Below are 57,671 nucleotides of genomic sequence, written 5' to 3' on the forward strand. Positions count from 1 at the left end.
CTGTTAATAGTTTGCTCAGTTCTTTCAACGGTAGCTTCTGTTTTTTCAGTTATAGCATTAAAAAAACCAACACCTAAACCACCTTTGGTTCTACCAGATATTTTAATAGCATTAAGCATTTGAACTTTTTCTGGAACATCAATTACTTTATCATTCACTTTTTTACCATTGATGAATTCATCATCATTTTTACGTTCATTAGAAAATTGATCGATAGGTCTAGAACCAATTCTTCTTGAATAAAATAAATTTCCCTTACTAAATAGTTCCGTTCCTTCAGTAAAAAATTGACGTTGTTCTGTGAATTGTTGTTCGAAAGGACCTAGGTTTAAGGTGACATTGTCAAAACCTACTTGACTAAAATCAGGAATTAAAGTAGCGTCAAGTGTGAAATTTTCAGTAATCCCATATTTTACGTCCATACCCACACTCCAGTCAAAGTCAGTGTTGCCGTCTGAAGTAGTTACAGTTGCTGATGCGTAGGGATAAAAGTTCAATCGAGTAGGAGGTTTTATGTTGGTGAAGTTTTCATATAAACCATCATATTGCGTCCAGTTTCCTTGTTGATTATCAATATGGTTCCAAGTAAATTGAGCATTTAAGTTCAATACTTTTCTGTGGTAGTTAATTCCCCAAGATTGTACAGGAACATTGGCAAAACGTAAAGCTCTATATGGAATTTTCATCTCGACCACCCAAGAATCATCGTTAATACTTATATCGCTTTCCCAAACGGCACTCCAATTAAAATCTTCGTTTCCGTTAGATACTTTCGAATCTGCTTGTGCACCAGAACTGGTAACTAAAAATTCAAAAGGGTTTTGTCCGTCGTCATTAGGATTAATGGTTATTAAGAAGAAATCGCTGTTACCAATATTGTCTCTGTTTGTAAATTCAGCTGGTATTTTAGAAGGCTCAGGATCATACATTTTCGCACTGATGTAAATAGCGTTGTCATCGTACACCAATTTAACTTCTGTTTTATGCGTATCGGGTTCAGGTTTCCCATTATCAGGACGCATCATAACAAAATCTTTAGCAGCAGAAACATTTTTCCAAGCAGCATCATCTAATTTTCCGTCAATTTTGGGAGGTGAATCTACGCGTATAACGTCTAGTTTTTTTCTGTTTTGGTTAATGGTTTGGGCATTTGTAACTCCTATAAAGAAGAAACAGGTTGTAATAAATGCTAAAACTTTAAGCATAGTTGATTAGAAATAGAATTAGTTGTTTAGCTAAATTATTATGATTAGGATAAATAAATCACAAAATCATGTTAATTACAGTAAAGACCTGTTAAAAAAAAGAATGTTACATGCTTAAATGTTAAAAAAATGTAAAAATGGAAATTAAATAAAATTGATTTTAATCATAAATTAAAGTACAAATTATAAGGTATTATAAATTGAATTTGTATTTTTGTTCGACTTTAAAAATTCATATCTAATGAACTTACACGAATATCAAGGTAAAGAAATATTAAGCAGTTTTGGCGTTCGTATTCAACGTGGAATTGTTGCAAATACTCCAGAAGAAGCTGTTGAAGCAGCGAAGAAATTAACAGAAGAAACAGGTACTGGTTGGCATGTAATCAAAGCTCAAGTACACGCAGGTGGTCGTGGAAAAGGTGGAGGTGTTAAGTTAGCTAAAAACTTAGATGAGGTAAAAAGTATTGCTGATGACATTTTAGGAATGATGTTAGTAACTCCTCAAACTTCAGCAGAAGGTAAGTTAGTTAACCAAGTGTTGATAGCTGAGGATGTATATTATCCTGGTGATAGTGAGCCAGATGAATTTTATATGTCAGTTTTATTAAACCGTGCTACAGGTAGAAACATGATTATGTACTCTACTGAAGGAGGTATGGATATTGAAACTGTGGCAGAAGAAACTCCACACTTAATTTTTACAGAAGAAATTGATCCAGGAACAGGATTATTACCTTTCCAAGCTCGTAAAATTGCTTTTAACTTAGGTTTAAGCGGTGGGGCTTTAAAAGAAATGGTAAAGTTTGTTACTGCTTTATATACTGCATATATCAAGTCTGATTCTTCGATGTTTGAAATTAACCCAGTATTGAAAACATCTGATGATAAAATCATGGCTGTTGATGCTAAGGTTACTTTAGATGACAATGCTTTATACCGTCACAAAGATTATGCAGAAATGCGTGATTTACGTGAAGAAAACCCAATCGAAGTTGAAGCAAACGCTGCAGGATTAAACTATGTAGATTTAGATGGTAACGTTGGATGTATGGTAAACGGAGCTGGTTTAGCAATGGGAACTATGGATTTAATTAAGCAAGCTGGTGGTGAGCCAGCTAACTTCTTAGATGTTGGTGGTACTGCTGATGCACAACGTGTTGAAACTGCTTTCGGAATCATTTTAAAAGATCCTAACGTAAAAGCTATCTTAGTAAATATTTTTGGAGGTATCGTTCGTTGTGACCGTGTGGCACAAGGTATTGTAGATGCTTACAAAAACATGGGTGACAAAATTAATGTGCCTATTATTGCTCGTTTACAAGGAACAAATGCTAAAGAAGCAAAAGAATTAATAGACAACAGCGGAATGGAAATTATCTCAGCTACTGAGTTCCAAGAAGCAGCTGATAAAGTACAAGAAGTTTTAAGCGCTTAAAACTTTTTAATTAATTCTTAGTAATATATTAAAAAACCTCACTGAAAAGTGAGGTTTTTTGTTTTATCTTGCTAAAACATAAATAGCATACAATGAAAAAATTATTAATCCTTATTTTACTTCCTTTACAGTTAATAGCACAAGAAAAAACGAATTCTGAATTATTTTGGAATAAACTAAAAACTCATTGCGGAAAAGCTTTTGAAGGAACAATAACAGCAGGAGGAAAAGAAGGAGATGGTTTTACAGGAAAAAAATTAGTAATGCATGTTCGCTCTTGTGAAGAGAATACGATTAGAATACCTTTTTTTGTAGGTGAAGATAAATCTCGTACTTGGGTTTTTACTATGAGCCCCGATAAATTAATTAAGCTAAAACACGATCATCGACATAAAGATGGTACTGAAGATAAAATTACGCAATACGGAGGAGTTAACCCCAATATGGGATTACCTAATATTCAGTTTTTTCCTGCGGATAAATATACAGCCGATTTAATTTCGTATGCTTCTAATAATGTTTGGTGGGTTACGATTGATGAAACAAGTTTTACATATAATTTGCGTAGAATAGGAACAGATAGATTATTTTCTGTAAAGTTTGATTTAACTACGGAAATTGAGACACCAACTGCTCCTTGGGGAAGTGCGAATTAATTTTTATTTAGAATTAAATCTATTTTTTTTGATTAGAATTTATCTAAATTCACTTACAAATTTTCTTTCAAAACCTCAATCTCATCACGGAGTTGTGCTGCTACTAAAAAGTCCAATGCTTTGGCAGCTTCTTCCATTTGCTTGCGTTTGGTACGAATACGTTTTTCTATTTCTTGTTTAGGTAAGTATTCCAACTCTTGTTCAGCAGCTTTTTGTGCCACATTATCATAATGATACGAGGTAATAGCATTTTTAGATAGCGTATTGTCTATCTTTTTATTGATTTGTGTTGGAGTGATTCCGTGAGCCGTATTGTAATTAATTTGCTTTTCACGTCTACGATTGGTCTCGTCAATAGTGAGTTGCATGCTATTGGTAATTTTATCCGCATACATAATTGCCTTACCATTTACGTTACGTGCTGCACGACCTACGGTTTGTGTTAACGAACGGTGCGAACGCAAAAAACCTTCTTTGTCAGCATCTAAAATAGCAACTAAGGAAACTTCTGGTAAGTCTAATCCTTCACGAAGTAGATTTACTCCAATCAGTACATCAAATAAACCTTTACGTAAGTCTTGCATAATTTCTACGCGTTCTAAGGTATCTACATCAGAGTGAATGTAACGACAACGTACTTGAATTCTAGTTAAGTATTTAGCTAATTCTTCAGCCATACGTTTTGTTAAGGTAGTAACCAAAGTACGCTCATCTTTTTCTACACGAATCTGAATTTCTTCAATTAAATCATCTATTTGATTTAAACTCGGACGGATTTCAATTTCAGGGTCTAACAGTCCTGTTGGTCGAATAACTTGTTCTACAAATAAACCTTCTGTTTTTTGTAACTCGTAGTCTGCTGGAGTTGCAGAAACGTAGATTACTTGGTTTTGTAGAGCTTCAAATTCTTCAAATTTTAATGGACGGTTATCCATTGCAGCAGGTAAACGGAATCCGTATTCTACCAAGTTTTCTTTACGACTTCTATCTCCGCCATACATCGCGTGAACTTGTGGTACAGTTACGTGACTTTCATCAATCACCATCAAGTAGTCATCAGGAAAATAATCTAACAAACAGAAAGGACGGGTACCCGCTTCTCTTCCGTCTAAGTAACGAGAGTAGTTCTCAATTCCAGAGCAATAACCTAACTCACGAATCATTTCTAAGTCGAATTCGGTACGCTCTTGTAAACGTTTTGCTTCTAAATGTTTTCCTATTTCTTTAAAATAATCTACCTGTTTTACCATATCCTCCTGAATTTGATGAATGGCGTTTTGTAGTATGTCAGGAGAGGTTACAAATAAGTTAGCTGGATAAATATTCAATTTGTCTAACCGCGTAATGACTTCGTTAGTTTCAATATCGAAGGTTTCAATTTCTTCTATTTCATCTCCAAAAAAGTGAACTCTATATCCGTTGTCTCCATACGATGGATAAATTGTAACTACGTCACCTTTTACTTTAAACGTTCCGCTTTTTATTTCAACTTCTGTTCGAGCATATAAACTTGTTACTAAGCGATGTAAAAATTTGGTACGAGAAATTTGTTGATCAACTTCAATGGTGATGACATTTTTTTTGAACTCAGTCGGATTTCCAATACCATACAAACAAGATACCGAGGCTACAACTAACACATCTCGGCGCCCTGAAAGTAGGGAAGAAGAGGTGCTAATTCGTAAACGTTCTATTTCATCGTTGATGGATAAATCTTTCTCAATATACGTTCCTGTAACAGGAATATAAGCTTCGGGTTGATAGTAATCATAATATGAAACGAAATACTCTACCGCATTGTTAGGGAAGAACTGTTTAAACTCTGAATACAATTGTGCCGCTAAAGTTTTGTTATGTGCCAAAACAAGTGTAGGTCGTTGTACTTCGGCAACAACATTAGCAACAGAAAATGTTTTTCCAGAACCAGTAACACCTAAAAGTGTTTGGTATTTTTCGTCAGCTAAGATTCCGTTAGCTAACTGTTTAATTGCTTGAGGTTGATCACCTGTAGGTTTAAATTCTGAGTGTAATTCAAAGTTCATTCAACAAAAATACGGATAGTTATTTATGTGATGAAGTTTAATTTCTTTTTAGGGTAAAGTGTCCTTTTTTATCTATAGAATTATCGTTTAAGTCTACAAGTTTGGCATGAAACCAATAATCGTTAGAGGGAAGCGATGTACCATTGTATGTTCCGTCCCAACCAATCTCAGCATTCTTATCGTTTATAACATAAAGTACTTTACCAAAGCGGTTAAATATTTTAATATCAATTTCTTTAAAGAAGTTAGAGCTCACACCATATACTTTCCAATAGTCATTAAAACCATCAGCATTAGGAGTTAAAAAATTAGGGTATCCAATGATACTGGCGGAATCATTAATTGAAGGTTCACATTTATTTAGGTCTCTAATGTAGATAGTCGCAATTCCTGGAGGTATATTATTAAAAGTATGAGATGTTCCACTTCCAACATATGTGTTATCATCTAAAGAATATTCATAACTACTATCTCCATTTACATTAATGTATACGGTATTTTCGGATTCATTTTGAACATTAACCTCAACGCTTAAAACTTCAGGAGGTGGAGGATAACTGACTGTAAAGGTTTTAAAATCAGAACATTCTAAGCCATTGATTGTTCTGTATAATGTTAATGAAAACTCTCCTGCTGCTGTTAAGGGAAAGTTTCTGTTTGTACTAATTATGTTATTATTTTCGTCTCTCCATTCAAATCTGTCATTGGTAGTACCTTCTGTTAATATAATCGAAGGGTGATCTGAAGGACTAATACAAATGGTATAGTTGTCGTCTAAATTTATTTGAGGATCATTTACTATTAAATCAATAGGGGATATACCAAAGCAACCTTTTTCGTTTTCTATTTTCATCCATATAGTAGTGGAAGCAGAAAGATATTCAAAAGGAAGAAAGTTCACAGACGTTTGAGCTTCTTCTAAAGAAGCATGGAAAGAGACTTTTTCAAACTTACTTAACCCTAATTCATTAATTACTTGGCTTCTTTTTACTCTTAAATCAAAAAAACCTTTATTTCCATCTGATTTACATACTGTTACAGGCGATATTGTTTGAGAAGGTGTAAATAAGGCTTCAATAGAAAAGCTTTCAATATTCAAACAACCATTTAGGTTAGTTGCTTGGGCATAAATAGTTTGTGGGTTGCTTTCATTATAAAAATTTTCAGAATTTAAGATTTCATTTGTGTTATTTTCAGCATCTATTTTACTTCGGTAAAATTTATAAGTAAGGGTCTTATCATTTGTAATATAATTATTTATCTCATTCAAATTAAATAAGCTAAAACCATCATTATCATTATCACATTGTAATAATTTTTGATTTGAAATTAGGTTAGGAAGTGAAAAAACTATAACCTCTTTGTAAAAAGTTGTTTTATTAGAATTAAAAGTAACGTCACAAGAAACAATATATCTCCCTGGTTGATTGTATTTATGTGAAGGGGTTAATTCTGTTGAAGTTGACCCATCTCCAAAATCCCATTCTGCAGAAACAATAGTACTATATGAATCTAAGCTAAATTCAAAAGTATCAGAAACACATTCGTTGTCAGTTATGATTCTATTTCTAAAATAAGATTGAATAAAATTAGGTAACCCATAATAGGATAGACCATTTTCTAAGTTTATAGCATCGTGCTTATAGTCACAATCTTCTCCTTGTTTGTCAGGCTGGTTAATGACTCCTAAAGATTTTATTGGGTAAATTTCAAAGCCAGTATAAAAGCCATCATCATCAAAAAGATTTTTGGTGCTTATTTGAGCTATATAAATTTTACCATCTGAACCCAATTGAGCTGAAGCACTAGCTCTATTTGGTTCGGTTTTGAATACAGATTCTCCAATGTAATCTTCTCTAGGATTGTCTAAATTCATTTGCATTATAGTGTAGTATCTACCAGTATTACCCGAAAATAAAGAAGGGTAATATAATAGCTTTGAATTTGGTGAAAACGCTAAACCATAAGAACTGTATCCTTCTGTGAAACTTAAGGATAAATTAAGGTATTTAAATCTGGAAAGAGTTCCTGTTGTATTGTCGAAATTATAAATATAAATAAAGGTATTTGTTGATAAAGCAACTTTACTACCATCGGGTGAAGCTTTCATTTCTCCTAGCTTAAAAATAGGGTCTATTTCATTTAACCTACTTTTTACAGGGAGTTTAACGCCTTTTTCGGTTATGTTGAAGGCAAAAAAAACATTGTCTGGTCCACCATAAGAATCACTTCCATAAGTAACTACCCAAATATCTTTTCCATTTTTGTGATGTACAGCAGTAATTCTTGTAGCTGTTGAGTTTTCAAGACGAACGTTTTTTCGTACTACTTTTCCTAGAGGGTAAGTACTAGATACTTCGATCTCAGAATAATAAATTCCTGGAAAAAACAAAGGAGTGTTAGTCTTAGTTTTTCTAGTAGAGAAAACATAATAAATATTATTGCTATTAGGTTTAGGTACTATTATCGTTGGTTGAATTAATTCTGGTTCTCCAGCTAGACCATCTCCGTTTTCCATTATTTGGTGCTCATTATTCCAAATGGTTTGACCATTTGTGTAAAATAATAATTCACCTTGGTTATTAGAAATGCTAGAGGAACCTGTTTTTGTGTACAATTGACTATTGTTTGAAACGTTAACAAGTCCATTATTAAAATGTATAGAGGCTTTACCTCCAAAAAACCAATTGTCAGTTTCTCTTTGAGAGAAACAAAAAAGAGAAGAAAAGAATAGTATTATAAATATTAACTTATTCATAGCTAGTTAATTGTTTGGTGAAAGCTAATTTACAAAAAAAAACGAATAATTGTATTTTGGGTTAACTGTTTTAAAATCAACTGTTTGTTTTTATTTTCTAATCAATGAAAAATGTCCTGTTTTTTTTCGAGTTTTTCCACTTTTATCTATCAATTCTGCATTGTACCAATAATCATTAGTAGGTAGGGTAGTGCCATTGTATACACCGTCCCAACCAGGATGATTTTTATCAGTGATTTCGCTAATCAATTTTCCAAAACGATTAAAAATTTGGACTTTCACAATATCGTAATAGTCATTATCAACTCCTAACACTTTCCAAGTGTCAAAATATCCATCTCCATTAGGGGTAAAATGACGTTGAAAATAAATAGTTGAAATTTTGTTAGATGTAGTAACTCCACATCCATTTCTGTCTCTAATAGAAATTGAGTTTAGTCCAGGAGGAATATTAGTAAAAGTGTATGTGAGGTTTTCATCTCCTTTGACAAAATCACTGAGATTTGTACTATTTAAAGCATATTCATAGTCTCCTAATCCATTAACAGTAATTTCAATTTTATTACTGGCTGGATTATCTTGATCGTCTACTGACTTAATATTTACAATTAATGCTTGGTTAGATTCTTTAACAATAAATGTATTATATCCCATTAGAGGAGTAGTAATGTCAGGGTGTATCCTGTATGCTTCAACTCTATATTCACCACCTAAATTTGCGTTGTATACAGCTGACGTTTTGTTAGGAATTAGTTGACCGTTGAAGAACCACTTATAAGAATCTGTAGTAGTCCCAGTATCAGCATTTAAAGCTATAGTATGAGGTTGAGGGCTTAATCTTGGGTTATCTACACATAAAATTTCTCCGTTTAGATTTCCTTGCGGAATAGGTAGTTTTTCTACAAGTATTTTAAAATTCCCAACAGTTTCACAAGATGTTGCCCCTTTGTTAGAAATCCTTACATAGACATCAGAATTATTAGTAAATAAATCATCTTCATAAGGAGGAAGAATTTGGTTTATTTGTAAGGTTGCATCTTCTGTAGTTCTGTAATATTGAAAATCGTGAGTAACTTCAGATAATGAACCTCCAGAATTATTGATTATTTTTTGAGTTTTCAAGGAAAAATCGAAAAAGCTATTATCAGTACCTATACTAAATTTGGCATCAGGGTTTGATGCGTTTTGGTCTAATTCACTAATATGTTCATCAGAATAAATGTCTAATCCTGTTGGGTTTACTTGTAATTCGATAATTTGAGTTTGATAACACTTAGTAGTATTGTTAGTTACTTTAACAGTTAATGAGTGATTAGTGGCTACCGAATTGATGTAATTACTCTTATTTAAAGGTCTTGTGAAATTAATATCTGAAGTTTCAAAAAAATCTATTGAAACATTAGAAGAGTTGTCAACTAAAGAAGCTTCTAAAAGTTCAAGGTTAAAGGCTGTGTATCCGTCATGATGATTATTATCAAAATCACATTGAATATAAGGTTGAATTTTATTGATTAGGGGTTTAGGTTCGAATGTAACTTGAACTTTACCTGTATATGTTTTTTTACAATATGAATTAGATTCTATTTTGACTTCGTATAAGCCACTTCCAAAATTGGTGTTATCTACAGTTAATTCTCTCGTATTGGCTACTTCAGTTCCATCTTTATACCAAGTATAAGTATCGTTTGGGTTATTAATTTCAGGAACTATTTCGTAGCTGTCTCCTATACAAAATACTTGATTTGTGTTACTTAACACTATATTAGAGTTTGCATTGAGTAACTTAACAGGAGCAAAAAATGATTGAATAAAAGGAGGTAGCCCTTGTGTGGTTGTTCCTCTTCCTAAACTAACTGCAACAGGTTTATATAGCACTTTATTAGCATTTTCATCTGGATTTTCAATAGCACCTAAATATGACTTATTAGGAATGGAACTATATATTTTTCCATCGGAAGCTAATTGTAAAGCACCTCTATATCCAGAACCTCTCCATATTTGAGTTTTTGTTAGTGCTACATCTCTATCAAGTAAGTCGAATTGGAGAATGTTAAAAGTAGAGGGAGGAATAAGTAAGGAAACATAAAGTTTAGATGACTGTGGAGAAAACTCAACTCCATAAGGTACTCCATCAGTTGAAGGGGTAGTAAGTATTTCTCCTGAAGAAGTAATTCTACCTGTAATATTATCAAAATCATACAAAACTAAACGACCACTTCCTAAATAATTTCTATCAGCAGTAAAATCTGCTAAAGCTACTTTTGTACCATCAGGTGATACTTTTAAATATCCCCTTTTGTCGTATGGAACATAGGAAGAAGAAGAGATGACTGGATTCAAATAATCTACACCGTTTTGATCAATTTTATAAGCATAAAATGAGTTCTCAACGATAGATAAAATCCATATTTCGGTACAATCTTTCCCTTGAACAGCTGTAACTTTTTCAGACCATTCCCTGTCTCTGTTGTTAGAAAGGTTGATGGGGCCCGCTATAATTTCACCCCCATTTCCTTTTGTTATATCAATGGTGTAAAAGTTAAAACCTGGGTTTTCATCTCTTCTATTTGAAACATAGTCTGTTCCTACGGTAAAAAGGTAATAAATGTTTTTATTCTCAGGGGCAGGTACAATTAGACCAGATTGAGAGCTTGATGGATTTCCTTGTAAATTATTAGCAAGCTGCCCATTAGAGTATCTCATTAACTCATGGTTCTTTGTCCATACTTTAATTCCATCAGAATAAAATAAAAGATTCCCGTCTTCGTCAGAAATAGTAGAACATCCTTCTCCTGTTTTTAGTAATCCATCATTTAAAGCTACAGGACTTCCTGAGTTAAAATCAATTCCTGCATTGTTTCCGAAATACCAAACATTGGCTTCTTTTTGACTATAAATAGAAAGTGAGGTTATACAAAAAAAGACAAAAAGTAGTTGTTTTACCATTTAAATTGATTTTAGTATAGATAAAACAACTAAATTACATAAAACCCTCTATAAATCTCGTTTTTTTAACAAGGCATATGATGAATAAATAAAAATAGCTGTCCAAATTAATACAATTGTTATGTTGAATAAGCTAACAGAGTAGTCTTTGGTAAAGTTTTCTCCTATTTGACTAGCAACCGATTTTACCGCTCCTAACCTGGTAAAAGGTTCTTTAATTAAATTAGCCATTGATTCTAAAGGGAAAAATTGCATGATACCGTTTACCGCTTCATCAGTTCCTGTTTTTACATTTCTAAAAGTCCAATACAAGTATCCTTTAATTAAACTTTCAACAATTAACCAAACAATCATGGCTGCTACTGCAAAAGCTGATCGTTTAATTAAAATACCTAAGAATAAACCAAAAGAGAAAAAACCTAATAGTTTTATGAAAAAAGCAAATAGGTAATCTAAATCTGAAAAAATAATAGACATTTCATTAAAATCTGAATAAATAGCGCCAAGAATCAATGAAACAATAAATACAAAAAGTGTAGAAACAAAAGCGAAAGCAATAACAGTGTAAAACTTAGAAAGAATAAATTCTTTTTTACTTAAACCATCAATTAAGTTTTGTTTTAAAGTTTTATAGCTGTACTCATTAGCCATCATAGAAACAATAACTAATAGTAAGAAAAATTTAAAAATAGCAGCTATGTATGTGTTAAAATGCCAGATGTATGGAAAGTTGAAAATACCTTGTTCTGCTAAGTGGAATTTAATTGGGCCTATATCAAATTTTATTGCAGCGATTAAAGCAATAGATGTTAATAAGGCGAAATAAATAATTGAAAGAACTTTACTAGCTCTGTTATATTTTAATTTATGTAATTCTATAGTTAAAAGTCGTAGCATGTTGTAAGTTTATTGGTTGTTGGTAAGGTCTAAGAATTGTTGCTCTAAACTAGGTTTGCGTTTTACTAAATGCGAAAGTGAAATTCCGTTGTCAAATAGAAATTTATTAATTTCAGAAGCAGACAATTCAGAAGATAAATTCGCAATTAAAACTCCATTTTCACTGTTAATAGTACCTATTGAAGAGTGACTTTCTAAAAGTTGTTTAAGCTTATTTTGATCATCAGCTTGCAACTCAAAAAATCCGTTTGAGGCGGTCATTTCATCAACTCTACCGCTGTATAGTTTTACACCATTTCTTATTACCACCACATGAGAGCATACTTTTTCTACTTCATCTAGTAAATGCGAAGCAAGTAAAATAGTTGTGTCATTTTGGGCAATTTCTTTGATAATTTGACGGATTTCGTGAATTCCTTGTGGATCTAATCCGTTTGTAGGTTCGTCTAAAATTAATATTTCAGGATCGTTTAATAGGGCAGAAGCAATTGCTAAGCGCTGCTTCATTCCTAAAGAATATGTTCTAAACTTACTGTTTCTACGTTCGTAAAGATTTACAATTTTTAGTTTTTCTTCAATTTTATCATACGAAACACCTTTTATTTTACAGATAAGTTGTAAGTTTTGAACAGCTGTCATGTAAGGATAAAAATTAGGACGTTCAATAATGGCACCAACCTTTTTTAAAGCTTCATGAGTAGATAATTTACCGTCAAACCAGCTAAAATTTCCTGAGGTTTTGTTAACTACATTTAAAATTATACCTAAAGTGGTTGATTTTCCACTTCCGTTAGGGCCTAATATTCCGTAAACATTTCCTTTTTGAATATCAAAAGAGAGGTTCTTTACCGCATGAACTTTTCCGTATTTTTTATCGAGGTTTTGTATAGATAAAATTGTTTCCAAGCTTTTTTGATTTTTGTTGATTATATGTATTTGACGACTCATTCAAATTATTGTTACAATGTATAAAAAAAAGTAACAGAAAATGATTCAAAAGTAAAACATGGCTTTTTAGAAAGAATTAAAGGTTGTTCAGAAGTAAACTTAACTAGATGGTTTAAAACCAAGGTAGTTTTGCATGTCAAATTATATTATTATGAAAAAAATAAACTACTTATTAGCAATTATCTTAACAACTGTTTTTTATGTAAGTTGTTCATCTGATGATGTTCAAGAAACACCAAATCAATTTATAATTGAAGGGAAAAATTATCCGATTGAATCAATTTTCGTAGAAAAATTTATTAAAGAAAGTGGAACTTCTGTGTTTTTACATTTATTGAATATTACTGAACAAGATATAGAAGCTGCTCGAAACTCAGGTGTAGCTTTAACTGAGGTAGATTTCTTTTCAATTGCTGTTCGTGATGAAAGTTTAACTTCAAAAACTTATACAACAAACAGTTTATGGTATGAGTTTATGACTAATGGAGAATTTTTAGGAGAATACAATAATGAGCAATTGTTAATGGAGTATGAAACTGGAGATGAAGTTACTTTAACTATAAATTCAATTAATGAAACTAACATTTCATTAGACTTTAAAGTGAAAAGAATTAACGGTAGTGTAGCGACAGGAAGTTATAAAGGAAAGTACAGTACTATTGAAGAATCATTAGAACCTAGATAGAAAAATAAATAGATTAGATAAGAAAAAAGCTTAGGTAAATCCTAAGCTTTTTTTATTTAAAATGATATTATTTGTTGTCAATCAATCTAAATCCTTCACCATGTATATTTAAAATTTCTACATTTTCATCATTCTTCAAATACTTACGAAGTTTTGCAATGTATACATCCATACTACGAGAAGTAAAATAGTTATCATCTCGCCAAATTTTTGTTAAGGCTAATTCACGTGGCATTAAGTCGTTTTTATGAATGGCTAACATGCGTAATAATTTACTCTCTTTAGGTGATAATTTTTGAGGTTCTCCACCTTTGTAAGATAAGTGACGTAACTTAGAGTTAAAGTCAAATCCACCAATTTTGAATTCGAACTCATCACTATCATTTGTTTTTTCAGTTTCTTTACGTTGTAAAATAGCTTTGATTTTGTGTAATAAAACTTCTGAATCGAAAGGTTTATTTAAATAATCATCAGCTCCAACTTGGTATCCTTTTAAAACATCTTCTTTTAATGTTTTAGCAGTTAAAAATATAATTGGAATTTCTTTGTTTGTAGCACGAATGTCTTCAGCTAAAGAAAAACCATCTTTTCGAGGCATCATAACATCTAAAATACACAAATCGTATTCTGCATTTTTAAACATGATTAAACCATCGATTCCATCTTTAGCATGTGTAACATTGTAATCGTTAAGCGCTAAATAATCTTTAAGAACTGTTCCAAAATTTGGATCGTCTTCTACTAATAATATTTTTTTACTCCCCATTCCTTAATCTTTTATATTAATGGTAATTTAACTGTAAACGTGCTTCCTTTGCCTTTTTCACTCTCAACGTGAACGGTACCTTGGTGGCTGTCTATGATTTCTTTTACATAGGCTAGTCCTAAACCATGACCTTTTACGTTGTGTATGTTTCCTTTGTGTTCTCTATAAAATTTATCAAACACGTATTTTTGAGCATTTTTACTCATTCCAATACCTTCATCTTTTATTTTAATGATAAAGTATTTATTTGTACTCTCAGTAAACACATCAATTTTCGGGGCGTTTTCTGAGTATTTTATGGCGTTTTCTAACATGTTGACAATAACATTGGTTAAATGGAATTGGTTTCCTAAAACCTCTGTTGAAATAGCTTGAAAATGTGTAGAAACACTTCCTTTTTTATCATCAATCAATAATTGAATGTGCTCAATAGCTTCTTCAATAATATCATGCATGTCAACTGCGTCTTTGTTAATTTCAAGTTGGTTTTTTTCAAGTCTTGAAATTCGTAATACATTTTCAACTTGCCCGTGCATACGTTTGTTTTCATCGCGAATCATTTGCACGTATCGTTTTACTTTTTCTTCGTCAGATATGATTTTTGGGTTTTTAATAGCATCTAAAGCAAGATTGATGGTTGCAATAGGTGTTTTAAACTCGTGTGTCATATTGTTGATGAAATCTGTTTTTATTTCAGAAATCTTCTTTTGACGTATTAATTGGTATAACGATGTTGAAAAAGCTGCAATAATTATACCTATAAAAAATAGAGATAGTATTAATACCTTTATCATTCCTGATAACAAGTTTTTTCGCTTGTCAGGAAACTTTACGTATAATTTATATTTACTATTTCCTTCTTCATCTTCTAACAGAGGATAATTAATATCTTCTGGTTGTATGTTAAAATATCCTGATCTTAATTGTGTTGCTAATCCATCTTCATAAACAACATACTTAAAATCTTGAGTAATGTTCATTTTAGCGAATTCCTCTTTTAATCTGTTGCTTAACTCTTTATTACTTATTCGTTGATGAATAGGAATAAAGATATTTTTACTTTGACGAAAAGCATAAGCTATCTCTTTATCATTCCAATTAGGATAGTTTCTAAAAACAGAATAACGGCTTTCGTTTAAATAGGGTTTAAAATCTTTGTTTTCTGATTTTATTACCTGAGAAAAGAAGATGTCTTCTTTACCAGAGTAACGTTTGATAATAATAGAGTCATTATCAACAAATTCTCCTGGAATTTTAGTGCTTTCTTCTAAAATGGTACTACCAAAAGAAAATTTCTTCTTGCTAACAGTATCAACCTGTTGAAAAAGAAATGTTTTTATTTCGGCATCAGTTCTAAATTTGTTACTATCGAAATAATCTTTATAATTTTGCTCAAACTCTTGATATTCTCTCTCTTTAATATTTTCAGAGGTACGAGCTAAAGCAATTGTTACATTATTTTTAAATTGCTGTTGTTTGTTCTTTATAGCATCTTTTATCCAATACACTTGAATAGAGATAATTCCTATTAAAGAAATACTCATTAAAACAACAATGAGAATAAAGATTTTCTTACCCATTATTCAAAAATAAATTAATAAAAGTTAGAGATATAATGTTTTAACTTAGATTAACAAAGTTATTGTAAAATTAAGGAAATTTTAACATTTAAAGTTAGCAAAGCGTAAATTATACAGTTCTTTTTGTTAAAGAATTATGGATTTTTAACACTTGTTCTTTAGAATGTTTAAGTGTTTTATTATCAATAATATAGTTTGATTGAAGTGTTTTTTTAATAACACTCCATTGGTTTTTCATTCTGTTTTTTACTTCTTCAATAGTAGAGTTGTCTCTTTTTACAACTCGGTTAATTCTAACTTCTTCAGGAGCAGTAACAGTAATAATTTTATCGCAAAAAGCGTCGCTTCCGTTTTCAAAAAGTATTGCATTTTCATATAAAATATAAGCTTTATCAGAATTTTGCTTGATAAAATTTTGTAGATGCTCATTTACAACGGGATGAACAATAGAGTTTAGTAAGGCTAATTTTTCTTTGTTTTTAAAAACAATAGAAGCTAAATAAGGTCTGTTTAATTCATTGTTGATATAGGTTTCTTTACCAAATTCAGAAATTAATCGAGTTTTGATTTCGGGTGAAGTATGCATAAGCTTCTTAGCTTCATCATCAGCCATGTAAATAGCGATGTTTTTAAACTCAGAAAACATTTTTAAAATGGTAGATTTTCCGCTACCAATTCCACCTGTTAAACCTACTACCATATCATTCGTAAATTAAAAAGTCAATTTTATCAGGTACTATTCTTAGCACCGTAGCTAAATTAGGAGAACTCTTAAGTTTAGGAGTTAAGTAGTTTAGCTCTTTATTTTCAGTTTCTAAATAATCACATTCTATTTTAAATAAATCAGGAGTAATTTCGTTGAAATTTTTTAGGCCCACTTTATAAATTATTTTTACTTTTTTAGGGAAAATATTAATTCCTTTTGGAGCATTTTTAACAAGTACAGGTACTTCTATTTCACCTTCAGTGAATTTGTCTACTAATAATTCAATGTTTGCTGACTTATAGTTTGTTTTGATTTGAACACCTTCAGGAAATATAATAGAAGAAGTAATATTTGTGTTTTTAGATATGTTTTCTAAAGTAGCACTATCAAGATTTAGAAACTCTATTTCTTTTACATCAGTTTCATTGCCAGAAATTAAAATACTATCTGGGGTAAGGGTTAAGGGTTTTGAAAGGCCATATCCTAACTGAAAAGAAATGTTTACGTTAGGTTTTAACGGAACTTTTTTAGAGCTTAATAACCCTATTTTTAAAGGGATAGTATCGACTAAAATACTATTCAACTCAATACCGGATTTTAATTGAAGTTGTATTTCAGGAAGAAGATTTTTGGATAAAAAATAATAGTTATTTCCTTTTTCTTTAGTTGCTTTATCTAATTGTAGTATGATTGGTTTATGATTAATACTAGACATCAATAAATTATAGCCACTGCTTTTTACATTTAAAGTTAGTTTGTTAAAAGGAGCTTCAATTAATGTTTTTTGTTGAGGTAGTTTAGTATATTCAATGTTATATTCTACCTCTGCGTTGTACTCTTTTGATAGGTTTATAAGTAACCAAAAAAATACAGAGGCAATTAAAAAGCCAAAAAAGGTTTTAGGTATGTTGAAGTTTTTTTTCAAATAAATAAATATTGACGCAATCTACATAAAAAACAAAAAAGTGAGCTAATTAGCTCACTTTTTTATATAAGTGTATTACTGTTAGTTTTTACTTTCAGCACTATATTTTTTGCTTAGTTCCATAGAAATGGCTGAACGTTCGAACTTGATTTTACCAGCACCCGTTTCGATAGAAACCGTATTGTCAGTATCATTAATTTCAACTATTTTTCCATGAATACCACTTGTGGTAACAATTTTAGCTCCTTTTTTAATTTCTGTTTGAAACTGTTTTTCTTTTTTTTGACGACGCATTTGAGGGCGAATAATTAAAAAATAAAAAACAGCAATCATTGCTACAAAAGGAAGCATGTTCATTAAACTTTCTTGAGAACTAGCTTGTAAAAAAATGGTAGTAAACATTATACGTCTTTGTTTTTAGGAGTTACCATACCAGAAATCTTAATTATTTCCCTACCTTTTTCTGTGTTGGTAGTTAACGTAACAGATTTTGATTGTTTGTTAGTTCTTCCACTAGTATTGAAACTGATTTTAATTTCACCTGCTTCACCCGGAGCAATTGGATCCTTTGTCCACTCAGGAACGGTACAACCACATGATGGTTGAGCATGTGTTATAATTAAATCACTTTTACCTGTATTAGTTACGATGAAAGTAGTTTCAACAACCTCACCTTCTTTAACTGTGCCGAAATCAAATTCTTCTTTGTCAAAAGAAATTACTGGAGCACCTTGGTTAATAGTGTTGTCTCTTTTTTCTGCGTTTTCAACGTTTTCTTTTTTTACTTTTGATGAAGCATTACCTTGTCCGCAAGAAACTAACATTCCTGCTGAAACAACAAATGCTAATGCTACTGCTATTTTCTTCATTGTAAAATATTTTTGTTTGTTGTAAAAATACTAATTTTTATAATAATCCTCTACCTATTTTTACCATCTTATTTGAGCTAAGGTAGTCTTTAGCTAATTTATCTAAAACACCATTGATAAAGTAACCACTTTTATTAGTAGAATAGTCTTTAGCTAACTCAATATATTCGTTAATAGAAACTCTACTAGGAATAGAAGGGAAGTGTAAAAATTCTGTAATAGCCATTTTAATAATAATCATATCAATATCGGCAATTCTATCGGCTTCCCAGTTAGGTGTTTTTTCTTTGATATCGTCTTCGTACTTATGCTGATTTAACACAGTTTTGTTAAATAAGTTGGATACAAAGGCTTGATCTTCGCTATCTTTATATAAACTACCTAAAATAAAAGGTTTATTGGCTTTTTGTTTGTTTAGAGTTTTTAATACCCAAGTGTTTACAAACGGTATATCATCAACCCAAGAAATCATTTTGTCCTCAAAATAGTCAGCTATTTTTTCGTTAGGAGCTACAATTTCTCTAAAAAAGTCAATAACAAAAGCACGATCTACATTAAAAGAATCTTCAACTGTATCCATGTACTTTTTGTAGATGTCACTTTTTTGTAATTCGTCTAACAAAATTTTCACATACTCATCGTCAAGATCCCAATAGTTTAATTTATTAAGCTCTACGTAACCTTCTAAACTTACACTTTCGTTAAGTTGGTTTAAAAGTTTGTTGTCAATAAATTTTGTATTTGGATTAAGTTCTTCTTTAGTAGCAAGAATTTTCTTTTTTGAAAGCTCTATCCTTTTTCGAGCTAGTTTTTGGACTTCAACTAATAATTGAAGATTTAAAACGTACAGGTCGTACATTTTTTGAATGCTGTGTTTTAAGAATTTTTCTTCCTTAACTAAATCATCGCTGTGCGATTGTTGCATCGCATATACCGACTGCATTACTTTAACACGAATATGTCTTCTGTTAATCATTCTAAAGAACTTTAAAAAAAAGAGCGATAGAAACTATTTCTAACGCTCTGCAAAAGTAAAACTTTTTTATTTTTTATCTAGCTATTTTGCTCTTTTTTGCGAGCATCAATTCTTGCTTGTGCAATATTGAAAGCAGCTTGATGTGTAGTGATATTTTCTTTTTCTGATAAATTGAAAATTTCTAATGTAGTGTTGTAGATATTTTCTGTTCTCTTTAAGCTTTCAGCTTTGTCGTAACCTTCAACTTCTGCATATACATTTATAATACCACCTGCATTGATTAAGAAATCAGGAGCATAAGCTATTCCTCTTTCTTTTAACATCATACCATGCTTTAATTCGTTAGCTAATTGGTTGTTGGCAGCACCAGCAATTACTTTAGCTTTTAATTGAGCAATGCTTTCATCGTTAAGAGTAGCACCTAAAGCACAAGGAGCATATATATCAAGGTCTAAACCAAAAATATCGTTTCCTAAAACTACTTTAGCACCATATTTCTTGCTTAATTCTTCTAAACGAGCTTCGTTAATATCGTTTAAGATAACTTGAGCACCTTCGTCAGTAATATGCTTAACTAAAGTTTCGCCTACGTGACCAACACCCTGTACTAATACTTTTTTACCGTCTAAGTTATCGGTACCGAATTTATATTTAGCAGCAGCTTTCATACCCATATATACTCCGTAAGCAGTTACAGGAGAAGGATTTCCAGATCCGCCAATTGCTTCAGAAACACCAGTAACGTGTGGAGTTACTTCACGAATAACGTCCATATCACGAGTTTCCATCCCAACATCTTCAGCAGTAATATATTTTCCGCTTAAAGAGTTAACAAACTCACCAAATTTACGCATTAACGCGTCATTTTTTTGAGTTTTAGCATCACCAATAATAACTGCTTTACCACCACCAAGGTTTAAACCAGTAACAGCAGACTTATAAGTCATACCACGAGACAAACGTAATACATCATTTAAAGCTTCCCATTCACTTTTATATTGCCACATTCTTGTACCTCCTAAAGCAGGTCCTAAAGTTGTGTTGTGAATACCAATAATTGCTTTTAAACCTGTATCTTCGTCGTTGCAAAAAACGATCTGCTCGTGATTGTCAAAAGATAATTGACCAAACACAGGGTCGTTCTTAAGATCTTTAGTATCAATGATTTCTGATGTCATTTGTTTTAGTTTTTTAATTTGAGATAATTTAAGCAATCTCAAAAATTCGAGCACAAAAGTAAGAAATCGTTAAAACAAAAGCAAAAAAAGAGAGCTCAATTATGGTATCTTTAACAAGAGCCCTTTTTTAAGTTAAATTTTTATAAAAAAGTAAGGTTGAAAGCATTACAGCATTTAAATAAGTATTTCATAAAGTATAAGTGGAGGTTATTGTTAGGGATTTTTATAACAGTTCTAGCAAAAATATTTACACTAAGAATCCCCGATTTTGTTGGTGATTCGCTTAATGTGGTAGAAGACTATCAGTTAGGAAAAATAACAGAGTTGTCGGAAGTGAAAAGTATTTTACTAAACAACATTTTACTGATAATTGGAGTAACTTTATTGGGTGGTTTCTTTACTTTTTTAATGCGTCAAACTATCATTGTAATGTCACGAATGATTGAATTTGACCTAAAGAATGAGATTTATCAGCAATATCAGCGATTATCTCTTAATTTTTACAAGCAAAATAGAACGGGGGATTTAATGAACCGTATTAGCGAAGATGTGTCTAAGGTTCGAATGTATGTTGGTCCGTCCATCATGTATTCATTAAATATGATAGTCTCTTTTGTTATTGGTTTTACTCAGATGTATGCAATTTCTCCAAAACTAACTTTATACACAATGATACCGTTTCCAGTTTTATCGGTATCTATTTTTGTGTTGAGTAAGCAGATAAATAAAAGAAGTACCATTGTTCAACAATATTTATCAAAGTTAACAACATTTAATCAAGAGTTTTTCTCAGGTATTAACGTAGTAAAATCTTATGCTATTGAAAGTGCAGTAATCAAAAACTTTGATGATTTAGCTGATGCTAACAAAGAAAAGAATATTGATTTATATAAAGTACAAGCACTATTTTTTCCTTTAATGATTTTGTTAATCGGGATTAGTAATATTATTGTATTATATGTTGGAGGAACATTGTATATAAATGAAGAGATACAAGTAGGAGCCATAGGTGCATTTGTTATGTATGTAAATATTTTAACCTGGCCAGTTGCCGTTGTTGGTTGGGTTACTTCTATGATTCAGCAAGCAGAAGCTTCTCAAGAAAGAATTAATGAGTTTTTACAACACGTTCCTGAAATCCAAAATAACAATGAAGGAACGACGGAGATAGAAGGAGAGATAGAATTTAAACATGTTTCTTTAACTTATGAAGATACTAATATTACAGCATTAAAAGATGTGAGTTTTAAAGTTGATAAAGGAGAAACTTTAGCAATATTGGGTAAAACAGGTAGTGGAAAGTCTACTATTATCAATTTGATATCGCGATTGTATGATACTACTGAAGGAACAGTATTTATAGATGGGCAAGATATTACAACTTGTAATTTATACGATGTAAGAAACCAAATAGGATTTGTGCCACAAGAACCATTTTTATTTTCAGATACCATAGAAAATAATATCAAATTTGGTAAAGAAGATGCTACTGAAGAAGAAATTATTGAAGCAGCCAAAAATGCTGTAATTCACGAGAATATTATAGATTTTAAAGAAGGTTATAAAACTATTTTAGGAGAGAGAGGAGTAACATTATCAGGAGGTCAAAAGCAACGAACTTCTATAGCAAGAGCGATTATTAAAGATCCAAAAATTTTAATCTTTGATGATTGTTTATCAGCAGTTGATACTGAGACAGAAGAACGAATTTTATCTAATCTAGAGCGAGTATCTAGTGATAAAACCACAATAATTATTAGCCATAGGGTGTCTTCAGCAAAAAATGCAGATAAAATTATTGTGTTAGATAACGGAAAGATAATTCAACAAGGTGTTCATAATCAATTAATAAAGGAAAAAGGATACTATAAAGACCTTTATGAACAACAACTTTTAGAAAAAGAAATATAGCAATTCGTATTGCCAAGTCAAATATTTTGTTAGATTTGTTGAGAAATTTTAAGTAAACAACTATTATTTAAAGCGAATTATGAGCGAGAGAGTAGAACAAGAAGAAATTTTTTCACAAGTTTTAAGAGCAGGAAGAAGAACGTATTTTTTTGACGTTAGATCTACAAAGGCAGATGATTATTATTTAACAGTAACTGAGAGTAAAAAATTCACTCACGATGATGGATCTTTCCATTATCAGAAACATAAAATTTACTTATATAAAGAAGACTTTACTGATTTTGCAGAAATGTTGAACAAAGCAACAGACTTTATAGTAAACGAAAAAGGTTCTGAAGTAATTAGTGAGCGTCACCAAAAAGACTATAAGAAAGAAGAAGGTATAGCTACAGAGGCTACTTCTACAGAAAGTTTTACTGATGTTTCTTTTGATGATATTTAAAAACAGAAGATAACTGTTTTGTATAAACCCTAAACACAAATTATAATTTGTGTTTAGAGCTTGGTTTGTGCATGAAAAAAATCAATTCAAATTCAATTTACACTTAAAAACCGCCAGTTGTGCACAGCAATTGGTGGTTTTTTCTTTTAAATAATCTGTTTTATTTTGTTAGGTAATTTTGAGGCAAATTCTACCAGCTGTTTATACGTTAACGTTCTACCTACTCTACTGTTAAGTTTATCTTCTTGCTGGCTAACCTTGAGTAATTTTTGTTTCATAGGAAGCTAGTTTTGAGTTTATCTAAATATAAGAAAAAAAACTGAATTTCAGAAGGTTATCTTTTTTTGAGTTAAAGTATTTTACAAAACAGGTATTTTTCCTATAAAACTTTTTTCATGGTAGTTGTTTTCGCAACCGTTTCTTGCCATTCTTTTACAGAGTCACTGTCGCGTGTAATTCCACCACCAACATAAATGTATACAGCTTTATTAGAAACTTCCATACAACGAAGATTAACAAACAAATTACTCTCTTTGTCGTTTATGTTTAGTTCACCTAAAAAGCCTGTATAAAAGCTTCTACGGTAGTTTTCATTATTCAATATAAACTGTTTGGATGCTTCTAAAGGCATTCCACAAACCGCAGGAGTAGGATGTAAACTGTTTATTAAAGTAGCATTATCTGTTTTTAATGTACCATTAATAAGGGTTCTTAAATGAAGTAAATTTCCTGCTCTAATAGTTTCGGTATTAGAGGTGGTAATTTCTGAGCAATAATTTATAAGCTTGTCTGTAATATAATCGGTAACAAATTGTTGTTCTTCTATTTCTTTAGTTTGCCAAATAACATTGGTAGTGTCATTATAAACTTGTGTTCCTGCCAAAGACATAGTCGTAAAGTTTGTGTCTTGGATGCTAACCAAAGTTTCAGGAGTAGCTCCTAACCATAAGCCAACTTTTGGGTGGTACCAAACATATACAAAAGCTGTAGGATAACTATTTAATAGTTTTTGAAAAGTTTCAATAAGGTTGAAATCTAGTAATTCAACTTTTTCTTTTCTAGAAAGCACCACTTTTTTAAACTTCTGGTTTTTAATAGCAGCTATCCCTTTTTCAACTAGTTGAATGTGATTTTCTTCAGAAGTTGTATCAGGGTTATGATTTGTGTTGCTAGTTAGGGAACCATCAATAGTAACACTTTCTTCAATGTAGGTAGATTGATTTTTAGGAATTAAGATAGCATCCTCTTTATTATCAAACGGAGCAAAAATAAATCCACTTTCACTATAATCTTTCGAGGTAATTAAGTTATTATTCTGTTGAAACCATCCCTTAATTGTAGAACAGTTAGGTTTTCTATACGTAACAAAAGGTAATTGTTTGTCTAAAGTTTCTTTTATGTTTGAAAAAATACTCAATCTAGTTGTTGTATTAAGTGTTGTTTAATCGTGTCAAATTTACTCCAAATAAATCCATGGCCAGCATCAGGAATGCTAATTAACTCAAACTGATTTTTAGGAAACCGTTCTTTTAAAAATAAAGAGTTTTCAAAAGGAACAATCCAATCATTGGTTCCATGAATGCTTACTATGTTGTTAGGAGTAGAATTCCAGTTGTTTTCAAAAAGTTGTAGATCTTGTTTATGAGATAACTTTTCTCTGCTAGCTTCTTGCCAAATAGGTGGAATCAACCATCGAGTAAGCTTCCACTTATATAAATTTAAAGACCATGGCATAGGTTCTATTTCGCTATACACTGCTGGAGCCAACAAAATCACTTTCCGAATCTTTTGTTGTATAGCCAAAGCAATAGGACCGCCATAAGAGTAGCCTACTAGTATTGTTTTGTTGGGGTTATAATCTTGTAAGATACTCTTTAACATATCACGTTCAAAAGCAATACTTTCTTGAACAGGGTTTTTGTCTTGATAATTATAACCAATCCTGTCGTATGAAATCATATTTGCTTTACTAAGCAATACACTGTCTTTCATATATTTTACGAAATCAGTAGAAGATCCTATGGTTCCATGAACAAAAATGAGTGTAGGTAAAGTTGTGTCTTTTATGATGGAAAGTTTTCTATATTCAAATCCTTTAAAGTTTTTATGAGTGAGTATAGGAGTGTGAGAACTATCCGAAAACTTTTCAAGTACTTTTGTATCAGATTTTGGAGCAGAAAAATTCCAGAATAAATAATACAAAATAAGAAAGAGCACAAAGAGGGTAACTCCAACAATTTTTAAGATTTTCTTTAGCAATTTCATGCTACTGTTTATCTAAAACAATATTGGTAATCTTACAAAGTGAAATCAAATTATCATCCTCATCAACAATTCTCACTTCCCATAAATGTGTAGTTCTACCTTTATGAATAGCTTTAGCGGTAGCAAAAACATGTCCTTCTCGCTTACTTTTGATATGATTGATGCTTAACTCAATTCCTTTTACAATTTTAGAAGAATCTCTTAAGAAAAAAGCAGAAGCACAACTACCTACCGATTCAGCTAGGGCAGCTGTTGCTCCACCGTGTAATATTCCATAAGGCTGATGTACTTTAGGAGTTACAGGCATCTTTGCTGTAATAAAATCATCTCCTAAATCAACAAACTCTATTTCTAAAGTTTCCATTAAGGTGTTTTTATTGTAGTTGTTTAAGATTGTAAGAGATTCTTGCTTGTTCATTGTTACTAGAAATTATCACCCAAAAATACGTATTTTTGCATTGAATAAAAATGATAGAATGTATAAAGTACGCGTAATTTTAGATACGAAAGAAGATGTAATAAGAACCCTATTGGTAAATGAAAAAACATCGTTAGAAAACCTACACTTTGATATTGCAAAAGCGTTTGGTTTTAACGGACAAGAAATGGCTTCTTTTTACCGTACCGATGAAGATTGGAATCAAGGAGAAGAAATTCCACTATTTAATATGTCAGAAGCAGGTGATGGAATCTCAATGGCAACATGTGTTTTAGATGAAACCTTACCAAATCAACACGATAAGTTAATTTATGTGTATGATTTCTTACAAATGTGGACGTTTTATGTAGAGGTAATAGAGCAGTCTGATGAAGCTGTTACCGAAACAAAAATGATATTATCAATCGGACAAATTCCAGAAGAAGCTCCAGAAAAGGAGTTTAAAGCAGAGGATCTTTCTACAGATTTAGATGATGAGTTTGACGATGAGTTTAATGATTTTGAAAGTTTAGACGATTTTGATTTTGACAATTACTAAGCCATGGCACAATTTATAAAGTTATATAACGATAACCCGAATCCTAAAGAGATAGAAAAAATTGTAAAAGTTTTACAAAATGGAGGGGTAATAATTTATCCAACAGATACGGTTTACGGGTTAGGTTGTGATATTACAAATGCCAAAGCTTTAGCAAAAGTTGCAAAAATTAAGGGAATAAAACCTGAAAAGGCAGACTTTTCGTTTGTGTGTAACGACTTAAGTCATTTGTCAGACTATGTAAAACAGATAGATACGACTACGTATAAAATATTAAAAAGGGCATTACCAGGACCATATACTTTTGTGCTGCCTGGTAGTAATACCTTACCAAAAGCGTATAAAAAACGCAAAACGGTAGGTATACGCGTACCCGATAATAATATTGCTAGGGCTATTGTGGCTGCTTTAGGTAACCCAATAGTATCTACTTCTATTTATGATGAAGATGAAGTGTTAGAATATACTACAGATCCTGAATTAATCTTCGAGAAATGGCAAAATATTGTTGATGTTGTAGTTGATGGAGGTTACGGAGATAATCATGCGTCTACGGTAATCGATTTAACAACAGATGAGCCAGAAGTACTTCGTGAAGGAAAAGGAAGTTTAGATATTTTGTAATAGTAAGGCTTAGTTTAGATTTAAAAAAATCACTTTCCATTTAAAAACACAATTCTTATCTTAGTAAAGATAGAAAAAAGGATATATGTTTTTACTGGATAGATTCCCTAACGACAGCGGACCAATATATCAAGAAACCATAGCAGGCAGATTGCCTGTTGAACCTTTCAATACCTTTAGTAACTTAATTTTTATAGTACTACTGATTTACTTCGGAAGAAGAATTTATCAAAACCCTAAACAATACCCATTTTTTCTGTTTGCCATTCCAGTAATATTTATCAGTTGGATAGGAGGTACCATGTTTCACGGAACACGAAGTCATGAGTTTTGGTTGTTGTTAGATTGGGTTCCTATTATGATTGTATGTTTAGGAGCTATTATTTATTTTATAGGAAAAGTTAAAAAGAAATGGTGGCAACGATTAGCAATAATTGTAGCTATACTTTTAGTATCCGTTTTACCAAGATTTTTATCAATACCTTCAGGATATAGAACATCGTTTGGATATGCAGTAACAGCATTTGCAGTAATAACTCCGTTAATTTGGTATGCTTACAAAACACATTGGAAAAACGTAAAGTATATAATGTATGGAGGAATGGTGTTTGGAATAGCGTTACTATTTAGAACTATGGATAATAAAGTAGAGTTACTACCTATGGGAACGCACTGGTTATGGCATACTTTCGGCGGAATTGCAGTCTTCTTCCTATTATATTATATCTATAAAGATGAGCAAGAATTAACGTAGTTTAGTAAATTCCTTCCTTCCTTTAGTATAATACTGCCAAACTATAGACTTGTGTTCGTAGTAATTCGATTTTTTAGGAGATACATTTCTCTTTTTTATGAACTTAGGAAGATGCATATAAAAACTAAAATGAGCTTTTAAAATAGCAAACAAATGATTAGGTTTTCCTTCTAATAAAAATTTAAGGCTTGCCAAACCGTCTAAGATTAAACGAGAAAAAATGATTGGAAACAATTTCGTAGAAGGTAGGTTTTTAACCAAGTTGAGTAAACTATTCCTAAAATTTAAAAACGTTTTTCTAGGGTTTAAAGTATCCAATGTAGCACCACCTACATGATATACAGTTGAAGCTCCAACGTATTTTATAATATGTCCACTGTTTTTAGCACGCCAGCATAAATCAATTTCTTCTTGATGTGCAAAAAAGTCTTCATCAAAACCGTTGAGTTGATGAAAAACTTCAGAACGAATAAAAAAGCAAGCTCCCGATGCCCAAAAAATTTCAGAAGTATCGTTAAACTGTCCGTTATCAGTTTCTAAATCGCTAAACAAACGACCACGACAATATGGGTATCCAAAAGCATCAATAAAGCCACCACCAGCACCAGCATATTCAAACTTCGATTTATCTTTAAAATCTAAAATTTTTGGTTGAATAATCGCAGTGTTAGCTTCTTTCTTAAAAGTATCAATAATAGGAGTTAACCAATTCTTGGTAACTTCAATATCAGAATTTACCAAACAATATACATCAGCATCAATATGTTGTAATGCGTCGTTGTAACCTTTTGCATAACCACCGTTTTCGGTATTTTTTACAATCTTAACAGTAGGGAAATGCTGCTTAATAAATTCAATAGAATCATCCGTAGAAGCATTGTCAGCGACATATACTTCCGCTTCTTCAGAACTAAAATTCACGACAGAAGGTAAAAACTGCTCAAGCAATTTTTTCCCATTCCAGTTTAATATGACGATTGCTGTTTTCAAGACGGCAAATTTACAGTTTAAAAATGAAATTACATTAAAAACCTCTCGTCATTCCGAACGAGGTACGAGGAGGAATCTCATAAGGAGAGTAATTTTTATGTTTGAGATTTCTCCTTCCGTTGCACTCCAGTTCGAAATGACAATCGTGTTTCGTCATTGTGAGCGATAGTGAAGCAATCTTTTTTATCGAGAGTAAGAATAGCTACGTCGTTGTCACTCCTCGCTATGACGTTTCGCATTTCCATCATTCCGACTGTATGGGAGAAGCCCCATTTAAAGGAGTAACTCTTATGTTTAAGATTTCTCAGTCGTTACCTCTTTCGAAATGACGTACAGTTTTGTTATTCCGAACGACAAAGGAGGAGGAATCTCATGAGGCGAGTAACTCTCTTTAAACAGCATAACTTCTATTCTAATTCTACAGGTATATACGTTACATTCTCTAAACTAAAATTAAAAGGCTTAGAACCTCCTCCAGTCATTACAATATCAGCGCTTTGAACCTCAAATAAATTTATTTCCGTGTTTATTTTTGAAATAATAGCAGAATTAAGAATTTCTCCTTCTTCAATTCCAGAAGCAACACCTATATAAAGTTTAGGATTGAATTTAAAAACAGCTTTTTGACCTGGTGCAAGATTAGTTTTTATAGCTAATAGCTTACCATCCTTATAACAATTAGCATCAATAGCGCTTCGTGTTAGGTTGTTTCGTACTTCTACTTCATCTATGTTAGATGCGAAGTGTTGGGATGGCTGTAAAGTGTGTCCAGATGCTCTCTCAACCATTTCAAAAGCACTTCCATCATAAGCGGCTAATTTGGGTGTGTAGTTTCCGTAAGAATCAGCAGCAGCAACTTGAAAGTTAGTAGAATAATTAATAGGATGGCTTTCCCCGTGACTTGGATTTTTAATCACTTTCCATGCAGTATGACGTTCATCAAAATTGCTCGCAACATTCTTTTGAAAAATTACAACATCACTATTATTCGCATCATTTGATTTGTTTACAAAGTTTAATTTAATAGAGTTACTCATAAAGTCAATTTTTAAAGTTTGGTATAAAGTTGTTTTGTTATGTGAATTTAAGAATTTGATAGCAAAAAAGATAAACGAATGTTATAAGCGCATAATTTTTTGTGTTGAAGTGTGTGTTGGGTATCCTTAAAGAAGCTGTCGTCATTGAGAACGTAATGGAGGAATTTAATGAGGAGAGTAACTTTTTTGTTTAAGATTTCTCAGTCGTTAGCTCCTTAATAGTTACCAGTTCAGCAATAAAATCTGTTTTCGTAAAGTTTATTGGTACTCAGGAATATCTCTTAAAAACACATAGGTTTCCTTCTCTTTATCGAGCATACAAAAAAAGTGTTGCAGTCCGTTGGTAACGATGAGGTAATCGGCATTGAGCTTTAAGTTATAACGTGCAATTTGATCAAAGGTATCTTGCGTTATTTTTATATGCGGAGCCTTACATTCTACAATAATATTCGGATGTCCGTCCGAAGCAAAAATCACAATATCGGTACGCTTTTTAAGGTTGTTGATAACCAATTGTTTTTCAATAGCAATAAGCGAAACAGGATAGTTTTTTTCTTGAATTAACCACTGAACAAAATGCTGACGTACCCATTCCTCGGGAGTTAAGATCATGTATTTTTTTCTCAAATTATCAAAAATAAGCGTCTTATTTTCGTTACTTTTGAGCTTGAATGTATAGCTAGGAAGGTTGAGCTTTTGCATAACCCAAAAGTAAGAAAATTATAAGTTATTTTTTCGTTGTTTACTGTGACAAAACATTATTGTCATCTCGAACTGAAGCAGCGCGGAATGTGAGAGATCTTAAACACGGAGCTACTCCGTTGAATGAGATTTCTCAGTCGTTACCTCCTTCGAAATGACCAAGAGTGTCATTAAGGAATGAATACTTAGCTACAACATTTTAAATAACAAGAACACCAAGAAGAAGGTAGAAGAAAGACACATGAACGAAATTAAATCTATCATATCCGATATAAAAGGAGGCAACATCAAACCCATTTATTTTTTAATGGGAGAAGAACCGTATTACATCGATAAAATCTCAGATTATATTGAAGATAATGTGTTAGATGAATCTGAAAAAGGATTCAATCAAGTAGTTATGTACGGTCGTGATGTGTCGATAGAGGAAATTGTGTCGTCGGCAAAACGTTTTCCGATGATGGCAGAAAAGCAGGTGATTATTGTTAAAGAAGCCCAAGATTTAAGCCGTTCGATTGATAAAATAGAGTCATATGCTGCCAATCCGCAACCGAGTACCGTATTGGTGTTTAACTACAAATACAAAAAGCTCGATAAACGTAAAAAGGCGTACAAAGCCATAGCAAAAAGTGGACTTATTTACGAAAGTAAAAAGCTGTATGATAACCAAGTAGCCGATTGGATACGTCAGGTGTTGGGCGGAAAAAAGTTTAACATAGAACCGAAAGCTGCACAAATGTTGGTGGAGTTTTTAGGAACTGACCTGAGCAAGATTAGCAACGAATTAGATAAACTAACCTCAGTATTGCCTGCGGAAACCATTATTACCGATAAGCATATTGAAGAGAACATAGGGATTTCTAAAGACTTTAACAATTTTGAGTTGCGTAAAGCTGTAGGACAGCGAGATGTGGTGAAAGCGAACAGAATCATCAATTATTTTGCCCAGAACCCAAAGAACAATCCATTGGTAATGACCATTTCCTTACTAAATAGCTTCTTTACACAGTTATTAATCTACCACGGATTAAAAGACAAATCAAAAGCTTCGGTAGCTAAAAACTTAGGAGTAAACCCTTATTTTGTGGACGACTACGTAAACGCAGCCCGTAACTACCCGATGCGAAAAGTATCACAAATTATAGCCTTATTACGTGATGCCGATGTAAAAAGTAAAGGAGTAGGAGCTAACCAAACCCATGCTGATATTTTAAAAGAATTACTGTTTAAGATTTTGCATTAACGTCTCCGGCTATGAGTAGTTGCGTGGTTTAGCACTTAATTTTGCAAGTACACACCAAACTGAAAATCCGAGAGGATTTTCAGAAGTAGGCGAGAACAAGCAATTACTTATAGCCATTGTTGTAAAACGTTATTTATTAATTTATTTTAAAAGTCTGCTTCATTCTTTCCATTGTGCTTTTTGATTCTTTACTATTTTCTTTTGAATCAGTTAGTGAATCTTGGAATACAAGTAAACTCTTTTTTCCACTTTTGTCCATTACTTCTAAAACATCTAATTCAAGGTCTATTCCGGCAAGAGTTACAGATAATTTTATTCCATTCAGTTCAGAAGAGTTTATCTTTTTGGTTATTTTTTTTGTCGAGCAATTTGATTTTCCAAATTGACTAATCATTTCATCGACATACTCTTCTAATTTCATTTCAACAATTGGTCGTATTACCATAATTTTAAAGTCGTTGCCCGATAGAGTCCAAATGTCATTGGTTATTGACAAATCCGCTTCGAAAGAATACGTCCTTGGATATTCAAATTCAAGATTATTATGAGGGAACAACTTCCAATCATAAACTCTGATAGTCGCTTCTGATTCTTTGGTTAATCCGTTCCATTTTTTTGGTTGATTTTCAACAAAGTATTGAGTTTCATTTTCCGATTTAAGTTCAAAAATTAGCGGTGGTTCTTCATCTTTAGATAAACTAATATTAAAATCTTTGAAATTAATTTTAGAATCCTTTTTCCTCTCACAAGAAGTCTGAGAGAGTAAAATAATCAGTGATATTAAAATTAGCGATGAGTTTTTCATAATGTTTTACAACTCGTTATATGCCAAACTTTAGTTGTTTTATCCGGAGAATAGTATGGGATATATAAAGTTTAAGCAATTTTTTATTTTCTCAAATATAACAAAATCAATAAACTATCTAAGTGAAAGTTTTTCACAAACTTATACATCATTTTTGCTAATTTCGCCGCTTAAAATTATTTGTATGATTACGGTAGATCAATTAACGGTTGAGTTTAGTGGTAACACCCTGTTTAGCGACGTTTCGTTTGTAATAAACGAAAACGATAAAATTGCTTTAATGGGTAAAAACGGTGCAGGAAAATCCACCATGATGAAAATTATAGCAGGAGTTTCTAAACCTACTAAAGGAGGCGTTCGCAGTCCGAAAGATACCGTAATCGCTTACTTACCTCAGCACTTGTTAATGGAAGACAATTGCACGGTAAAAGAAGAAGCATCTAAAGCATTTGCATCTATTTTTGCTATGAAAGCCGAAATGGACGACCTCAACAAACAGTTAGAAACCCGTACCGATTATGAATCGGACGATTATATGAAAATCATCGAGCGAGTATCGGATTTAGGAGAAAAATACTACGCGTTAGAAGAAGTAAACTACGAAGCAGAAGTAGAAAAAGCCTTAAAAGGGTTAGGGTTTAAACAAGAAGATTTTGAGAGAGCCACTTCAGAGTTTAGTGGAGGTTGGCGTATGCGTATTGAGTTGGCGAAAATCTTACTGCAAAAACCCGACTTAATTTTGTTAGATGAGCCTACCAACCACGTAGATATCGAATCGGTAATTTGGTTAGAAAACTTCTTACTAAACAAAGCCAAGGCGGTAGTAGTAATATCGCACGATAAAGCATTTATCGATAATATTACCAACCGTACCATTGAGGTTACCATGGGAACCATTCACGATTACAAAGCTAATTATTCTCATTATTTAGAGTTGCGTAAAGAGCGTCGTGCTCATCAGTTAAAAGCTTATGAAGAACAACAAAAGTTTATTGCTGATACCAAAGCATTTATTGAGCGTTTTAAAGGAACCTATTCAAAAACGAATCAGGTAGCTTCGCGTGAACGAATGTTAGAAAAATTAGTTCCTGTAGAAATAGATGAGGTAGATACTTCAGCATTAAAATTACGTTTTCCACCATCACCACGTTCGGGAGATTATCCTGTAAAAGTGGAAGGATTGACGAAGCAATACGGAGACTTAACAGTATTTAAAGATGCAAGTTTCTCTATAGCACGTGGAGAAAAAGTATCGTTTGTAGGAAGAAACGGAGAAGGAAAATCAACCATGATTAAAGCAATTATGGGAGAAATTGATTTTGAGGGTGAATGTGGTTTAGGGCACAATGCCAAAGTGGGATATTTTGCACAGAATCAAGCATCATTGTTAGATCCTGAATTAACAATTTTCCAAACCGTAGATGAGGTTGCGGAAGGAGACATAAGAACGCAAATCAAAAATATATTAGGACGTTTTATGTTCTCGGGAGATGATTTAGAAAAGAAAGTAAAAGTACTTTCTGGAGGAGAGAAAACCCGTTTAGCAATGGTAAAACTGTTGTTAGAACCTGTAAACGTGTTGATTTTAGATGAGCCTACGAACCACTTAGATTTAAAATCAAAAGAAGTAATTAAAGAAGCCTTGTTACACTTCGACGGAACGTTGATTTTAGTATCACACGATCGTGATTTCTTACAAGGATTATCTCAAAAAGTATTTGAATTTAAAGACCAACGTGTCATAGAACACTTTGAAACGATTGATGCATTCTTAGAACGTAATAACATCAAAGCGTTAAAGGAGATTGATTTATAAAAACGTCATTGCGAGTAGAACGAAGCAATCTGCTAGTCAACGGATAGATTACTTCAGTCATACCTCCTTCGTAATGACGTTGGGTAAGTGTTATTACGAACGGATGTGAGAAACCGTAAGGTTTAGCGAAGCTAAATCTCATGAGGTGAGTAACTACCATTGTTGAGGTTTCTCGTCGCTCATAAAATCGCTCTATCGAAATGACGTCTAAGTTATCGTCATTGCGAGTAGAACGAAGCAATCTGTTTCTCGACGGATAGATTACTTCAGTCGTGTCCTCCTTCGTAATGACGATTGTTCTTATTTTATCATGTGTTGATAAGCATCGCGATTTTCATAAATTACCCAAAGGTTGATAGCAAATAATACTAAAGCTATAGGAAGACCAGACGGAGCTTGAAAAATATGAGTAAGTATAATTCCAATCATTATAGGAAAAATAACAACAGCACCTAAAGCTCTTGTTTTAGGAACTAAGAATAATATTCCTCCTAAAATTTCTGCAAACCCTACTAAAGGCATTAACCATCCTATTTCCATCATAGCGGTCATAGCACTCATCATTTTTTCAGGAAGATTTTCAGGAACAGGCATGTAGTTTAAAAACTTGTTAAGCCCAGAGTTGATAAACATTAATCCGAATAGTAGGCTAAGTACGAATAAAATTTTTTGTTTCATAGTTAATTAGTTTGGGGTTAGTGGTTTGTTTTTTAGTTGTTTAAATATAAGAAAATATAAAATTGATAACAAAATGATGGTGAGTAAATTGCATTGTTGAGGTTTCTCGTCGCTCATAAAATCGCTCTGTCGAAATGACAAAATGAGTGTTATTGCGAGAGATAACGAAGCAATCTTTTATTGTATATCGAGAAAAAGAGATGGTATATTGTTGTTACTTCTCATTATGAAGTCTGTGTTTTTCTTGTTTGTCTAATATTTAGGCTTAGGGTTTGTTTATTGTTAATTTGTTATTTTTTATGGCTTTATTTTCTGGTAGATTTAAAATTTAATTTATTTAATTAAATTATTTGTAATTTAGTTTTTAAATAGATACATTGGCAATGTGATTTTAGCTTTATGGCTTAAATCTTATTTTCATTAAGTAGTAATCTTTTAATTCCCCTAATTATGTTAACAAACTTAAGTTTTCAAACTGTAGCTAAAGAACAAATTAAATTCCTTAAATTTCCAAAAGAAGAAGTATTATGCAAAAATCAACAAGCAAAAGTAAATCGTTGTGTTGATTTACAGCGAGCTTTGTCTTTAGGAAATCTAGAAAGAGAAAAGGTGAAAATATTTTTTATGGATGTGGATGGTTTAAAGAAAGTAGAAACGACTGTTTGGGGTATTACTGATACTTCAGTAATTCTAAAACAGGCAACCATTATTCCGTTAGAAAGAATTGTAAGAGTTGCATAAATAAAAAAGACCTCGAAATTTCGAGGTCTTTTTTTATAGGTGTTATATTTATTAAGCTTCCGCTTCCATATAATCTTCAATAGGATTACAAGAACAAATTAAGTTACGGTCACCAAAAGCATCGTCTACACGACGTACTGAAGGCCAAAACTTATTGTCTGCAATATACTCTAAAGGAAATGCTGCTTGTTTACGAGAGTATGGTAAATCCCATTCATCAGCAGTTAACATTTCTTGCGTATGTGGTGCATTTTTAAGCGGGTTGTTAGGATTTTCCTTACTCGCTTCAGCAATCTCTTTTCTAATAGAGATTAACGCATCACAAAAACGGTCTAATTCAGCTACACCTTCCGATTCGGTTGGCTCTACCATAATGGTTCCTGCTACAGGGAAAGATACAGTAGGCGCGTGGAATCCGTAGTCCATTAAACGCTTCGCGATATCAGTTACTTCAATTCCGTTTTGTTTAAAATCACGACAGTCTAAAATCATTTCGTGAGCAGCACGGTTCATTTCTCCTGTATATAAGGTACTATAATGTCCACTTAAACGCTCTTTAATATAATTAGCATTTAAAATAGCATTTTTAGTAGAGTTTGTCAATCCGTCAGCACCTAACATGGTAATGTATCCGTAAGAAATTAAACATACCAATGCAGAACCCCATGGAGCTGCTGAAATAGCAGTTATGGCATTATCACCACCTGTAGCTATTACAGGATTAGTTGGTAAAAACGGAACTAATTGTGGTGCTACACAAATTGGTCCAACACCTGGTCCACCACCACCGTGAGGAATTGCAAATGTTTTGTGTAAGTTTAAGTGACAAACATCAGCACCAATGGTTGCAGGATTTGTTAATCCTACTTGTGCATTCATGTTAGCACCATCCATATATACTTGTCCGCCATTATCGTGGATAATTTGCGTAATTTCTTTAATCGCCTTTTCGTATACTCCGTGAGTAGATGGATAAGTTACCATTAAAGCTGCTAAATTATCAGCATGTTTTTCAGCTTTAGCACGTAAATCTTCTACATCGATGTTTCCTCTTTCATCAGTTTTGGTAACCACTACCTTCATACCCGCCATAACTGCTGATGCAGGGTTGGTTCCGTGAGCTGAAGCAGGAATTAAGCAAATATTTCTGTGAGTATCTCCATTAGCTTCATGATAGGCTCTAATAACCATTAAACCTGCAAATTCTCCTTGTGCACCTGAGTTAGGTTGTAAAGAAGTACCTGCAAACCCAGTAACCACATTTAATTGGTCTTCAAGGTTTTTTAGCATAATTTGGTATCCTTCTGCTTGGTTTAAAGGAGCAAAAGGGTGAATATTTCCCCATTGCGGATTGCTTAAAGGTAACATTTCAGAAGCAGCATTTAACTTCATGGTACAAGACCCTAAAGAAATCATAGAGTGATTTAAGGCTAAATCTTTACGTTCTAATTTTTTGATATAACGCATCATTTCAGTTTCTGATTGATACGTATTGAATACTTCGTTATCTAAGAAAGAAGTAGCTCTTTTTACATCCGCAGGAATTACATCTGCAGTAGTAAAGTCAGTAACAGTAATATCTGTAATATTGAAAGCTTGTTCGAAACAATCAACGATTTCGTTGATTTCTTTTAAACCAACTGTTTCGTTTACAGAGATTGAAATATGATTTTCATCTATATAATTAAAGTTGATTCCGTTTGCTTCTGCTACAGGACGTAATTTGTCCGCTTCAACTTCTACTAAAATAGTATCGAAATATGATGTGTTCTTTTGGTTGAAACCTAAATCGGTTAAAGCTTTAGCTAAGGTTGTAGTACTTGTGTGAACACGGTCAGCAATGTATTGTAATCCGTCTTTTCCGTGATATACTGCGTACATACCAGCCATAACAGCTAACAATACCTGTGCAGTACAAATGTTAGAGGTTGCTTTTTCACGTTTAATGTGTTGTTCACGTGTTTGTAAAGCCATACGTAAAGCGCGACCTCCATCAACATCTTTCGTTACACCGATAATACGACCAGGCATACTACGTTTGTATTCTTCTTTAGTAGCAAAGAATCCTGCGTGAGGACCTCCGTAACCTAATGGAATACCAAAACGTTGTGTAGTACCTACTACTACATCGGCACCAAATTGAGCAGGTGCTTTTAGTTTTACCAATGATAAAATATCAGCAGCCACAGCTACCTTGATGTTTTTGGCATTACAGTTTGCTATAAAATCGGTATAATCATAAACTTGACCATGCTTTCCTGGATATTGTACAATTGCTCCAAAGAATTCTTCAGAGAAATCAAATTCTTGGTGATTTCCAATCACTAACTCAATTCCGATAGGAATAGCGCGTGTTTGTAATACAGATAAAGTTTGAGGTAAAATTTCTTCAGAAACGAAGAACTTATTTACGTTAGCTTTCTTTTGTGCTCTTTCACGAACATCAAATAATAAAGCCATAGCTTCGGCAGCTGCAGTACCTTCATCTAATAAAGAAGCATTAGCTAACTCCATTCCTGTTAAATCACAAATCATTGTTTGATAATTTAACAAGGCTTCTAAACGACCTTGTGCAATTTCAGCTTGGTAAGGCGTATAGGCAGTATACCATCCTGGGTTTTCTAAAATATTACGTTGGATAACACTAGGTAAAATAGCTTCGTGGTATCCTAAACCTATATAACTTTTAAAAACTTTGTTTTTAGCACCTAATTCATTAATGTGATTTAGGTATTCATATTCGCTCATGGCAGGAGCTAAATCTAGCTCTTTTTGTAAACGAATATCATCGGGAATAGTTTCATAAATCAATTGGTCTAAACTTTCTACACCAATCGTTTTAAGCATCTGGTCTTGGTCTTTAACACGAGGACCTATATGTCTTAATTGAAATGAATTTGTGTTCATTATTGTGTTGTTGTTTTAAGTGGCTCAAAAATAGTGAAATTGGTTGACTTGTGGGTACATATTTTTTTGTTAAAAAACGATATTTTATTAACCAATACTAAGGGTTATAAACATAAAAGCTATTTTTGTTAGATGAAGTTTTTTAAAACAGTAATCGATTTTTATATCAATGCTAGTATTCATGTAGCTCTGGCAGTTTATGCTTTGTTACGAATAACTGAAATATATTTTGAAATTCCACATAATGAATTGTTAGACTGGTTTGTTTTTTTTGCTACGATTACAGGGTATAATTTTGTAAAATATGCTGGAGTAGCAAAGTTGCATCACAGAAGTTTGACTAAAAACTTACAAGTTATTCAAGTGTTTTCATTGATTTGTTTCTTGCTGATGTGTTATTTCGCATGGTTACTTCCTTTAAAGATTTTGTTATTTTTTGTACCTTTTGGATTGTTAACTTTTTTATATGCAGTTCCTTTTTTAAGTGGATTTCAAAAAAATTTACGAAGTATTGGGTATTTAAAAATTATAGTTGTAGCTGCAGTTTGGGTAGGAACTACGGTCTTATTACCTGTATATGCGGCTGAGTCTTCTTTTACTACAGAGGTTTGTTTGTCAATAATTCAACGCTTTTTGTTAATCATAATATTATTGTTGCCTTTTGATATTCGCGATGTACAGTACGATGCAATATCATTACAAACCATACCGAAAAAAATTGGCGTCGAAAACACCAAAAAGTTCGGATACGTTTTGTTGCTCTTATGTTTAGTTTTAGAATTTATGATAAGTCCTAATTCTCATTTTAGAACAGCTTTTTTAAGTGTGTTTTTCTTGATACTTTTTTTGTTAATGAGAGCACAGACGAATCAATCTAAGTATTACAGTTCTTTTTGGGTAGAAGCAGTTCCTGTTTTATGGCTGCTCTTATTGTTTTTACTTTAAAAATAGAACTTTTAAGAGGGGGATTCTGTTAATGTGTAATTGAGGTAGTTTTAAAAGTTATATCCATTTAAAATTTGAAACTTAAGGGTTTTGTAATATGTGTTTTTAAGAAAACCTTTGTACATTCGTTGGCTTAACAACACAACAACAAAAACACAAATTAAGTAACATGAATTTAGTAAAACGAAATTTCGTTTTCGATTTCGATAGCACACTTACCAGTGTGGAAGCATTAGATGTTTTGGCCGAAATCACCTTAAATGGGAGCCCGAAAAAAGAAGAGGTTATTCAAGAAGTAACCCGCATTACCAATCAAGGAATTGATGGTGATATATCTTTTACTGAATCCTTAGAAAAACGTATTCGGTTATTAAGTGCTAAAAAATCTGATTTACCATTATTAATTGAAGAATTAAAACAAAAAGTTTCTCCTTCTATAGAAAGAAATAAAGAGTTTTTTGAAAGCTTTTCTGATGATATTTACGTGATTTCAGCAGGGTTTAAAGAATTTATTGACCCTATTGTAGCAGCTTATAACATCCCTTCAGAAAGAGTATTTGCAAATACTTTTGAATTTGATGCAGATGGAGTTATTGTAGGGTTCGATACTCAAAACCCATTATCTAAGCATAATGGAAAGATAGATTGTTTAAAATCCTTAAATTTAGAAGGTGAAGTACAAGTAATTGGAGATGGCTATAGTGATGCTGTTACGAAAGAAGCAGGAGTTGCTGATACTTTTTTTGCTTATACAGAAAATGTGTCGAGAGATAAAACTATCGCAAATGCCGACCATATTACACCAAATTTAGATGAATTTTTATACGTTAACAAGTTGCCCAGAAACCTATCATACCCAAAGAACAGAATTAAAATATTATTACTAGAAAATGTACACCCTGATGCTTTTACAAAGTTAACAGGTGATGGTTTTTCTGTAGAAACTGTTTCAAGAAGTTTATCGGAAGATGAATTGATTGAAAAATTAAAAGATGTTCATGTGTTAGGAATTCGTTCTAAAACACAAGTAACTCGTAAAGTTATTGAAGCTGCCGAAAAGCTAATGGTGGTTTCTGCATTTTGTATTGGAACTAAACAAATTGATTTAGAGGCGTGCAAAGAAAACGGAGTAGTAGTTTTTAATGCACCGTATAGCAATACTCGTTCGGTAGTTGAATTAGCTATTGGTGAAATCATTATGTTAATGCGTAGTGTGTTTCAAAGAAGTACAGAAATCCATAATGGTCAATGGAATAAAACAGCAGAAGGATCGAGAGAGGTTCGTGGTAAAAAACTGGGAATTGTTGGATACGGAAACATTGGTAAACAATTATCAGTTTTGGCTGAAGCATTGGGAATGGATGTGTATTATTACGATGTAGAAGATAAGTTATCTTTAGGAAATGCAACTAAAATAGATACATTAAAAGAGTTGTTGAACATTTCTGATGTAGTTACATTACATGTTGATGATAATTCAGCAAACAAAAACTACATAGGCAAGGAAGAGTTTGCAGAAATGAAAGATGGAGCGCACTTGGTAAATCTTTCTCGTGGATTTGTTGTAGATATTGAAGCTTTGGTGGAAGGATTGAAGTCAGGTAAAATTGCTGGAGCAGCAGTAGATGTATATCCAGAAGAGCCAAGTAAAAATGGTGAGTTTTTTACTGAGTTGAAAGGGTTGGATAATGTAATTTTAACTCCGCATGTAGGTGGTAGCACAGAAGAAGCTCAAAGAGATATTGCTGATTTTGTTCCGAATAAGATTATGGCATATATCAATTCAGGAAATACGGTAGATGCGGTTAACTTCCCAAATATTCGTTTACCTAAACATAAAAACGCACATCGTTTTTTACACATTCATAAGAATATGCCAGGTGTAATGGCGAAGATCAATAAGGTATTAGCGAAATATGAATTGAACATTACAGGACAATACTTGTCTACAGATGAAAAAGTAGGATATGTAATTACCGATGTTGATAAAGAGTATAACCAAGAAGTAATTGCAAAATTGAAAAAAGTAGATGGTACTATTAAATTTAGAGTACTGTATTAAAAATAATAAAACCCCGCTTTTGCGGGGTTTTTAATTTATAAACTATCAAAATCACTTAAACTCTGTTCTATAGTATTGGCTCCTTTTTGTAAAATTTGAATGTAATTAGCTACATTTTCCATTTTAAACCTGCTTGAAGGTCCAGAGGCACTAATACTTGCGATTACTTTTCCTTTGTTGTTATAGATAGGAATGGCAATACATACCAAACCTAATTCTGATTCTTCTATGTCTAAGGCAAATTTTTGTTGTTGAATTAGTTGCAATTCTTCTTTAAATTTTGAAGTAGAGGTAATGGTATTTTTGGTAAACGACTGTAATATGGTTGAGTTTAGAAAAGTTTCTTGACTTTCTGATGAAGTAAAAGCTAAGAGTAGTTTCCCAATAGCACTTCCGTTAACAGGTGCATAAGAACCGATAGAAGTGCTTATTTTAAGTCCTTGTAAACTATCAGCTTTATTGATGTGAAAAACTTGCTGTTCTTTTAAGATCCCTAATAAAACAGTTTCTTGAATTTCTAAGGCAACCTTTTGTATTGGAGTATTGGTTAAATTTCTTAATGATTTGTATATAGAAACACGATTTCCTAATTCAAACAACTTACTACCCAATTGATATTTTTCGTTGTCATTTTGTTGTACAACGTTTAGTGAAACTAAAGTACTAAGTAACCGATATACAGTGCTTTTGTTATAGCCAGTTTTAGTAGCTAGTTCTCTAACACCCCATTCTTTTTTGTCATCGGTAAAAGCATCTAAAACAGAAAAAGCTTTTATGATAGATTGATTTAAGTTTTTAGAATCAGCATTCATTATAGTGAAAAATATTTTGACTAATATAATAAAAATGTGTAGATTTATAAAACACCGTTTTATTATGTGAAACGCTTTTGGTTTTATTTTGAAATTAAAATGAAGTATCTTTAGTGTTTTTGAAATGGTTTTTAGAAATAAAGATAAGTATGTATAAACCAACACTTGATTACGCACAGCAGTTAGATAAAGAAGATAAATTAGCTCATTTAAGAGCGCAATTTCATGTTCCAAAAGACAAAGAAGGAAATGACTGGTTGTATTTTACAGGAAACTCTCTTGGGTTACAACCTAAACAAACGCAGCAATACATTCAACAAGAATTAGACGATTGGGCAAAATATGGAGTAGAAGGGCATTTTGAAGCGCGAAATCCATGGATGCCATATCACGAATTTTTAACGAATTCGATGGCAAAAATAGTGGGAGCAAAGCCATTAGAAGTTGTGGTGATGAATACCTTAACAACCAATTTGCATTTACTAATGGTATCGTTTTATCAACCAACTAAAACAAAATATAAAATTGTTATAGAAAGTGATGCTTTTCCTTCGGATCGATACGCGGTACAATCGCAATTAAAATTTCACGGACTTGATGCTGAAAATGGTTTGATAGAATGGAAACCTCGTGAAGGAGAAGAGTTATTACGTATTGAGGATTTAGAAAAAATAGTTGATGAACAAGGAGATGAAATCGCTTTGTTATTAATTGGTGGTGTAAATTACTACACAGGTCAATATTTAGATATCAAGCGAATTGCTGAAATAGGACATGCAAAAAATTGTATGGTTGGAATCGATTTAGCACATGGAGCAGGAAATATATCTCCAGAATTGCACGATAGCGGGGTAGATTTTGCAGCTTGGTGTACCTATAAATATTTGAATTCAGGACCTGGAAGTTTAGCTGGATTGTTCGTACATGAAAAACATGCACACAACAAAGAGTTACCACGTTTTGCCGGATGGTGGAATCATAACAAGGAAACTCGTTTTAATATGCGTCAGCCATTTGATGTTATGCCAGGAGCAGAAGGGTGGCAGTTATCAAATCCGCCAATTTTATCCATGGCAGCAATTAGAGCTTCGTTAGACATGTTTGAAGAAGTAGGAATGGAAGCTTTGAGAGCTAAATCAGAAAAACTAACGGGATATTTTGAATATTTAATCAATCAAATTGATACGGATAGAATTAAAATAATCACGCCTTCAAATCCAAAAGAAAGAGGCTGTCAATTGTCTATTCAAGTAAAGAATGCCGATAAAAGTTTACACAAAAAACTAACCGAGAATAATATTATTACCGATTGGAGAGAACCAGATGTAATTCGTTGTGCACCGGTGCCTATGTATAACAGTTTTGAGGATGTGTATAGAATGGTTGAGAAATTAAAAGAATTATTGTAATGAGTAAAAAAGACAACATAGTAATTATAGGTGCTGGTTTATGCGGAAGTTTATTGGCACTTCGTTTAGCACAAAGAGGATATAAAGTAGCAATGTATGAAAGTCGTCCAGATTTACGAGTTACTGATATTTCAGCAGGACGTTCCATCAACTTAGCATTATCTGATCGCGGTTTTAAAGCTTTGCGTTTATGTGGTGTGGAAGAAATAGCACGTGAAATTTGTATTCCAATGTATGGGCGCTTAATGCACGATAGAGAAGGAAATACCTTTGCGTCTAATTATTCAGGTAGAGAAGGAGAGTATATCAACTCTATTTCAAGAGGTGATTTAAATGGAATTTTATTGACCGAAGCAGAGAAGCACGAAAATGTAACAATACATTTTAATACGGAATGTACTTCCGTAGATATTGAAAATACAGTTGCACATTTTAAAGATTACAATACTAAAGAAGAGTTTTCGGTGGATGGAGATGTGATTTTTGGAACAGATGGAGCAGGATCTGCATTGAGAAAAAGCTACTATTTAGAAAGAAAATTCTTGTTCAGCTATTCACAAAACTTCCTTAAGCACGGATATAAAGAATTAGAAATTCCTGCCGATAAATTAGGAAACCATCAAATAAGTAAAGATCATTTACATATTTGGCCTCGTGGAGAGTACATGTTAATTGCGTTGCCAAATTTAGATGGGAGTTTTACTGTGACTCTGTTTTTAAGTTATGATGAAGGAGAGTACAATTTCAATAACCTAACAACGGAAGAAAAGATAACCGAGTTCTTTGAAAAAGAATTTTCAGATGCCTTGGATTTGATTCCGAGTATAAAAGATGAGTTTCTTAACAACCCAACAGGAGCTTTAGGAACTGTAAAATGTTCACCATGGCATTATCAAAATAAAACCTTGTTAATGGGAGACGCAGCACATGCAATTGTTCCGTTTTATGGACAAGGAATGAATGCTTCTTTTGAAGATGTAACTGTATTTGATACAATTTTAGATGCTCACGAAGGAGATTGGGAAGCTACTTTTAAAGCATACGAAAAAGCACGTAAAGAAGATACCGATGCTATTGCTGATTTGGCGATTGATAACTTTTACGAAATGCGCGATCATGTAGCGAATCCTTTATTTAAGCAAAAAAGAAAGTTGGAGATGGATTTAGAAAAAACATTCCCAACCGAATATTTTTCAAAATACTCTATGGTAACCTTTAATGAAGAAATACCATATGCAGAAGCGATGAAAAAAGGACGTGCTCAAGATAAAGCCTTATTGAATATGGTAGCACATCATGATTTGGACACAATTACCGATTTAAAAGAGGCATTAAAAAAGGTACAAGAAGAAACCAATGAAATTTTAGAAGAAGATAAAATAGCGGGGTTGTAAGTGAAAAGGTATATCGTCATATTACGCGGAATCAATGTTTCGGGAAAAAATAAACTTCCCATGGCAGAGTTACGAGATATTTTAAATGAATTGGGGTTTCAAAACATACAAACCTATATTCAAAGTGGTAATGTTATCTTAGATTCAGAAGAGGCAAAAGAAACCGTTTGTCAGAAAGTTAAAGAAGCGATTGCTGCAAAGTTTGGATATGATGTGCCTGTGTTAGCTAGAACTCCTGAAGAATGGAAAAAAGCATTAGACAATTATCCGTTTTTACAAGAAAACGAAAAGATAGTAGCTTTTGCTTTCTTAGACGGAATACCTAACGAAACTGTGATTGAAGTTAGTGGAATTAATGATGATGAGTATTTGGTAGCCGATGATGTAGTGTATTTGTATTGTCCGTCTGGTTTTGGAAGAACTAAACTGACAAACAATGTTATTGAGAAGAAATTAAAGGTAACCGCTACCACGCGCAATTTAAAAACAACGATAAAACTATTAGAATTAGCAACGAAATCATAAATCGTCATTACGAGGAGAGAAACGACGAAGTAATCTTATGATAAGGATTGCTTCAACTTTTAAAAGTTTCGCAATGACATTTAAAAACAATATTATGGATAGTAAAGTAATCAAGGGAAAAGCAATACCAAGAGGAAAATTTCCACATGTAAAGCAAGTAGGAGATTTTATTTATGTGTCGGGAACTAGTTCTCGTAGACCTGATAATTCTTTTGAAGGCGTTGAGGTAGATGAATTTGGCACCACTAACTTAGATATAAAAAAACAAACCCGAGCGGTAATTGAAAACATCCGAGATATTTTACAAGAAGTAGGAGCAGACTTATCAGATATCGTAGATGTAACCTCGTTCTTGGTAAATATGAATGATTTTGGAGGTTATAACCAAGTATATGCAGAATACTTTGATTATAACGGACCAACCAGAACAACAGTTGCTGTACATCAATTACCACATCCACACTTATTAATTGAGATTAAAGTGGTGGCGTATAAGCCAAAAGCTAAAAGCTAAAAGCAAAAGCCTTATGCAGAACATTAAAAACTACATAAACGGAGAATTAGTAGCACCCGTAGCAAATAACTATATAGATAATTATAATCCGTCTATTGGAGAAGTGTATGGACAAATTCCAAATTCTACTAAAGAAGATGTAGCATTAGCGTATAAAGCAGCTAAGACAGCATTTCCAGCTTGGTCGAATACTACGTTAAACGAACGTAGAGATATCCTTTCTAGAATAGCACAGTTAATTCAGCAAAGATTACCTGAATTGGCAGAAGCTGAGGCTAAGGATAATGGAAAACCATTGAGTTTGGCTACCACGATTGATATTCCAAGAGCATCATCAAATTTTCAATATTTTGCAGATGCAATTACGCAGTTTTCCTCAGAAGCTCACGAGAGCGTAGGTTTAGGAGCTATGAACTTTACCTTGCGTCAACCTATTGGTGTAGTAGCGTGTATTTCTCCTTGGAATTTACCATTGTATTTGTTTACCTGGAAAATTGCTCCAGCCATAGCTGCTGGAAATTGTGTGGTAGCAAAACCAAGTGAAGTTACACCAATGACAGCATATTTATTAGGAGAAATTTGTAATGAAGCAGGTTTGCCTAAAGGTGTATTGAATATTGTTCACGGATTAGGAACTACTACAGGTCAAGCGATCATTGAGCATCCAGATATCAAAGCAATTTCATTTACAGGAGGTACCGCTACAGGAGCACATATTGCACGTACAGCTGCACCGATGTTTAAGAAATTATCGTTAGAGTTAGGAGGAAAAAATCCGAACATCATTTTCGCTGATTGTGATTATGAAAAAATGCTAGAAACTACGGTGCGTTCATCGTTTGCGAATCAAGGTCAGATTTGTTTGTGTGGAAGTAGAATTCTTGTTGAGGAAAGTATTTATGAACAATTCAAAAAAGACTTTGTTCAAAAAGTATCACAGCTAAAAATAGGAAATCCTTTTGATGCAGATACGAATATAGGAGCTTTAGTATCAAAACCACATTTAGAAAAGGTAAAATCATATATAGATCTCGCAGAGGAAGAAGGAGGTAAAATCCTCTATGGAGGAAATACGGTAACGGTAGAAGGTAGTGAGAATGGATACTATTTAGAGCCTACTGTTATAGAGGTTTCCAGTAACAAATGTAGATTAAATCAAGAAGAGATTTTTGGACCTGTAGTAACCTTGATGTCTTTTACAACAGAAGATGAAGCTTTGCAGTTAGCAAATGATGTGGTGTATGGATTATCATCAACGTTATGGACAAACAATTTAACAAGAACCATGCGAATTTCTAAAGAATTGCATACAGGAATTGTTTGGGTAAATACATGGTTGTTACGTGATTTAAGAACTCCTTTTGGAGGTCAAAAAGCAAGTGGGGTAGGACGTGAAGGAGGTTTTGAAGCCTTACGCTTTTTTACAGAACCAAAGAATGTATGTATAAAATATGAATAAGGAAATAAAGGAAAAAATAATTGCTGTTTGTGAAGAAAAGATTGCTAAGAAAGGAGAAAATGTAGGGCTTTCGTTTTATGCATTTTTCAAAAATAAAAATGACAATCCGAAAGTGCTAATGGAAGTGGCTACTTGGTGGATTCAAACACATCAATTAGATCATTTTGAGAAAGCAATTAAGATTAAACAAATGATTCAGAATAACGAATAAGATGAATTTAGAGATACAACATAAAAATGCCTTGGTATGTGGTAGTACACAAGGAATAGGAAAAGCAGCAGCAATACAATTAGCTCAAGAAGGCGTAAATGTAACTTTAGTAGCTCGTAGCGAAGAAAAGCTAAAAGCTGTGTTGGCGGAATTACCAAACAATAATCAAAATCACGGGTATTTGGTAGCAGATTTTACCAATCCGGCAGGTTTAAAAGAAAAGTTAGAAGCAACGAATTTACAGTTCCATATTTTGGTAAACAATACAGGAGGTCCAGCTGGAGGTCCAGTATTCAATGCGAAATTAGAAGAGTTTGAACGAGCTTTTACGATGCATTTAAAGTGTAACCATGTATTGGTTCAAGCGGTAGTCCCTTTTATGAAGTCAGAAGGTTATGGTAGAGTTATCAATGTAATTTCTACATCGGTAAAACAACCACTAGACGGGTTAGGAGTTTCTAATACTATTCGTGGAGCTGTGGCTAACTGGAGTAAAACTTTAGCGAATGAATTAGGGCAATTCGGAATTACGGTAAATAATGTATTACCAGGGGCGACAGCTACAGAGCGTTTGACAGAAATTATCAATAATAAAGCAGCTAAAACTGGTAAATCGACAGAAGAAGTTGCTGAAATGATGAAAAATGCATCGCCAGCAAAACGTTTTGCAAAACCTGAAGAGGTAGCTAATGCAATTGTATTTCTAGCTAGTGAAAGAGCAAGTTTTATCAACGGAATTAATGTTCCTGTAGATGGAGGTAGAACAAAATCATTATAAAAGAATCAAGAATAAAGACTTTTAGAAACAAGACTATTTAAGTATCTTTAAAACAATCTTAATTTTTGTGTGTAAAAGTCTAAAAATCTAAATAAAATGAGCAAGTTAGTACAACCTTTAAATTTCAAAAAGTGGATAGATGAAAACCGTCATTTACTAAAACCACCAGTAGGAAATAAACAAGTTTGGGATAACGGAGAGTATATCGTAATGGTTGTTGGAGGTCCTAATAATCGTAAAGATTATCACTATAATGAAACACCAGAATTTTTCTATCAACTAGAAGGAGATATGGTGTTGAAAATTATTGATGATAAAGGTGAAATGATTGATGTTGAAATTAATGAAGGAGATATTTATTTGTTACCTGGTAAAGTGCCTCATTCACCACAACGTAAGGCAAATACAGTAGGTTTGGTAATTGAATATCCGCGTGATGAGGGAATGATGGATGCTTTAGAATGGTATTGCGAAAATTGCGGACATCAATTATATCGGGAAGAATTTGCTTTAGATAATATTGAAACGGATATGCCAATAATTTTCGACAAATATTATTCTGATAAAGAAAAATGTACTTGTGATAAATGTGGTACAGTGATGGAAGCTCCTAATAAAGTTAAGTAGAAAATTAGTGAGTATTCTAGAGAATAATAAACATTTTTTACACGAACATATATCTTTTATTGAGTCGACAAGTATTGAAGGTAAGTGTGGTGGATATAATAGATTTTTGACCAATTTGGGCGTCAAATGTAAAGGAAGATATTGGGAGAAAGATCACTCAGTTATTGATTGGAACGAAAAAGAAAATCATTATCAGTTTTTTTTTGATTATGAGAATAATGAAGAAGAAATAAAAGAGTATTTAAGAGGAAGTGATTTATCTAAAAGTGAATTTCTTTATACTTGGCTAGACTATAATGACCCAATTATAAAAATTAAAACTATGGATTTTATAGAAAATTGGGAAGAGTTTTATATTTCGAGTATAGAAGGCTTAATACTAGTGTCGATAGATGGTTCTAAATTTTTAGAATTTACTGATGATTGGAAGTATAATTTGAATAGTAATTTTGAAATTAAACCAAATACAAAAGTTAGCTCATAAAAAAAAATATAGCTTAAGACCAAAATGAAAAAACGCAAATTAAGAATAAACGGACATTCACATTTACTGCCTTATCCAGAACAAATTCCACAGTTTATGAAAGACAAAGGAATTTTTTGGGTAGATAAGGATAGGAAATTCATGCTACAAAAAGATTGGAGTCGACCTGTAACAGATTCTAGTTTCTTTTTAGACGAGAAGTTAGAATGGATGGAGCATTTTAAAATAGACCATGCAGTTGTTTTAAATCTATCTCAATTATATGGAAATGGTTTACGCTTAGAAGAAATGAAACAAGCGTTACGTTTTCAAAACGATTTTAACGCACGTGTGCAGCATGAAAATCCGTCGAAATTTACAACAGGTTTTGTGGTACATCCTGGGTTTGTTCGCGGTGCTTTATGGGAAATAGAGCGTTGTGTTGAGGTATTAGGTATGCGTTTGTTATGTTTACCTACACACTACATGGATACCATTGGTACCTGGCGTTGTATTTTTGATGAGGAAAATGAACCAATTTTTGAATTAGCAAACAAGTATAACCTAGCCGTTGAAATTCACCCGTATGATGGAGAGAAATTTATTAAGTTACAAAATACAAGTTGGCGTTTTCACTTAATTTGGATGTTAGCACAATGTGCCGATGCCTATCATTTTTTAACGTTAAATGGGTATTATGACAAGTATCCAAACATGCGAATCTGCTTTGCTCATGGCGGACAGTTAGCGCAAATGAACTTAGGGCGTCGCATACAAGGTTTTGACGGAAGACCAGATTTATTTGAAGGGAAAACACACCCTAGAAAAGCGGTAGGACACAAAAATATCTTCTTTGATACGCTGGTTCATGATACAGGTTCATTAGATTTATTAATTAAAAACCAAGGTTCTAAACAAGTATTAATAGGGTTAGATGATCCGTATCCATTAGGAGAAATGGAAAGTGAAATTCAATCGTCATATCCAGGGAAAATTTTAGATTTAGCAATTGATAGAAATATTATTACAGAAACAGAACGTGATGAGATGTGGGAGGATAATGTACTACAATGGTTGTTTGGCGATGACGAGAAAGCAAAGAAAGAGTTAGTTTCTAAAATATTACAATAGTATAGAAATGAAAAAATCCGAAGTAAGTTATTTACTCCGGATTTTTTATATTTAGTATAAGTTATTTATTTAAAAACAGAAGTGATATTTAAAGCTACATCATCCCAAGTTTTAGAAACTCCATCAGCACCTTTATGTAAATCTTTACAAGCAGTATTTAAAGAATCTAAAGCGTTTTGAGCTTGCCAATCAGATATATTCATTGTGGCATTTAAGCTAAATTCTTTTCCGTTTAAAGTGTATTTAAAAGGAAGTTTTTTAGTAGTGCTGTTCATAGTTAAATCAGCATAACCAATAGAATCGTTTTCTAAAACTAACTTACCAGAAAGTAGCTCAGTTTTATCCATAATTCCGAAGAAAAACTTTCTAATTTTAAAATCTCTACTACTGTCTTGAGTAAAAATACTACTTACAGGAATTGAAAATTCAGCATTATTAATTGCTTCTTTGGCAGTATCTCCTTCACCTCCAGCAGTTATGTTTACTTTTTGAAATTGACCTTTTACTGGTACTTTGTCAGTAGTTTTATAAGCTACCCAATTGATTGTATTTGTTGCGTCTTGTAAGACAAAAGCTTTTTTAGCAGCTTTAACTTCTTCTTTTGTTGTTTCAGTTTCTTTTTTAGCTTCAGATTTACAAGAAATCATTTGAGCAATTGTAAAACAGATAACTAATGAATAAACGATTTTTTTCATGAGGATTATTTTATGATTGAATTTACTAATTTAATATATTCTTCTTTAGCTTCATCTTCTCCCATACCTCTAAGCTGCATCCATGCATTAAACTTAAAAGCATTTCGTAGATCGCTATTGTCGTTAAATGTAAACCTGTCACCTTTTACGGCTTGTTTATAATAAGCGTATAAGCGTAGCATAACATCAGGAGGAAGCTTTTCCTCTAGTTCAGATGCTATTTTATAGGCTTCTTTAAACCTTAAATCTAAATCATTTTCCATGTGTTTGGATAATTAAATGTGTAGATAGTTTACATTATGTAATGTATATACAAATATACGAAGGGTGCAAGGAAAAACAAACTATCAAGTCTATCTAATAATCCACCATGACCAGGCATAATAGTACCACTGTCTTTTATATTAGCTTGTCTTTTAAACTTAGATTCTACTAAATCACCCAAAGAGCCAAAAACGGAAACGATAACAGCAATAATTATCCAATTTAAGACAGAAAAAACACCCGAATATTGTCCAATGATAAAGCCTGTAATTATAGAAAATATAACACCGCCTATAAAACCTTCAATAGTTTTTTTAGGAGAAACTTTTTCAAATAATTTATGTTTTCCGAAATTTTTTCCCACCAAAAAAGCAAAGCTATCATTTGTCCAAATAAGAAGCATAATGTAAATTATTATGTGTGGTTGATAAGCATTGTTAATGAACGGAAGGTTCATTAAAAAGTAAAAAGGGAAAATTAAATAGATAGTTTGTAAAAATATTTTTCCACTAAAAGCTTCTGTTTTTATTGGCTTAGTACTTATCAATAAATATAATAAGACAGATAAACCGAATAGGGTAATTACTAGTAAAAAATCATTGTAATTAATACTTGCTCTTACAGAGGAAAAAACTACATAAGCTAAAAGTAAATAGGGAATGAAACTTTTTGACTTTAAAATTTTAGAAAATTCCCAAATACAAACAATAGCAAAAATAGCTAGTAAACCTATATATGTTTCTGCAGAATATAAAATAGCAGAAATGAATAGGATAGCGTAAACAAGTGCAGAAAGTGATCTTGTTAAAAGATTAGACATAGGTTAAAGGTCTTCAAAGAGCAGCAAATATAAATCTTTTGTATTATTGTTGCCATAATTTAAGAAATTATCATCTTCAACTTCAAATTTATAATTTCTTATAGAGCTAATGTTGGTAGGGATATTGCCACTAAAGTGTGTTTTAATTCCCATTAAGCCTTCTCCTGTATTTTTTACTAATTGACTAGTTGTAGCATACACAATAAAATGCTTAGAATGGGCTGCTAATTTTTGGCTACCTAACTGATTAGAAGAAAATAAAATTTCTCCTTTGTCAGCAATTAAGTGCTCGCAAGAGGTGAAAAACGGAACTAACTCTGATGAATGTTGTTGAACATTTACATCAATTTTTTCAGTAATTTTTAATAAGTCATAATCTGTACAAGTAACTTTTCGCCAATTATTTTCTTGTAAGATATTTTTTAAATTATTAGTTACTTCGTTTATAGATGTACAGTATAAAAATTTACCTCCTTTATTGATAAAATGATGAACAAAAGAATCATCTAAAGATAAATGAACTACTTGCTCATTGATAATCTTCTCTTTAGATGATTCTTTAAAGGTTTTAAATAATTTATTGAAAAAATTCATTCAAATAAAAAACTATTCTTCAGTTGTTGTTTCAGTTTTTTCTTCTTCCTTTCCAAACGGTCTGTCTCCAAAGATTTTTACTAAATCATCTTTGAAAATAACCTCTTTTTCAAGTAATAACTCAGCTAACTCTGTTAGTTTATCTCTGTTTTCATCTAGTATATCAATAGCTCTTTTGTATTGATTTTCGATAATTTCAGAAATTTCTTCATCAATTTTCTGAGCAGTGGCATCACTATAAGGTTTAACAAAGGCGTCATTACCAGATGAATCGTAATATGTAATGTTACCAACTTTGTCATTTAAACCATAAACAGTAACCATAGCACGAGCTTGTTTCGTAACTTTTTCTAAGTCACTTAATGCTCCTGTAGAGATTTTATTGAATATTAACTTTTCAGCAGCTCTACCACCCATGGTAGCACACATTTCATCAAGCATTTGTTCCGTTTGAACGATCTTTCTTTCTTCAGGAAGATACCATGCAGCTCCTAATGATTGACCACGAGGAACAATAGTAACTTTTACTAAAGGCGCAGCGTGCTCTAACATCCAGCTTACAGTTGCATGACCTGCTTCGTGGAAAGCAATTACTTTCTTTTCTTTTGGAGTAATTACTTTGTTCTTCTTTTCTAAACCACCTACAATTCTATCAACTGCATCTAAGAAATCTTGATGCTCAATTGCATTTTTACCTTTTCTTGCAGCAATTAAAGCAGCTTCGTTACAAAGGTTGGCAATATCAGCTCCAGAAAAACCAGGAGTTTGTTGTGCTAAGAACTCTAAGTTTACATTTTCGGCTAACTTTAAAGGTTTGATATGTACGTTAAAAATTTCTCTACGTTCGTGTAAGTCTGGTAAATCAACATAAATTTGGCGATCGAAACGACCTGCACGCATTAAAGCTTTATCTAATACATCAGCGCGGTTCGTAGCAGCTAATACAATTACGTTTGTATCGGTACCAAAACCATCCATTTCTGTTAGTAATTGGTTTAAGGTGTTTTCACGTTCGTCATTTCCACCTGTCATGCTATTTTTACCTCTAGCACGTCCAATAGCATCAATCTCATCAATAAAAATAATTGAAGGTGATTTTTGTTGCGCTTGCTTAAATAAGTCACGTACACGAGATGCTCCAACTCCTACAAACATTTCAACAAAATCAGAACCAGATAAAGAGAAGAAAGGCACGCCAGCTTCACCAGCAACAGCTTTAGCTAATAAAGTCTTACCAGTACCAGGAGGTCCTACCAATAAAGCTCCTTTAGGAATTTTACCTCCTAATTTAGTATACTTTTCAGGACTTTTTAAGAAATCAACAATTTCTTGAACTTCTTCTTTAGCTCCTTCTAAACCAGCTACATTTTTAAAGGTAGTTTTAACCTTAGTATTTTCATCAAAAAGTTTAGCTTTTGATTTTCCGATGTTGAAAATTTGACCTCCAGCACCGCCACCACCAGCAGCTCCTGACATTCTTCTCATAAAGAAAAGCCAAATAGCGATTAATAAAATAAAAGGAAGGAAGCTGATGAGGGTATCCATCATACTAGTTCTTTCGATATTTACTTTATCAAAATCAAGATTGTTTTCTTTCTTTTCTTTTTCGATCTCGTTTTCAAAATTTTGCAAATCACCAAAATTGTAACTATACAACGGAGAACCTTTTCTAAAGAAAGGAGATTCAGCTAATTTTTTATGCTCTTCTTTTTTTTCAGCTTCAGGCTTTAAATAAATTTGAGCAACATTGTTGTTTTCAACAACTATTTTCTGAATATCGTTGGCTTCTAAGATTTTGGTGAACTCGTTTTTAGAAATATTACGAGATCCTAAATTACCAGAGTTAAAAAAACTTAACCCTAATAATATAATTAGTATTGGTATGTATAGCCAAAATGAGCTAAACGTAAATTTTGGCGTGTTTTTTTTATTATCACTCATAAATAGGTGTATAAAATGTTAGCAATTAAGCAGGGTTGATTTCGGTAATTTTTGCGTCACCCCAAAGACTTTCAATATCGTAAAACTCACGAACTTGTTTTTGAAAGATATGTACAACAACATTAACGTAATCCATAAGAACCCATTCGGCGTTTCCAAGACCCTCAACGTGCCAAGGTTTGTCTTTAAGTTCTTTGCTGACTACTTTTTGTACAGAGCCCGAAATGGCATTAACTTGTGTGTTCGAGTTAGCAGAACAAACTACAAAATAATCACAAACAGTGTTTTCTATCTCCCTTAAATCTAGTAATTGGATGTCTTCTCCCTTTACATCATCTATCCCTTTAATAATCACAGCTAAAAGATCGTCTGTGTTTGTTTGTTTTATTGTCATTAAATAAAATTAAGTTTTAGCAAAGTTATTGTTTTTTTGTGAGTAATTTATGTAATATTGATACTTGTTTCACTCACTAAATTTACATGAAAATAATCAAACTTAATGCCATCGATTCAACCAACACTTTTTTGAAAGATATGGTGTCAAAAATGTCAATTGATGACTTTACAGTGGTGGTAGCAAAAACTCAAACAAAGGGTAGGGGACAAATGAATTCAGAATGGGTGGTTGATGAGGGTAAAAACCTTACTTTTAGTGTGTTTTGTAGGTTTGAAGCTTTATGTGTTGAAGATCATAAGTATTTGAATTTTTGTGTTTCGTTAAGCGTTTTAGAAGCGTTAAATGAGATAGAAGTGCCAAATTTAGCTGTGAAATGGCCTAACGACATTCTGTCAGGAAATAAAAAAATAGTCGGAATTTTAATAGAAAACTCTTTAAAAGGTAGCAATATTAGTTCATCGGTTATAGGAATAGGGATAAATGTAAATCAAGATGTTTTTTCTGATAAATTACCTAACGCTTCTTCAATAAAAATGATTTTAAAGAAAGAAACAGATTTAGAAACTTTATTAGAAGCTGTTCTTTTTAAATTGAAAAAAAATATAGGGCTCTTAGAAGAAAAAGAATATCAATTGTTAGAAGAGAATTATTTAAAGGTGTTGTATAAAAAAAATGTTCCGACAATGTTTAAAAACAATCAGAACATTTTGTTTATGGGTAAAATTATTGGAGTTTCAGAAAATGGAAATCTCCAAATAGAATTAGAAGACGAAACGGTTCAAGAATTTGGTTTGAAAGAAGTTTCGTTTGCTAATTTATAATTTTGCTAAGTTTTCAGTTAAAGTACCAATAAACTTTGTTAACGGAGCTTTTACCATCATTGCCATCATAGCATTGAACTCACCGTCAAACTTTAAAGTTACATTACTTTCGTTTTCAGAAACCTCATTAATATCAGCAGCTAATGTAAAAGGCAACTTACTGCTTGCAGCACCTAAAGTAACATTAGAATATTCGGTTTTATCTTTCATAACCAATCTAATTTCAGGCATTCCTTTTAAACCAAAAATAAAGCTATCGCCATCTACTTCAAATTTTTGAGTATTCTCAGGCATCAATTGCTCAAAGTTTTCAAGTTTGGTTAAAAAATTGAATAAGTCTTTAGATGACTTTTTTACAGTTACTGTATTTCCTTCTATATTCATTGTGCTGTTAGTTTTCGTTTTGTTTCCATTTACTAGGTTCAATTCTCCAGTCCTCTAAAGTACGAAGTTCTTCGCTAGTTATATATTTACTGTCTAAAGCTTGCTCTAATAAGTATTCATAGTTACTTAATGTAGTTAACTCTACACCGTCTGCTTTAAAATTTTCTGAAGCAATACTAAATCCGTAAGAAAAAATAGCTACCATACCTTTTACATTGGCATGTGCTTCTTTCAAAGCTTTAACAGCATTTAAACTACTTTTACCAGTACTTATTAAATCTTCAATAACTACTACATTCTGACCACTTTCTATATGCCCCTCAATTTGGTTTTGTCTACCATGTTTTTTAGGCTCTGGTCTTACATATACAAAAGGTACTCCTAATTCTTGAGCAACTAATATACCAATTGCAATAGCTCCGGTTGCTACTCCTGCAATTACATCAGGTTTACCATGTTTTTCTTCAACTAGTTTGGCAATTTCTTGTTTAAGAAAATTCCTAACTGGCGGGTATGATAATGTAATTCGGTTATCGCAATAAATTGGAGATTTCCATCCAGAAGCCCATGTAAAAGGTTCTTTTGGACTCAATTTTATAGCTTTAATTTGCAAAAGAAGCTCGGCAGTTTTTTTTGCTGTATCTTTGTTAAAATCCATGTCGCAAATGTATAAAGTTTTTGTTAATGATAAACCAATAATCTTTACAACTTCAATTAAAAATGAAGCGGATTTTCCTGTTTATATTTACAAAAATACAATTATTGAAGAACTTATTTACAAGTTAAAAGTAGGTAAATTTGAAGGTGTTTACTTGTATTCGAATAACTTAGCTGAAGTTTGGTTAGAGTTTAAAGAAAAATTTAAGGTAATTGTTGCTGGCGGCGGATTGGTTTTAAATGAAAGCAACGAAGTGCTATTTATATACAGAGGTAGTAAATGGGATTTGCCCAAAGGAAG

The 57,671-nt window shown here is 32.4% G+C and carries 57 protein-coding genes (2 of these 57 running past the window's edge); 25 read left to right on the top strand and 32 right to left on the bottom strand.

The window, feature by feature from the left end; genetic code table 11:
• Nucleotides 1-1,205, bottom strand: the start of a protein-coding gene (locus tag N534_RS0113745; protein WP_051435938.1) for a DUF5916 domain-containing protein. The gene continues 1,294 nt to the left of window position 1, outside the view; 1,205 of the gene's 2,499 nt are visible here — the first part of the coding sequence; it begins with the start codon at nucleotides 1,203-1,205; its stop codon lies off the left edge, out of view.
• Nucleotides 1,206-1,446: 241 nt separating this feature from the next.
• Between N534_RS0113745 and sucC the strand changes: the two genes are divergently transcribed.
• Together sucC and N534_RS0113755 are read left to right on the top strand one after the other, a co-directional pair.
• A complete protein-coding gene (gene sucC / locus N534_RS0113750) occupies nucleotides 1,447-2,643 on the top strand; it encodes an ADP-forming succinate--CoA ligase subunit beta (RefSeq protein ID WP_028893025.1) in 1,197 nt (398 codons plus the stop codon).
• 92 nt (nucleotides 2,644-2,735) lie between these two features.
• Nucleotides 2,736-3,299 (top strand): hypothetical protein, encoded by a 564-nt coding sequence (locus N534_RS0113755; RefSeq protein WP_028893026.1) that lies wholly within the window; start codon nucleotides 2,736-2,738, stop codon nucleotides 3,297-3,299.
• Between the two features lie 53 nt (nucleotides 3,300-3,352).
• Here N534_RS0113755 and uvrB read toward each other — a convergent pair whose 3' ends face one another.
• From uvrB to N534_RS0113780, 5 genes are all read right to left on the bottom strand, one after another.
• Entirely contained in the window at nucleotides 3,353-5,341 is a 1,989-nt protein-coding gene (uvrB, locus tag N534_RS0113760; RefSeq protein ID WP_028893027.1) for an excinuclease ABC subunit UvrB, read from the bottom strand.
• Nucleotides 5,342-5,378: 37 nt separating this feature from the next.
• Nucleotides 5,379-8,099 (bottom strand): T9SS C-terminal target domain-containing protein, encoded by a 2,721-nt coding sequence (locus tag N534_RS0113765; protein WP_028893028.1) that lies wholly within the window; start codon nucleotides 8,097-8,099, stop codon nucleotides 5,379-5,381.
• A gap of 90 nt (nucleotides 8,100-8,189) precedes the next feature.
• Nucleotides 8,190-11,045 (bottom strand): T9SS type B sorting domain-containing protein, encoded by a 2,856-nt coding sequence (locus N534_RS0113770; RefSeq protein ID WP_028893029.1) that lies wholly within the window; start codon nucleotides 11,043-11,045, stop codon nucleotides 8,190-8,192.
• Nucleotides 11,046-11,093: 48 nt separating this feature from the next.
• Nucleotides 11,094-11,942 carry an ABC transporter permease gene (locus N534_RS0113775; RefSeq protein ID WP_028893030.1) on the bottom strand — a complete coding sequence of 283 codons (849 nt, stop codon included), beginning with the start codon at nucleotides 11,940-11,942 and terminating at the stop codon, nucleotides 11,094-11,096.
• Between the two features lie 9 nt (nucleotides 11,943-11,951).
• Nucleotides 11,952-12,848: an ABC transporter ATP-binding protein gene (locus tag N534_RS0113780; RefSeq protein WP_028893031.1), complete on the bottom strand. Its 897-nt coding sequence runs from the start codon at nucleotides 12,846-12,848 to the stop codon at nucleotides 11,952-11,954.
• A 193-nt stretch (nucleotides 12,849-13,041) separates the two neighbouring features.
• Here N534_RS0113780 and N534_RS0113785 point away from each other — a divergent pair, with 193 nt between their 5' ends.
• Nucleotides 13,042-13,575, top strand: coding sequence for a hypothetical protein (locus N534_RS0113785; RefSeq protein ID WP_028893032.1), 534 nt, complete (start codon nucleotides 13,042-13,044; stop codon nucleotides 13,573-13,575).
• Between the two features lie 67 nt (nucleotides 13,576-13,642).
• On the opposite strand, the gene N534_RS0113790 is transcribed toward N534_RS0113785, so the two are convergent.
• From N534_RS0113790 to N534_RS0113825, 8 genes are all read right to left on the bottom strand, one after another.
• Nucleotides 13,643-14,341: a response regulator transcription factor gene (locus tag N534_RS0113790; protein ID WP_028893033.1), complete on the bottom strand. Its 699-nt coding sequence runs from the start codon at nucleotides 14,339-14,341 to the stop codon at nucleotides 13,643-13,645.
• Nucleotides 14,342-14,352: 11 nt separating this feature from the next.
• Nucleotides 14,353-15,921, bottom strand: a complete 1,569-nt coding sequence (locus tag N534_RS0113795) for a sensor histidine kinase KdpD (protein ID WP_028893034.1) — start codon at nucleotides 15,919-15,921, stop codon at nucleotides 14,353-14,355.
• A 109-nt stretch (nucleotides 15,922-16,030) separates the two neighbouring features.
• Nucleotides 16,031-16,621, bottom strand: a complete 591-nt coding sequence (coaE, locus tag N534_RS0113800) for a dephospho-CoA kinase (protein WP_028893035.1) — start codon at nucleotides 16,619-16,621, stop codon at nucleotides 16,031-16,033.
• Nucleotide 16,622: 1 nt separating this feature from the next.
• A complete protein-coding gene (locus N534_RS0113805; RefSeq protein ID WP_028893036.1) occupies nucleotides 16,623-17,552 on the bottom strand; it encodes a hypothetical protein in 930 nt (309 codons plus the stop codon).
• An 81-nt stretch (nucleotides 17,553-17,633) separates the two neighbouring features.
• Entirely contained in the window at nucleotides 17,634-17,954 is a 321-nt protein-coding gene (gene yajC, locus N534_RS0113810; protein ID WP_028893037.1) for a preprotein translocase subunit YajC, read from the bottom strand.
• Entirely contained in the window at nucleotides 17,954-18,421 is a 468-nt protein-coding gene (locus N534_RS0113815; RefSeq protein ID WP_028893038.1) for a DUF1573 domain-containing protein, read from the bottom strand. Before N534_RS0113815 ends, yajC begins: the two co-directional genes overlap by 1 nt.
• A gap of 37 nt (nucleotides 18,422-18,458) precedes the next feature.
• Nucleotides 18,459-19,397, bottom strand: a complete 939-nt coding sequence (gene nusB / locus N534_RS0113820; protein ID WP_028893039.1) for a transcription antitermination factor NusB — start codon at nucleotides 19,395-19,397, stop codon at nucleotides 18,459-18,461.
• 77 nt (nucleotides 19,398-19,474) lie between these two features.
• Nucleotides 19,475-20,575: a Glu/Leu/Phe/Val dehydrogenase gene (locus N534_RS0113825; protein ID WP_028893040.1), complete on the bottom strand. Its 1,101-nt coding sequence runs from the start codon at nucleotides 20,573-20,575 to the stop codon at nucleotides 19,475-19,477.
• A 156-nt stretch (nucleotides 20,576-20,731) separates the two neighbouring features.
• Between N534_RS0113825 and N534_RS0113830 the strand changes: the two genes are divergently transcribed.
• Both N534_RS0113830 and N534_RS0113835 read left to right on the top strand, forming a co-directional pair.
• Complete coding sequence (locus tag N534_RS0113830) at nucleotides 20,732-22,486, top strand: ABC transporter ATP-binding protein (protein ID WP_028893041.1); 1,755 nt, start codon at nucleotides 20,732-20,734, stop codon at nucleotides 22,484-22,486.
• Nucleotides 22,487-22,565: 79 nt separating this feature from the next.
• Nucleotides 22,566-22,928 carry a PUR family DNA/RNA-binding protein gene (locus tag N534_RS0113835; protein WP_028893042.1) on the top strand — a complete coding sequence of 121 codons (363 nt, stop codon included), beginning with the start codon at nucleotides 22,566-22,568 and terminating at the stop codon, nucleotides 22,926-22,928.
• Between the two features lie 379 nt (nucleotides 22,929-23,307).
• Here N534_RS0113835 and N534_RS0113850 read toward each other — a convergent pair whose 3' ends face one another.
• Genes N534_RS0113850 through N534_RS0113860 form a run of 3 tightly spaced genes read right to left on the bottom strand, consistent with a single transcriptional unit; the run spans nucleotide 23,308 to nucleotide 25,611 of the window.
• On the bottom strand, nucleotides 23,308-24,345 hold the full coding sequence (locus tag N534_RS0113850; RefSeq protein WP_051435939.1) for a chorismate-binding protein: 1,038 nt from the start codon (nucleotides 24,343-24,345) through the stop codon (nucleotides 23,308-23,310).
• Nucleotides 24,342-25,193, bottom strand: coding sequence for an alpha/beta fold hydrolase (locus tag N534_RS0113855; RefSeq protein WP_028893044.1), 852 nt, complete (start codon nucleotides 25,191-25,193; stop codon nucleotides 24,342-24,344). The genes N534_RS0113850 and N534_RS0113855 overlap by 4 nt, the downstream gene beginning before the upstream one ends.
• Before the next feature lies 1 nt (nucleotide 25,194).
• The gene (locus N534_RS0113860) at nucleotides 25,195-25,611 is read right to left on the bottom strand and encodes a PaaI family thioesterase (RefSeq protein WP_028893045.1); all 417 of its coding nucleotides are present in this window, start codon (nucleotides 25,609-25,611) and stop codon (nucleotides 25,195-25,197) included.
• A 58-nt stretch (nucleotides 25,612-25,669) separates the two neighbouring features.
• Here N534_RS0113860 and N534_RS0113865 point away from each other — a divergent pair, with 58 nt between their 5' ends.
• From N534_RS0113865 to N534_RS0113875, 3 genes are all read left to right on the top strand, one after another.
• On the top strand, nucleotides 25,670-26,170 hold the full coding sequence (locus N534_RS0113865) for a hypothetical protein (RefSeq protein WP_028893046.1): 501 nt from the start codon (nucleotides 25,670-25,672) through the stop codon (nucleotides 26,168-26,170).
• Between the two features lie 3 nt (nucleotides 26,171-26,173).
• The gene (locus N534_RS0113870; protein ID WP_028893047.1) at nucleotides 26,174-26,794 is read left to right on the top strand and encodes an L-threonylcarbamoyladenylate synthase; all 621 of its coding nucleotides are present in this window, start codon (nucleotides 26,174-26,176) and stop codon (nucleotides 26,792-26,794) included.
• A gap of 85 nt (nucleotides 26,795-26,879) precedes the next feature.
• Nucleotides 26,880-27,548, top strand: a complete 669-nt coding sequence (locus N534_RS0113875) for a membrane protein (RefSeq protein WP_028893048.1) — start codon at nucleotides 26,880-26,882, stop codon at nucleotides 27,546-27,548.
• Here the strand turns inward: N534_RS0113875 and N534_RS0113880 are convergent.
• The 3 genes from N534_RS0113880 to N534_RS0113890 all read right to left on the bottom strand — a co-directional run bounded on the left by N534_RS0113880 (nucleotide 27,540) and on the right by N534_RS0113890 (nucleotide 30,277).
• Complete coding sequence (locus N534_RS0113880) at nucleotides 27,540-28,538, bottom strand: glycosyltransferase family 2 protein (protein ID WP_028893049.1); 999 nt, start codon at nucleotides 28,536-28,538, stop codon at nucleotides 27,540-27,542. The two genes, N534_RS0113875 and N534_RS0113880, sit on opposite strands and share 9 nt — an antisense overlap.
• Nucleotides 28,539-28,945: 407 nt before the next feature.
• Nucleotides 28,946-29,575, bottom strand: a complete 630-nt coding sequence (locus N534_RS0113885) for a hypothetical protein (RefSeq protein ID WP_028893050.1) — start codon at nucleotides 29,573-29,575, stop codon at nucleotides 28,946-28,948.
• 258 nt (nucleotides 29,576-29,833) lie between these two features.
• Nucleotides 29,834-30,277: a type I restriction enzyme HsdR N-terminal domain-containing protein gene (locus tag N534_RS0113890; protein WP_028893051.1), complete on the bottom strand. Its 444-nt coding sequence runs from the start codon at nucleotides 30,275-30,277 to the stop codon at nucleotides 29,834-29,836.
• 241 nt (nucleotides 30,278-30,518) lie between these two features.
• On the opposite strand from N534_RS0113890, the gene holA reads away from it, so the two are divergent.
• Complete coding sequence (gene holA / locus N534_RS0113895) at nucleotides 30,519-31,520, top strand: DNA polymerase III subunit delta (RefSeq protein ID WP_028893052.1); 1,002 nt, start codon at nucleotides 30,519-30,521, stop codon at nucleotides 31,518-31,520.
• 136 nt (nucleotides 31,521-31,656) lie between these two features.
• Here the strand turns inward: holA and N534_RS0113900 are convergent, their stop codons facing one another.
• The gene (locus N534_RS0113900) at nucleotides 31,657-32,325 is read right to left on the bottom strand and encodes a hypothetical protein (RefSeq protein WP_028893053.1); all 669 of its coding nucleotides are present in this window, start codon (nucleotides 32,323-32,325) and stop codon (nucleotides 31,657-31,659) included.
• 184 nt (nucleotides 32,326-32,509) lie between these two features.
• Here N534_RS0113900 and N534_RS0113905 point away from each other — a divergent pair, with 184 nt between their 5' ends.
• Entirely contained in the window at nucleotides 32,510-34,141 is a 1,632-nt protein-coding gene (locus tag N534_RS0113905) for an ABC-F family ATP-binding cassette domain-containing protein (protein WP_028893054.1), read from the top strand.
• A gap of 300 nt (nucleotides 34,142-34,441) precedes the next feature.
• On the opposite strand, the gene N534_RS0113910 is transcribed toward N534_RS0113905, so the two are convergent.
• Nucleotides 34,442-34,819 carry a DoxX family protein gene (locus N534_RS0113910; protein WP_028893055.1) on the bottom strand — a complete coding sequence of 126 codons (378 nt, stop codon included), beginning with the start codon at nucleotides 34,817-34,819 and terminating at the stop codon, nucleotides 34,442-34,444.
• A 450-nt stretch (nucleotides 34,820-35,269) separates the two neighbouring features.
• Here N534_RS0113910 and N534_RS0113915 point away from each other — a divergent pair, with 450 nt between their 5' ends.
• Nucleotides 35,270-35,560, top strand: a complete 291-nt coding sequence (locus N534_RS0113915) for a hypothetical protein (protein WP_038006141.1) — start codon at nucleotides 35,270-35,272, stop codon at nucleotides 35,558-35,560.
• 51 nt (nucleotides 35,561-35,611) lie between these two features.
• Here the strand turns inward: N534_RS0113915 and gcvP are convergent, their stop codons facing one another.
• Nucleotides 35,612-38,467, bottom strand: coding sequence for an aminomethyl-transferring glycine dehydrogenase (gcvP, locus tag N534_RS0113920; protein ID WP_028893057.1), 2,856 nt, complete (start codon nucleotides 38,465-38,467; stop codon nucleotides 35,612-35,614).
• Nucleotides 38,468-38,599: 132 nt separating this feature from the next.
• Here gcvP and N534_RS0113925 point away from each other — a divergent pair, with 132 nt between their 5' ends.
• Both N534_RS0113925 and serA read left to right on the top strand, forming a co-directional pair.
• The gene (locus N534_RS0113925; RefSeq protein ID WP_028893058.1) at nucleotides 38,600-39,412 is read left to right on the top strand and encodes a membrane protein; all 813 of its coding nucleotides are present in this window, start codon (nucleotides 38,600-38,602) and stop codon (nucleotides 39,410-39,412) included.
• A gap of 169 nt (nucleotides 39,413-39,581) precedes the next feature.
• Nucleotides 39,582-41,474, top strand: a complete 1,893-nt coding sequence (gene serA / locus N534_RS0113930; RefSeq protein ID WP_028893059.1) for a phosphoglycerate dehydrogenase — start codon at nucleotides 39,582-39,584, stop codon at nucleotides 41,472-41,474.
• A 35-nt stretch (nucleotides 41,475-41,509) separates the two neighbouring features.
• Here serA and N534_RS14900 read toward each other — a convergent pair whose 3' ends face one another.
• Entirely contained in the window at nucleotides 41,510-42,286 is a 777-nt protein-coding gene (locus N534_RS14900) for an IclR family transcriptional regulator (protein ID WP_051435940.1), read from the bottom strand.
• A gap of 149 nt (nucleotides 42,287-42,435) precedes the next feature.
• On the opposite strand from N534_RS14900, the gene kynU reads away from it, so the two are divergent.
• The 10 genes from kynU to N534_RS0113985 all read left to right on the top strand — a co-directional run bounded on the left by kynU (nucleotide 42,436) and on the right by N534_RS0113985 (nucleotide 50,797).
• Entirely contained in the window at nucleotides 42,436-43,695 is a 1,260-nt protein-coding gene (gene kynU, locus N534_RS0113940) for a kynureninase (RefSeq protein ID WP_038006144.1), read from the top strand.
• Nucleotides 43,695-45,089 (top strand): NAD(P)/FAD-dependent oxidoreductase, encoded by a 1,395-nt coding sequence (locus N534_RS0113945; RefSeq protein ID WP_028893061.1) that lies wholly within the window; start codon nucleotides 43,695-43,697, stop codon nucleotides 45,087-45,089. Before kynU ends, N534_RS0113945 begins: the two co-directional genes overlap by 1 nt.
• Nucleotides 45,090-45,614, top strand: coding sequence for a DUF1697 domain-containing protein (locus N534_RS0113950; RefSeq protein WP_028893062.1), 525 nt, complete (start codon nucleotides 45,090-45,092; stop codon nucleotides 45,612-45,614). It begins immediately after the preceding gene.
• 94 nt (nucleotides 45,615-45,708) lie between these two features.
• On the top strand, nucleotides 45,709-46,128 hold the full coding sequence (locus N534_RS0113955; RefSeq protein ID WP_156025637.1) for a RidA family protein: 420 nt from the start codon (nucleotides 45,709-45,711) through the stop codon (nucleotides 46,126-46,128).
• A 13-nt stretch (nucleotides 46,129-46,141) separates the two neighbouring features.
• Nucleotides 46,142-47,587, top strand: coding sequence for an aldehyde dehydrogenase (locus N534_RS0113960; protein ID WP_028893064.1), 1,446 nt, complete (start codon nucleotides 46,142-46,144; stop codon nucleotides 47,585-47,587).
• On the top strand, nucleotides 47,580-47,798 hold the full coding sequence (locus N534_RS0113965; protein ID WP_028893065.1) for a DUF6500 family protein: 219 nt from the start codon (nucleotides 47,580-47,582) through the stop codon (nucleotides 47,796-47,798). Before N534_RS0113960 ends, N534_RS0113965 begins: the two co-directional genes overlap by 8 nt.
• A 1-nt stretch (nucleotide 47,799) precedes the next feature.
• Nucleotides 47,800-48,576: an SDR family oxidoreductase gene (locus N534_RS0113970; RefSeq protein WP_028893066.1), complete on the top strand. Its 777-nt coding sequence runs from the start codon at nucleotides 47,800-47,802 to the stop codon at nucleotides 48,574-48,576.
• A 96-nt stretch (nucleotides 48,577-48,672) separates the two neighbouring features.
• A complete protein-coding gene (locus tag N534_RS0113975; RefSeq protein ID WP_028893067.1) occupies nucleotides 48,673-49,203 on the top strand; it encodes a 3-hydroxyanthranilate 3,4-dioxygenase in 531 nt (176 codons plus the stop codon).
• Nucleotides 49,204-49,210: 7 nt separating this feature from the next.
• Nucleotides 49,211-49,687 carry a hypothetical protein gene (locus N534_RS0113980; protein ID WP_156025638.1) on the top strand — a complete coding sequence of 159 codons (477 nt, stop codon included), beginning with the start codon at nucleotides 49,211-49,213 and terminating at the stop codon, nucleotides 49,685-49,687.
• Nucleotides 49,688-49,711: 24 nt separating this feature from the next.
• Nucleotides 49,712-50,797, top strand: coding sequence for an amidohydrolase family protein (locus tag N534_RS0113985; protein ID WP_028893069.1), 1,086 nt, complete (start codon nucleotides 49,712-49,714; stop codon nucleotides 50,795-50,797).
• 65 nt (nucleotides 50,798-50,862) lie between these two features.
• On the opposite strand, the gene N534_RS0113990 is transcribed toward N534_RS0113985, so the two are convergent.
• The 6 genes from N534_RS0113990 to rsfS are packed head-to-tail and all read right to left on the bottom strand — an operon-like array spanning nucleotide 50,863 to nucleotide 55,505.
• Nucleotides 50,863-51,492 (bottom strand): YceI family protein, encoded by a 630-nt coding sequence (locus N534_RS0113990; protein ID WP_028893070.1) that lies wholly within the window; start codon nucleotides 51,490-51,492, stop codon nucleotides 50,863-50,865.
• A gap of 5 nt (nucleotides 51,493-51,497) precedes the next feature.
• Nucleotides 51,498-51,755: an acyl-CoA-binding protein gene (locus N534_RS0113995; RefSeq protein WP_028893071.1), complete on the bottom strand. Its 258-nt coding sequence runs from the start codon at nucleotides 51,753-51,755 to the stop codon at nucleotides 51,498-51,500.
• Nucleotides 51,756-51,784: 29 nt separating this feature from the next.
• Nucleotides 51,785-52,576, bottom strand: coding sequence for a phosphatidate cytidylyltransferase (locus N534_RS0114000; RefSeq protein WP_028893072.1), 792 nt, complete (start codon nucleotides 52,574-52,576; stop codon nucleotides 51,785-51,787).
• 3 nt (nucleotides 52,577-52,579) lie between these two features.
• Nucleotides 52,580-53,170 carry a hypothetical protein gene (locus tag N534_RS0114005; RefSeq protein ID WP_028893073.1) on the bottom strand — a complete coding sequence of 197 codons (591 nt, stop codon included), beginning with the start codon at nucleotides 53,168-53,170 and terminating at the stop codon, nucleotides 52,580-52,582.
• A gap of 12 nt (nucleotides 53,171-53,182) precedes the next feature.
• Complete coding sequence (gene ftsH, locus N534_RS0114010; protein WP_028893074.1) at nucleotides 53,183-55,111, bottom strand: ATP-dependent zinc metalloprotease FtsH; 1,929 nt, start codon at nucleotides 55,109-55,111, stop codon at nucleotides 53,183-53,185.
• A gap of 25 nt (nucleotides 55,112-55,136) precedes the next feature.
• On the bottom strand, nucleotides 55,137-55,505 hold the full coding sequence (rsfS, locus tag N534_RS0114015) for a ribosome silencing factor (protein ID WP_028893075.1): 369 nt from the start codon (nucleotides 55,503-55,505) through the stop codon (nucleotides 55,137-55,139).
• An 86-nt stretch (nucleotides 55,506-55,591) separates the two neighbouring features.
• Between rsfS and N534_RS0114020 the strand changes: the two genes are divergently transcribed.
• Entirely contained in the window at nucleotides 55,592-56,329 is a 738-nt protein-coding gene (locus N534_RS0114020) for a biotin--[acetyl-CoA-carboxylase] ligase (protein ID WP_028893076.1), read from the top strand.
• On the opposite strand, the gene N534_RS0114025 is transcribed toward N534_RS0114020, so the two are convergent.
• Nucleotides 56,324-56,713 (bottom strand): orotate phosphoribosyltransferase, encoded by a 390-nt coding sequence (locus N534_RS0114025; RefSeq protein ID WP_028893077.1) that lies wholly within the window; start codon nucleotides 56,711-56,713, stop codon nucleotides 56,324-56,326. The genes N534_RS0114020 and N534_RS0114025 overlap by 6 nt on opposite strands.
• 7 nt (nucleotides 56,714-56,720) lie before the next feature.
• Nucleotides 56,721-57,371, bottom strand: a complete 651-nt coding sequence (gene pyrE, locus N534_RS0114030; RefSeq protein WP_028893078.1) for an orotate phosphoribosyltransferase — start codon at nucleotides 57,369-57,371, stop codon at nucleotides 56,721-56,723.
• Between the two features lie 7 nt (nucleotides 57,372-57,378).
• On the opposite strand from pyrE, the gene N534_RS0114035 reads away from it, so the two are divergent.
• Nucleotides 57,379-57,671, top strand: partial view of an NUDIX hydrolase gene (locus N534_RS0114035; protein WP_028893079.1) — the beginning only. The gene runs 307 nt beyond the window's last position; only the first 293 of its 600 coding nucleotides appear in the window; it begins with the start codon at nucleotides 57,379-57,381; its stop codon lies beyond the right edge, outside the window.

The sequence above is a fragment of the Tenacibaculum sp. 47A_GOM-205m genome, from assembly GCF_000518405.1.
Taxonomy (GTDB): domain Bacteria; phylum Bacteroidota; class Bacteroidia; order Flavobacteriales; family Flavobacteriaceae; genus Polaribacter; species Polaribacter lutimaris.

Bases quoted from the DNA above. Each gene is read 5' to 3' on its own strand.
- sucC (WP_028893025.1), top strand. From the start codon at position 1,447: ATGAACTTACACGAATATCAAGGTAAAGAAATATTAAGCAGTTTTGGC.
- pyrE (WP_028893078.1), bottom strand. From the start codon at position 57,371: ATGGATTTTAACAAAGATACAGCAAAAAAAACTGCCGAGCTTCTTTTG.
- N534_RS0113875 (WP_028893048.1), top strand. From the start codon at position 26,880: ATGTTTTTACTGGATAGATTCCCTAACGACAGCGGACCAATATATCAA.
- rsfS (WP_028893075.1), bottom strand. From the start codon at position 55,505: ATGACAATAAAACAAACAAACACAGACGATCTTTTAGCTGTGATTATT.
- coaE (WP_028893035.1), bottom strand. From the start codon at position 16,621: ATGGTAGTAGGTTTAACAGGTGGAATTGGTAGCGGAAAATCTACCATT.
- N534_RS0113925 (WP_028893058.1), top strand. From the start codon at position 38,600: ATGAAGTTTTTTAAAACAGTAATCGATTTTTATATCAATGCTAGTATT.
- N534_RS0113865 (WP_028893046.1), top strand. From the start codon at position 25,670: ATGTATAAAGTACGCGTAATTTTAGATACGAAAGAAGATGTAATAAGA.
- N534_RS0113955 (WP_156025637.1), top strand. From the start codon at position 45,709: ATGGATAGTAAAGTAATCAAGGGAAAAGCAATACCAAGAGGAAAATTT.
- N534_RS0113915 (WP_038006141.1), top strand. From the start codon at position 35,270: ATGTTAACAAACTTAAGTTTTCAAACTGTAGCTAAAGAACAAATTAAA.
- N534_RS0113755 (WP_028893026.1), top strand. From the start codon at position 2,736: ATGAAAAAATTATTAATCCTTATTTTACTTCCTTTACAGTTAATAGCA.
- N534_RS0113985 (WP_028893069.1), top strand. From the start codon at position 49,712: ATGAAAAAACGCAAATTAAGAATAAACGGACATTCACATTTACTGCCT.
- N534_RS0113765 (WP_028893028.1), bottom strand. From the start codon at position 8,099: ATGAATAAGTTAATATTTATAATACTATTCTTTTCTTCTCTTTTTTGT.
- N534_RS0113855 (WP_028893044.1), bottom strand. From the start codon at position 25,193: ATGAAATTGCTAAAGAAAATCTTAAAAATTGTTGGAGTTACCCTCTTT.
- N534_RS0113835 (WP_028893042.1), top strand. From the start codon at position 22,566: ATGAGCGAGAGAGTAGAACAAGAAGAAATTTTTTCACAAGTTTTAAGA.
- N534_RS0113790 (WP_028893033.1), bottom strand. From the start codon at position 14,341: ATGGGGAGTAAAAAAATATTATTAGTAGAAGACGATCCAAATTTTGGA.
- serA (WP_028893059.1), top strand. From the start codon at position 39,582: ATGAATTTAGTAAAACGAAATTTCGTTTTCGATTTCGATAGCACACTT.
- N534_RS0113965 (WP_028893065.1), top strand. From the start codon at position 47,580: ATGAATAAGGAAATAAAGGAAAAAATAATTGCTGTTTGTGAAGAAAAG.
- N534_RS0113905 (WP_028893054.1), top strand. From the start codon at position 32,510: ATGATTACGGTAGATCAATTAACGGTTGAGTTTAGTGGTAACACCCTG.
- yajC (WP_028893037.1), bottom strand. From the start codon at position 17,954: ATGTTTACTACCATTTTTTTACAAGCTAGTTCTCAAGAAAGTTTAATG.
- gcvP (WP_028893057.1), bottom strand. From the start codon at position 38,467: ATGAACACAAATTCATTTCAATTAAGACATATAGGTCCTCGTGTTAAA.
- N534_RS0113960 (WP_028893064.1), top strand. From the start codon at position 46,142: ATGCAGAACATTAAAAACTACATAAACGGAGAATTAGTAGCACCCGTA.
- N534_RS0113785 (WP_028893032.1), top strand. From the start codon at position 13,042: ATGAAAAAAATAAACTACTTATTAGCAATTATCTTAACAACTGTTTTT.
- N534_RS0113975 (WP_028893067.1), top strand. From the start codon at position 48,673: ATGAGCAAGTTAGTACAACCTTTAAATTTCAAAAAGTGGATAGATGAA.
- N534_RS0113815 (WP_028893038.1), bottom strand. From the start codon at position 18,421: ATGAAGAAAATAGCAGTAGCATTAGCATTTGTTGTTTCAGCAGGAATG.
- N534_RS0113870 (WP_028893047.1), top strand. From the start codon at position 26,174: ATGGCACAATTTATAAAGTTATATAACGATAACCCGAATCCTAAAGAG.
- N534_RS0114005 (WP_028893073.1), bottom strand. From the start codon at position 53,170: ATGAATTTTTTCAATAAATTATTTAAAACCTTTAAAGAATCATCTAAA.
- N534_RS0113945 (WP_028893061.1), top strand. From the start codon at position 43,695: ATGAGTAAAAAAGACAACATAGTAATTATAGGTGCTGGTTTATGCGGA.
- kynU (WP_038006144.1), top strand. From the start codon at position 42,436: ATGTATAAACCAACACTTGATTACGCACAGCAGTTAGATAAAGAAGAT.
- N534_RS0113990 (WP_028893070.1), bottom strand. From the start codon at position 51,492: ATGAAAAAAATCGTTTATTCATTAGTTATCTGTTTTACAATTGCTCAA.
- N534_RS0113995 (WP_028893071.1), bottom strand. From the start codon at position 51,755: ATGGAAAATGATTTAGATTTAAGGTTTAAAGAAGCCTATAAAATAGCA.
- ftsH (WP_028893074.1), bottom strand. From the start codon at position 55,111: ATGAGTGATAATAAAAAAAACACGCCAAAATTTACGTTTAGCTCATTT.
- N534_RS0113890 (WP_028893051.1), bottom strand. From the start codon at position 30,277: ATGCAAAAGCTCAACCTTCCTAGCTATACATTCAAGCTCAAAAGTAAC.
- N534_RS0113860 (WP_028893045.1), bottom strand. From the start codon at position 25,611: ATGAACAAGCAAGAATCTCTTACAATCTTAAACAACTACAATAAAAAC.
- nusB (WP_028893039.1), bottom strand. From the start codon at position 19,397: ATGATTAACAGAAGACATATTCGTGTTAAAGTAATGCAGTCGGTATAT.
- N534_RS0113825 (WP_028893040.1), bottom strand. From the start codon at position 20,575: ATGACATCAGAAATCATTGATACTAAAGATCTTAAGAACGACCCTGTG.
- N534_RS0114000 (WP_028893072.1), bottom strand. From the start codon at position 52,576: ATGTCTAATCTTTTAACAAGATCACTTTCTGCACTTGTTTACGCTATC.
- N534_RS0113885 (WP_028893050.1), bottom strand. From the start codon at position 29,575: ATGAGTAACTCTATTAAATTAAACTTTGTAAACAAATCAAATGATGCG.
- N534_RS0113775 (WP_028893030.1), bottom strand. From the start codon at position 11,942: ATGCTACGACTTTTAACTATAGAATTACATAAATTAAAATATAACAGA.
- N534_RS14900 (WP_051435940.1), bottom strand. From the start codon at position 42,286: ATGAATGCTGATTCTAAAAACTTAAATCAATCTATCATAAAAGCTTTT.
- N534_RS0113795 (WP_028893034.1), bottom strand. From the start codon at position 15,921: ATGGGTAAGAAAATCTTTATTCTCATTGTTGTTTTAATGAGTATTTCT.
- N534_RS0114020 (WP_028893076.1), top strand. From the start codon at position 55,592: ATGAAAATAATCAAACTTAATGCCATCGATTCAACCAACACTTTTTTG.
- N534_RS0113770 (WP_028893029.1), bottom strand. From the start codon at position 11,045: ATGGTAAAACAACTACTTTTTGTCTTTTTTTGTATAACCTCACTTTCT.
- holA (WP_028893052.1), top strand. From the start codon at position 30,519: ATGAACGAAATTAAATCTATCATATCCGATATAAAAGGAGGCAACATC.
- N534_RS0113970 (WP_028893066.1), top strand. From the start codon at position 47,800: ATGAATTTAGAGATACAACATAAAAATGCCTTGGTATGTGGTAGTACA.
- N534_RS0113910 (WP_028893055.1), bottom strand. From the start codon at position 34,819: ATGAAACAAAAAATTTTATTCGTACTTAGCCTACTATTCGGATTAATG.
- N534_RS0113900 (WP_028893053.1), bottom strand. From the start codon at position 32,325: ATGAAAAACTCATCGCTAATTTTAATATCACTGATTATTTTACTCTCT.
- uvrB (WP_028893027.1), bottom strand. From the start codon at position 5,341: ATGAACTTTGAATTACACTCAGAATTTAAACCTACAGGTGATCAACCT.
- N534_RS0114025 (WP_028893077.1), bottom strand. From the start codon at position 56,713: ATGAATATAGAAGGAAATACAGTAACTGTAAAAAAGTCATCTAAAGAC.